Below are 56057 nucleotides of genomic sequence, written 5' to 3'. Positions count from 1 at the left end.
ATTCTCGAAACGTTCCGTATGCAGCGAATTGACGAACAGCGCCTTCCTGCCGGTCTCGGGGTGCGTCCTGATGACCGGATGCACCGCGGACAGCGTCGTATGGCTGCCGTAGCCCTGGCCCTGCGCGAGCACGTCTTCGGCTTCGAGCGACGCGAGAATGTGGCCGTTCGCATGCACCGCGCGCAGTTCGGCCAACATGGCCTTCATGCCGTCGGAGAGGGTGTCGTATGCCATGTATTGATTGGCGAACAGCGTGTCGCCGCCGACCGGCGGCAGGATACGCGCGGCAAGCACCGAACCGAGCGGTGGAATCTCCAGGTGCGTGGTGTCAGAATGCCATTCCCAGCCGAAGACGAGCGCGTCTTCCGGCTTCTTGTCGATGATCAGCAGTTCGGGCAACGAGCCCGGATGCTGCCGGTGCGGCGGCAACACCGCAAGCTCACCGAAATAACGGGCAAAGTGAGCAAGATCGTTATCCGATGCATCTTGCTCGCGGAAAAAGATCACGAGGTACTCGTGGAACGCGCGCCGGATCTGTGCGACCGTTGAAGGATCCAGTTCGCCGGACAGATTGACGCCGAACACTTCGGCGCCCAGCGAACCGGCCAGCGGCCTGACGATGATGCTCGATGCCATGCGAGTCTCCTCCGCGATACACGTGACGGGCGCCTGTCAACACGGCCGAGGCGCACTCTCGCACGCTCGACCGCCGCCCGTTCCGAAAATTCCTTGCGTTCATGTACGTGAACGTCTATGCTTATCCATGAACTCAGAATAGGCGATGTGCAAACGCAGCGCAAGCGCGTTTGCCGTCCGTCCATGCGTGAATTCGGGTTTTCCTTAGGCTTTCACGGGGGCGCAATGACCGTCGCGAACGATTCGGATGTCAAAAGCGCACGGCGCGTAGTCGAGATTTTTCAATTGTTTGCGGAGCTCAAGCAGGCGGTGCCGCTCGCGTTGATCAGCAAACGTCTCGAGTTCCCCAAGTCGAGCTGCCTCGCGCTGCTCAGGACGCTCGAATCGAACGGCTACCTGTATCGCGTGCACGATTCGGCGGACTACTATCCCACGCGCCGTATCTTCGACGAGGCGCGCGTCATCATCGACAACGATCCGCTCTTGTCGCATGTGCGGCCGGTGTTGCAGGAGCTCTGCAACGAAACCGGCGAGACGGTGTTTCTCGCCACGCGCACCGGCCATCAGTCGCACTACCTCGAAGTCGTGCAGTCGGGGCAAACGCTGCGCTATGCGGCCACGGTCGGCGAAAAGAGGCCGCTGCATATCGGCGCGGCGGGGCAGGCGCTGCTCGGCGCGATGACCGACGACGCGCGCAACGCGTTGATCGAGGAACTCGAGTTCGAGCAATACGCGCCGAATACCGTGACCAGCAAGACGCGCTACAAGCGCCTGATCGAGCAGGGCAAGGAGCGCGGCTGGTTCGTGTCGATCGGCGGATATCAGTCGGAGATCGCCTCGATCGGCCACTACGTGTGGATCAACGGCGAGGCGTACGCGATCGTCGTCGGCGCGCCGACGCAGCGGGTGAAGGGCAACGAGATCTCCATCGGCCGGGCGGTCGCCAAGTACTGCAAGAAGATTTCGAGTCGGGCGTAGCGGGCCACGCGGTCTGCCGCGAACGTAGTCGGCGCACTAGCGGCGCCGGGTTCAGCCTCCGCGAAGCACGGCCCACAGGTCGTTGCTTTGCAGTTCGTCGAGCGCGAGCACCGCATCGCGAACCTGTTCGGCGCGTGCGTGGCTGACGGCCCAGCACGCGTTCTCGAAGTACTTCGCGACGATTGCTTCATTGGACAGCGCGCGTTCACCGGCGCCTTTGTTGATGCGGTAATAGCGGCGATGCTGCCGGCCGTCGTCCGTATCGACGATCATGCCGCCCGAGTAGTAGGCGGGAAACGCGCTGTCGGGGTCGGCCACGCATTCCACTCGCGCGGACAGCGCCAGAACGCGCTCATCGGCGAGCGCGTCGGGTTCCAGTTCGGCCAGTCCGAAGCGGCCGCGCACGAGGGAGGTCGCCGCCACATACTGTGCACTGAACTTCGCTTCATAGTTCGTGCTCGGCCGTCTTTTCGCCTCGAGCGGCTCGGTGACGATCGGCATGACCGGTTCGGGCAGCAGTGCGCGAATGCGGCTGATCCGGCTCAGATCGATCTGGCCGTCGTGCGCCAGATCGGCACCGGCCTCCGCGATCGAATGCAGAAAGTGGCATACAGGGTACGGTTTGATTGCCATCTGTTCCGTTTCCCAGATTTCGCCGAGACCCGCGCTCGCCATGGCGAAATCGACTTCGCCCGCATGTTGCTGCAGGTGCGAATCGAATAGCCCGTAACGTCCTTCATAAGGGCGCGACGGCGCAACAAAACCGGCCTGCGCGAGCCGCGCCGCCGTGATGCCGCCAACGCAGCCCCAGCCCGGATGCAGGCGCTTGGACCACGTGCCTTCTTCGAGAAACACCTGCACGCCGGACGCGGTGCTCGCGGCGATGCCTTGCGCCGCGGCCAGTTGCGCGGCGTCCAGTCCATGGAGACGGCCCGCGATCAACGCGGCGGCAAAGTGTGACAACACACCGGTCGGGTGATAGCCGGCATGATGAAAGCCGCCTTTCGCCGCCGCGCCGAGACGCGTGGCGACTTCCATACCCACCAGATACGCGGCGAGCGCAGCGCGCCCGCTGGCGCCGGTTTCGTTGGCCACACACAGCGCTGCCGGCGCGCAAAAGGCGGTTGCGTGCACGATGCCTTTCATATGCGTGTCGTCGTAATCGAGCCCGTGCATCAGCGCCGCGTTGAGCAGCACCGCATTGCGCACGGTATGCGTATCGCTGCTGCCGATCACCGGACTGACGCCGCTTTCACCGAGCGCCCTGATGCCGCGCAGCATCACGTCGGCGAATTCGTTGCGATGGGACGCGAACGCAATGCCGACCGCGTCGAGGATCAGGTGCTTGGCGCGCGTGCATACGTGGCGCGGCACTTCGTCGAGGTTGAGCGAGTGAGCAAACGCAGCGAGCGTTTGCGAGAGCGTGCGGTTGCTGGCGGGGGTGCTTGCCATCGTGAACTCCATCGCGTGTCGAAATTCGAGGCCCAAAATCGCGGGCCAACAGGATTCACGTTATAGATCGACCTGCGTGACAAGCAAGCTGTTTCGCGCAAAACACGGGGCACATCCGCGATAACCCGGATCTTCGTCCACGCTTAAATCGACGTTCAGCATATCGAAATTCCGTATGCGGCGATTATCGGCGATGCTCGATAAAGCCCACGACGCACCGCGTCCATGAGCGGGGCGAGAAATAACATAAGACCATTGGAGACAGACATGCTACGAGCCCCGATGCGAACCTGGATCGGCGTATTGGCGGCGCTGCTGGCACTCTTGCCGATGGTCTCGCGCACGGCCTTCGCGAGCGATCCCGCGCTGATCGAGCAGGCGAAGAAAGAGGGCAGCCTCGTGGTCTACGGATGCGATCCGCCGCAAACGCCGGTGTATCTCGACGCATTCAAGAAGCACTATCCGGAGATCAAGGTCAGTTCTTACGTAGCGGGCTGCTGGCAGATCTACAACCGCCATATCGCCGAGCGCAATGCAGGCAAGCAGGCCGCGGACGCGTTCTTCTCGCTGGAAGACGTCTTCACGCGGATGCAGAACGAGCAACTACTCGACCCGTATCACTCGCCGGAGCTGAAGAACTTTCCCGCCGATGCCGCGCCCGCCGGCAAGAACTTCGAACGTGTGAAGACGCTGATTCTCGGCGTCGGCGCAAACAAGCAGTATCTGAACGGCATGCAGCCGCCGCAAGACTGGATGGATTTCGCCAATCCGAAGAAGGAGTGGCAGAACCAGATCACGTTTTACGATCCGCGTACATCGTCGGCGGCTTTCTCGCTGCTTGCAACGCTGTACCAGAACTTCGGCGAACAGCGCACCGTGGCGATTTACCAGGGGCTCATCAAATCCGGCGCGGAATTGACGCCGACCACGCCGGCCGGTCTGTCGAAAATGCTGTCTGGAGAAAAGCCACTGATGTTCTATGTGGTCAACAACCACTATAGCGGCGCGGTCGCGAAGGGTGCGCCGCTCGAATTCATCGTGCCCAAATCCGGCACCGTGTCGACGCCATTTTCGGTCGCGGCGCTGAAGGGCGCGCCGCATCCGGCGGCGGCGAAGCTGTTCGTCGATTTCATGATGAGCGACGCGCAGGCGATCATCCAGAAAGCGAACGAATACGCGCTGCGTAATGGCTCTGCGCCGCCGCAAGGCATGCCGAAACTCGAGACAGTGAAAGTGCTGCCGCTCGACATCGACGCCGCGCTCAGGCAGCAGACGCAGCTCATCGAGTTGTGGCAGAAAGCAACGGGAATCAGGTGAGGTCACACATGTCGATCATCATTCGCCGCCTGCAAAAATCCTATGGCGCGCAACCGGTGCTGAAATCGGTCAGCGAGAGTTTCGCCGAGGCGCAGATATCGGTACTGCTCGGCGCGAGCGGCTGCGGCAAGACGACGACGCTGCGCTGTATCGCGGGATTGGAGCGGCCTTCGGATGGCGAGATCGTGATCGCGGGACGAACCGTGTATCAGGCTGCGCCCGCGCTGTGGGTGCCGCCCGAACGCCGTCATGTGTCGATGGTGTTTCAGTCGTATGCAATCTGGCCGCATATGAGCGTGTTCGAAAATGTCGCCTTGCCGCTGCGGGCGGCCGGCTTCGGCGGCGCAAAGGCACGCGACGCGGTGATGGCGACGCTGCGGCTTGTCGGGCTCGACACGTTCGCCGAGCGCAGCGCGACGCAGTTATCAGGCGGCCAGCAGCAGCGCGTGGCGCTCGCTCGCGCCATCGTGTCCGAGGCGCCCGTCATTCTGATGGACGAGCCGCTCAGCAATCTCGACGCGAAACTGCGCGTGGAGATGCGCATCGAAATCCGTGAATTGCAGCGGCGTCTTGGCCGCACCATTCTGTTCGTCACGCATGATCAGGAAGAAGCGATGTCGATTGCCGACACCGTCTACCTGTATCACGCCGGCACGGTAATCCAGAAGGGCGCGCCGAAGGATCTCTACGATCGTCCCGCCACGCGTCATGCAGCGGAGTTTCTGGGGCGGGCGAACATCATCGCGGACTACGAATGGCAAATGGGCACGAACGGCGCGGTGTTCGCGATGCCCGGTGGTCTGACATTGCCCGCCGCGCTCGCGCAACCGCCGCGGCCCGGCGAACTGTTGTGCATTCGCCCGGAGAAGTGGCGTGTGCGTCAATCCGGCGCACCTGGCTCGATTGCCGGGCGCGTCGCCGAGGCGAGTTTCGTCGGCAATCGCACCGAGTATCGGATCGATACCGCGTTCGGCCAGATGAGCGTCGTGCAACTCGACGCGGGCCCGCGTCTGCCGGGCGACGCGGTCAGTATCGAAGTGACGGCGGACGACATACGCGTGATAGGAGCGTGACCTTGGCCGATCTGCCTCTTTCGGAGCGTCACACCGTGCAGCGCCACCGGTTCATGCAGCAGTTGCCGGCGATCATGGCGGTCGTGCTGATCTGCGGCGCCGTCGCCGTCCTCGTGATCGCGCCGTTGTGCGCCGTGCTGTATCGCGCCGTCTTCGACGTGGACGCAGGCGCGCCGTCGTTGACGAGCCGTTACTTCGCCGAAGTGCTGGGCAAACGGATCTACTGGGACGCGTTGGCGAACACGCTGCTCGTGTCGGGCGGCGCGGCCACGATCGCCACGCTGCTCGGCGTGTCGTTCGCGTGGATCTTCGAGCGTACCGATACGTGGATGCGCGGCGTGCTGCAATGGATCAGCCAGTTGCCGATCTTTATTCCACCGTTCGTCGGCGCGGTCGCGTGGGCGCTCCTTGCCGCCCCCCGCAGCGGCATCATGAACCGGCTGCTCACGACGCTCGGTTTGCCGGGCGTGCTGGACGTCTACAGCCGCTGGGGCATGCTGATCGTGATCGGCCTGTATCTCGCGCCGTACGTGATGATGATCGTCGCGGCGGCGCTGCGCAGCATGGACCCGAGCCTCGAGGAAGCGGCGCAGGTGTGCGGCCTCACGCCTTTACAGACCATGCGCCGCATCACGATACCGCTGCTCACGCCGGCCGTGCTGTCTGGCGCCGTGCTGGCGTTTACGATCGCCATCGGCCTTTTCGGCACGCCGGTCGTACTCGGCTGGTCGCGGCAGATTCTCATGCTGACCTCGCGTATCTGGATCGGCTCGCAGGAAGTGCCGCCCAACTATGGCGTGATGGCTGTGCTGTCGATCTATCTGCTCGCGTTGTCGAGCTTCACGACATGGCTGCAACGCGTGCTGGTCGGCAAGCGCGTCTACACGACCATCAGCGGTAAAGGTTTTCGGCCACGGCTCGTCGAACTCGGCGGCTGGCGCTGGGCCACCGGCGCGCTTGCGGCGCTTTATGTCGTGTCCACGATCCTCGCGCCGATCGCGATCCTGATCGCCGCGGCGCTGTCGCGCTACACCTGGTCCGGCGAATATTCGTTCGCCACGGCAATCGCCTATCTGCAGTCGGACGACGTGTGGTTCACGCTGCAAAACAGCGTGCTCATCTCGGTGATATCCGCGACCACGGCGACGCTCGCGGGCATCGTGATTGCGTGGATCGTCGTGCGGACCCGGCTGCGTGGCAAGGGCCTGCTCGAATACGTGATCCTACTGCCCATTTCGATGCCGGGCATTGCGTTCGGCGTCGGCATGCTGCTGTTCTGGATCAACGTGCCGCTCTCCGTCTACGGCACCACGCTGATCATCGTCTTCGCGTTCGTCGGCCGATTTACCGCCTATGCGGTGCGTTCGGTGTCGGCCAGCCTGATCCAGGTGCATCCCGAGCTCGAGGAAAGCGCGCGCGTGTGCGGCTATGGACCGTTGCGCACGTTCACGCACATCACATTGCCGCTCATTCGCGCCAGTGTGATCGCGGCCTGGCTGCTGCTCTTCAGCTTCTTCATGACCGAGCTCTCGATGGTCGTGATTCTCTACACCGCGGCGGACCGCACGTTCTCCGTACTCGCATTCGAAGCGTGGAATGTCGGCGATTTCTCGCGCCTCGCGAGTTACTCGCTATTGCAGATGGCGGTCGGCATCGTCTTCATGGCGATTCTCAAGACCTGCTTTCGCAGTTGGAGCGCGCCGCGTTCCATGCAACCGGTCACACCGAACTGAAGCAGACAGCCGTCTGCGCAATCTGCCCGCTCGCGGGCGTCTGAAGGAGCAGGGTATGAAACCGAAGAACATGCTGATGGACACGATGAAATCGGGCCGCACCGCACTCGGCGTGTGGGCGAACGATCCCGAAACCGCGGAACTGTGCGCGCATCTCGGCTTCGACTGGATCATGATCGACATGATGTTTACCGGCATGGACTTCCATGACGTGCAGAACATGATCCGCACCTGCGAGGCGGCCGGCATCACGCCGGTCGTGCGCATGCAGACCAATCCGTGGCATGGCTACGATGCGCGCATCGGTGTCGATCTGTCGCGACTGCAAGGTCTGGGCGCGGAATACGTGCTGATCTCGCATTCGGGCCTGCAGGAAATCAACGAGGCGCTGGAAATTGCGCGCGACTGGCACCGGCGCGCGCTATGGATTCATCCGTTCAACAGCCGCGAATGGGAGCAACGCACCGACGAGATGGCGCAGGCCACGTACATCATTCCGCACGTGGAGAGCCAGGGCGGCATCGACGATTTCGACAAGGTACTCGACCATCCCGATCTGAAGATGTTCTTCTTCGCCATGACCGATCTGTCGAAAGTACTGGGCGGCAATGCGAAGAAACCGGACTTCAATAGCCCGGACCTGTGGAAGCTGGTGGACCGTGGTGTGAAGAAAGCGCAGGAGCGCGGCATCATGGTCGGCGCTAATACGAGTTACGCCTATACGATGGAGGAAATGCGTCAGCGGGTGAAACGGCTGCACGACGCCGGCATGAACTTCATCATGATCCAGGGCGCGCAGTTCCTGTTTCAGGTCGCGATGATGGAGTTCTTGCCGAATGTGCGCAAAGACCTGGGTCTGGTCTGAATGCGTGCTTGCGAACATCGCCATGATGATGCGGCACGCCGGAGGGGGTAACATAAGTCACGCGCGAGGTCGCGTGCAAAGCGTGACACCCGCGCCCCGGTTTGCCGCTGAGGAGACAATCCACGTTATGGCGATGCATTTCGATCTGACCGACATGCAGTTGATGGTGAACATCGGCGATTCATTGAGTCTCACGCGGGCGGCGGAGAAATCGCACCTGTCGGCGCCCGCGGCCAGCATGCGGATCAAGAACCTCGAAGACTATTTCCGCACGCCTTTGCTGTACCGCACCAATCAGGGCGTGACGCTCACGCGTTCCGGCGAGGAGCTGATGCGGCATGCGCGCATTCTCATCGCGCAGGTCGAGCAGTTGCACGGCGATATGCAGGAATTCGCGCGAGGCGTCAAAGGGCGCCTGCGCGTGCTCGGCAATACCACGGCGATGATGGAGGTGATGCCGAACATCCTGAGCCGTTTTCTCGCCTCGCATCCGGATGTCGACCTTGAACTGCGCGAGAGCGGCAGTCAGGCGATTGCAAGGGCGGTTGCCGACGGCGCTGCCGATCTCGGCATTGTCGCGGGCTGTCCGCCTGCGGAAAACCTGCACTACTTGCCATGTCGCGACGATCGCCTCGTGCTGATCGTGCCGAGCGGTCACGTGCTGGAAGGCCGTGAAGCGGTGGCATTCGCCGAAACACTTGGGTTCGATTACGTCGGCTTGTCGGAATGGAGCGCGATTCACGCGTTCCTCGTGCGGGCTGCTGCCGAGGCCGGGCGGCCGTTCCGCTTTCGCGCTGAGATGGGCAATTTCGACGCGGTGTGCCGGATGATCGAGGCGACCGTCGGCATCGGCGTGATTCCCGACTCCGTGGCGCGCAGGCTCGTGCCAACCATGCGCATTACCGCGATCGCGTTGACCGATAGTTGGGCGTTGCGCAGGCTCCATGTCTGCGTGCGCGATCTCGACACGCTGCCGCTGTTCGCGCGTGAACTGGTCGATATGTTCGCGGCTGAAGCGCATGCCGGAAGAGATCCCATGCCGATGCTCGGAACGGCGACGCCTTAGCGAACCTCGAAGATAGCCTCCACCTCGACGGATGCCGCGGCGGGCAGGGTGGCGACGCCGACCGCCGTCCGCGCATGCCGGCCGCGCTCGCCGAACACCTCGAAGAAGAGATCGGATGCCCCGTTGATCACTTTCGGCACGTCCGGATAACCGGGCGTCGCATACACGAAGCCGCCGACGCGGTGGCAACAGACCACTCGGTCCAGGTCGCCGTCCAGCGCGAGCTGCAACGCCGCCAGCAGGTTCAGCGCGCAGATCTGCGCGGCTTGCTGTCCGGCCTGAAGATCGTGAACTTCGCCGACCGGACCGCTGAATCGCACTTCGCCTTCCCATTCGCAGATTTGTCCGGAGAGGAAGATCAACGAGCCGGAGCGTGAAAACGGTTTGAACGCGCCGCGTGGCGCGGGCACATTCGGCAAGGCGAGGCCAAGGGCGTTCAGACGGGCCAAGGCGATGCCGGGGGAAGCATTCGATGTGGGCGTGGTCATGTCGGTGTTGAAAGTTTCCATTGAGGTGAAAGCCGGCGGGCGTTCAGAGCGGGCAAGGCGTTGGTCGATGCGAAACGCTCGGTAGGCAAATCATGACACGACCTGGCGCTGGTGAGAAACGTGTGAATCATGCTCGACGCTTCCATGGGAGCTAACGGTAACGATATACACCCGCGCGGGCGTATGATTTCGCAACCTCTGCCAAACAGGAGCCGCCCCATGCAACCGCGTGTTCACCTTCTCTTCATTACCGTATTGGCCGGTGCATTGAGTGCCTGCGCACAGACCGGCCCGGTCGAGTTCTCCGCGTCGGGCGCCGACGCGCCGATGCTCAACCAGGCAAGCGATATGGACTTCGGTCCGATGGACAGGACGATCGCGCAATGCAAAGCCGTGTCACGGAACGCGGGCCCGGGTCAATGCACGAAAGTTCGCGCCTACGAATCGTGCATGAAGAGCAAAGGCTACATCACCGTGCTCGGGCCGGAAAACCCGCAGGGCTGCGGCGACCCGGAATGGGAGAAGGATGTGCGGAAGTGGCTTCGGTGAGGCGGTCATTGCGCAAGTCCTGTGAGCGCGCATGAAAACCCCGCTGCTAACATGACGCTCCTCTGCTTGCGGGCGTGCGCGGATCAGTAACGAGCCAGCCCGCCCTGAAGCAGATACCGAACCACACACGTTGTCAGAGCTATCTCGCGCAAAGCGCCACGATCTCCGCCGCCGACGCATCTTCACGCGCAAGAGTCCGCCGATCCATCCACTCGAAGCGGCCCGACGCGAGTGCTTTGCCGCTGACCACGACGCGTTGCCGGCACGCGATCAACTCGGCATCGGCGAGCTTCTTTCCGGCTTGCGCGAGGCGATCGTCGACCAGCACGCTCAATCCTCTTGTTTGCAGATCGCACAGCAGCGCCTGGGCAGCCTCCTGGCGTTCCTGACGTTCCCAGTCAATGACCGTGAGCACGACGTCGAAGGTGTTGAATGACTCGCTGCCCCAAAAGCCGCGTTCGTCGCGCTGTCGGCTGAGCAGGAGCATGGCGAGGCGTGAGACGCCCACGCCGAAGCAGCCCATTCTGACGAATTCGCCTCTGGCGTTCACCAACCCCATAGCCTTGGAGTAACGGTCGCCCAGGTCGAAAATGTGCGCGCACTCGAGCGATTTCTGGCCGTCGGTCTCGTCTTCGCCGAGCTCGCTGAGGACATGAAACTCCTCCGAGCTTTGCCCGCCGATTTCCCCGTTGTCGCTGGACTTCACGATGGCGTCCAGCCCCAGTCGCCGGAACATGCGCACATAGGCTTCGCGAACGGCCTCGTACGCCGCGCGCGCGCCGTCTTCCGTGGCATTGAAGGAATAGCCGTCCTTCATGATGAACTCCTTGGCGCGCGCGAGGCCGCCGCGTGTCCTCAGTTCGTCGCGGTATTTGTTGCCGAACTGATAGAGGCCCAGGCTCATGTCCGTCCTGTTGTAGTGCGTCTTGACCATGTTGGTGGCCAATTCCTCGCACGTGGCGCCGAGGCAAAACAGCCGGCCAGAGCGGCTCGTGAGCCGCATCAGCTCATCGCCATACACGTCCAGCCGCCCGGTTTGCCGCCACAGATCGGCGTCCTGCAGCAGGCTCATCTGGATTTCGCAAAAGCCGGCGCGTTCCATCTCCTCGCGCACGATGCGCTCGACGCGCCGCTGCGCTCTCAGGCCGAGCGACATCCAGGAGTAGAGTCCCGCAGCGTCCTGATGGACGAGGCATGCCTTGCGGGCGAGATCGGTCAGTTCCAGCCGGGTGTTGTCCTGCTCGAAGAAACTGTTGGCGAAAAATTGCTGTGAGAATTTCATGATGTGCTCCGGATTCGGAATTCAGCGTAAAAACAGGCCTGAAATGAAAAAACGCCCGCAAGGGGCGTCCGGATCATCGATTCTCACGCGAGGCGCAGGCGCTTAGCCCCTCTGTCGCGCATATTGAGTTCTCGAGCAGACTCCGGCCGCCATGGCGGGCACCGGAGGTCGTTGCGGGAGAATGCTCAAAAAGTCCATGATGTCTTGCTGCTCGTTCGGTACTCGGTTCTATTCAATAGCGGACGATACCGCGCCGAAATGATCGAGGCGGAGCGCCAGTTGGCTTCGCTTCCTCGTCTTTCATTAGTTGCTACTCTGCACGAAACGCGGCGCGGCCGCAACCCCGTCTCGCCGTGGTCCGCTACTCAGGTTCGCCAAGTGTGCGCCTCAACGCCGTGAAGAACAGTTCCGACTGCGCCCGCTCGCTTTGCACCTGATTTGCCACGCGCGCCGCGAGGGCAGGGTTCACCGGCTTCAGTGCCCGCCCCGTGGAAAGCGCCAACACCTGGCTTTGGCAAGCCCGTTCCAGATAGTAAAGATCATCGTACGCGTAGTCGATGCGCTCGCCGCACACCACCACGCCGTGGTTGCCGAGGAACACGATGTCGCTGCCATTCATCGCATGCGCGATCCGTTCGCCTTCTCCGGCGTCCAGTGCCAGGCCGTTGTACTCGCGGTCCAAGGCGATCCGGCCGTGGAAGCGCATTGCGTTTTGCGACAGCGTGGTATCGAGGCCGCAGTCCTCAGTCAGCGTCAAGGCCGTTGCATAGGGCATATGCGTATGCAGCACGCACTGCTTGCCCGCGATGTCATGGACCGCCGCGTGGATGAACATGGCGGTAGGCTCGACCTCATGCCGGCCGGCGATGCGATTGCCGAGACCATCCACGATGACGATGTCGTCCGCCTTGATTTCGCTCCACATCAGGCCGCGCGGATTCAGCAGGAAAAGCCCGCGCTCGCCGGGCAGTGCGATGCTGAAGTGATTGCATACCCCTTCGCCGAGGCCGTGATGCGCGGCGGCACGCAGTGCCAGCGCAAGGTTCTGCCGCAGGGCGACGACTTCCGGGGCGTGAAAGATGGCGTCTTCAACAACCGGGGTAGCTTTCATGATGATGTTTGCGTTCGTAATGATGAGGAGGAGGCGGCCTTTATCGCCGGACTCTCGCCAAACATTGACGAGCTTATCAGCGGTCTCAGGCGAGAGGGAGTGCGAGCCTCGCTATTTCCGCGAAGTATCGCGCACCCGTTAGCAAAATATCGTCATTGAAGTCATACGTTGCATTATGCAACGGCACGCCGCCCGTCTTGCCCGTATCCCCGTTGCCGATGAAGGCAAAGTTGCCCGGCACGACCTGCAGGAAGGCGCCGAAGTCCTCGGAGATCATCATGGGCTGCACGTTGGCTTCGACGTTTTCGGCGCCGACGATATTGCGGGCCGCCGAGACGGCAAGCTCCACATAATCCCCCGAGTTCACGGTCGGTGCAAATTCGTGCGTGTATTCGAACGAGCACTCCGCCCCGTGCGCGTGGCAGATCCCTTCGCTGATTTCGCGCATGCGGGTGGCAAGCATGTGCTGCACCTCCGGCGCGTAGCTGCGCGTGTCGCCTTTGATCGTCACATTCGACGGGATGACGTTGCGAATGCCGTCCGTGATGAACTCGGTGCAGGAAATCACCGCCTGTAAGCCCGGATCCAGGTTGCGCGAAACGATGGTCTGAAGCGCCAGCACGATTTGCGACGCGATCACGATGGGATCCACGCCCATGTGCGGCCGCGCCGCGTGCGTACCGCGCGCCTTGATATGGATGACGAAGTTATCCTCGCTCGCCATGATTCCGCCGGCTCGGGTCGCGAATGTTCCGATCCGCTGGCCAGGCATATTGTGCGCACCGAAGATCGCGTCGACAGGGAAGCGCTCGAAGAGTCCGTCGCTCATCATCGCTTTTGCGCCGCGGCCGTGTTCCTCCGCGGGCTGGAAGATAAACCGCACCGTACCGTTGAAGTCGCGCCGCTCGCCAAGCAGGCGCGCCGCGCCGAGGATCATGGACATGTGGCCGTCGTGACCACACGCGTGCATCTTGCCGTGCGTACACGACGCATGCGAACGCTCAGGCGCGTTTTCGAGGATATTGAGCGCATCCATGTCGGCACGCAGTCCAATCACGCCTTTTCCCGACCCAACGGTGAGATTGGCCACGAGTCCGGTACCGCCAATTCCACGGTGAACCTCGAGGCCGAGTGTTTGCAGAATGTTCGCCACGTAATCGGCGGTCGCGACTTCCTCGAAGCCGGTTTCCGGATGCCGATGCAGATGCTGTCGCCAGCTTTTCAACTGCGATTGCAGGGACGTTTCCATGGTTTCAGATCCTGTTCGAATTCAATGCATGTCGACGCGTCATGCCATATCTGCCGATGAGTGGGCGAGGTGGCCGAGCCAATCGGCCTGGCGTTCCAGGACCGATGCAGCCGTTTCGCCCACGCATTGCGCGTAAACGGAGGGCGCGGTCGCGCCTTCCGTACTGATGACGAGCACTCGCGAATCCGCATTCAAGCCGACCGCTCGCGCCAGATTCGCGTCGCACATTAGCGCGGTCAGACCCGCGAAACCCGCAGCGCCCGACTCGCCAACCACCAGCGGCACATCGCGCCCGGAGCCGCCGGCCAATGTACGCATGGCATCGATCGCATCGTCGTCCTGGATGGTCATGAAGTGATCGATGCAAGGCTGCAGGATTTTCCACGCGAGCGGCGATGTCTCGCCGCAAGCCAGCCCGGCCATCAGCGAATCGATCGCTCCGCGAGTTCTTGCCGCGCGGCCTTCGAGCGCGCTTTGATACAGGCAATCGGCCTGCTGCGGCTCGACCACGACGAAGTGTGGCCGATCAGCGCCATAGGTCTCCCACAGAAAGCTCGCGATACCCGCGGCAAGGCCGCCCACGCCGCCTTGCAGAAAGACGTGGGTAAATGCCGGGACGGCCTGATCGTTGGCGCTTTGCTCGATGACTTCGGCTGCCACGGTTCCGTATCCCTGCATCACGTCGCGAGGAATGTCCTCGTAGCCTTCGTACGAGGTGTCCGAAACGACATGCCAGCCGTTTGCAGCAGCAAGCCGGGCTGCCTCTTCGACCGACTCGTCGTAGTTGCCCGCGATGCGGACGATCTTCGCACCGTACGCAGCGATCGCCTGCTCGCGTTCGACGCTCACATTGGCATGCAGCACGATCACGCATTCACAGCCGACGGTTTGCGCGGCCGCCGCCAGCGCCTTGCCGTGGTTACCGTCCGTCGCGCTGATCACCGTCAGATGCGTGAGCATGTCCTTGCAGCGTCCTTCGATCACGGCGATTGCGTCGAGGTCGTGCATCGGCCAAAGGCGCAGGATCAGCCGGACCAGTGCGATGGGCGCGCCCAGCGCCTTGAAGCTGCCGAGCGGGGAGCGCACGGACTCGTCTTTCACGCATAGCTTCGCGACGCCCAGTCGCGCCGCGGCATCGGGTAAATCCCAGAGCGGCGTTGCCTTTGGATTGAGGTGATCCCAATGCGACAGCCATGCACGGCTTTGCCGGGCCGCCGCCACGTTCAGGATCCGCGTCAGGTCACTGGGGTAGCACGTACGTGACGCATGCTTGTTGGCGATGAGCATTGCAATTGAACTCCGGAAAGACGGTTGGACAACGTGATTTCAGTCGGGAAGCGGACGTGAAGCGCACCCTCGACTCGTCACCTTTCACCAAAATAATATTGCTTGACCCGCATCGATATGACGCAAAATGCAGGTTGTTTATGAAAAAAAATCTCATTTGACTGGGCTGACGCACGACTATGGCCGCGACTCTCGATACCTTCGACAGAAAGCTGCTGCGCGAAATACAGCAGGACGCGCAGATTCCGCAAACCGAGCTTGGGTCACGCGTCAGTCTGTCCACTGCCGCCGTGAACCGGCGCCTGCGCCGTCTTGCCGACGAAGGCGTGATCGAACGGTATGCGGCAATCGTTGCGCCGGAGAAGGTCGGATCGCCGCTCACGATCATCACGTCCATCGAGGTCGAGAGTGAACAGATCGACCTGCTGGACGCGATGAAGCGGACGTTCTCACAGTGTCCGCAAGTTCAGCAGTGCTATTACGTCGCCGGCGAGTGGGACTTCGTACTCGTCATGACGGTGCGGCATATGGAGCAGTACAACGAGTTGACCCGGCAGCTCTTCTTCGCGAACAACAACGTCAAGCGCTTCAAGACGCTGGTCAGCATGAGCCGCGTCAAGGTCGGCTTGACGGTGCCCGTCGATCTCGAGGAATAGACCCGCTCGCTATCTGACGACGCTGCGATCGTGCCAGTCGCCTTGTCCGAACTGGCGAACGGTGATCGCGCCGTTGCGAATGTCGCCATTCGCATCGAACTGGATGGGGCCGGTCACGCCATCTATTTTCAAAGTCTGGAGCTTGGCGAGGTAGACCTTCGGGTCGGTGGAATCGGCTGCCTGCATCGCGCCCGCCATGGCCATCACGGCATCGTATGCATAAGGCGCGTAGAGTTGCACAGGCGTGCCGAAGCGCTGCTGGAAGCGTTTGAAGAACGCATCGCCCTGCGGCATCTTCGAAGGCGGCACGCCTGCCAGCGTGCAGTACGTGTTGTCCGTCATGGCCGATCCGGCCAGCTTGATGAACTGCGGCGTGCACGCTTCATCGCCTGCAATCAGTTTCGCCTTCAGGCCGAGTTTCTGCGCCTGTTGCGCGAACGAGGCTGCCTGCGTATCGCCACCCGTGAACACGATTCCGGTTGGAACATGACTCTTGATCGTGGTCAGCACGGCCATCCAGTTGGTCGTTTTGTCCGTTCCGTATTCTCGAGCCACGACGGTGCCACCCGCCGCCTTGACGGCCTTCTCGACCTCGTCGGCGAGGCCCTGGCCGTATGCCGTGCGGTCATCGACGATGGCAACCCTGGACGCCTTCAGGTCCTTGACGAGGTAGGTGCCGATCACCGTTCCCTGTCTGACATCGTTGGCAACCATGCGAAACACCGACTTGTAGCCTTGCGCCGTCAGCTTCGGGTTGGTCGCGGACTCCGTGATCATCGGAATGCCCGCGTCGGAATAGATCTTGGACGCGGGAATGGACGTGCCGGAATTCGCATGTCCCACGACGCCCGCCACCTTGTCATCGATGAGTTTTTGCGCCACGGTCACTGCCGTCTTGGGATCGGCGGCGTCGTCCTGCGAGTCGAGCGCGAACGTCACGGACTGTCCACCGATACGCAGTTTCCTGCTATTCAGATCCTCGATCGCGAGCCTGACGCCGTTCTCGTCATCCTTGCCGATATGCGAGAGTTCGCCGGTTAGCGGCGACACCTGGCCAATTTTCACGGTGACGTCCGCGCGAGCCGAGAACGGCGACGTCGCTAATGCCAGAGCAAACATGGCGGTGGTGCACTTCAGTGTTTTCACGATCGGGTACTCGCAGAAATGGAGACGGGGCTGACGCATCGGGGCACGACTCAGGGCCTTTTGCTTGTCGCGAAGGCTGATGGAAATCGTACGGTGCCCGCGTGGTAGCCAAAATCGCGTGGGGTGTCGCTCGTGAAATTGCTGATCGAAAACAGCCTGTGGATCGATAATTTTTCCCGGTGGCGCTGGCGTACTGACGACGCGACGACGGCCGTTCGCTATGTCCGACGCAAGGCGCGCTTCCGCTTACGCCGCTTCAATAGGTGTAGGAGGCGATCACGCTTTTAATCTTTTCCAACGACTCCCGGAGTGTGGTCAATTCAACGGACCCGAGCGCCACGCGAATCGCATGGGGTACGTGCTCAGAAGTCGAGAAAGGCTCGGCTGTCGAGACTGAAATTCCCTCGCGCACGAGCGCCATCGCAACCACGTCGGCGCGGACCTCTTCCGCGAGAGGAAGCCAGAGGAAGTAGGACACCGGATGACAAACGCGTCGCAGTCCGGCGAGGACCTCGGCGGCCATCGATTGCCGGACCCTTGCATCCCGGCGCTTCTCTATCTCCAGACGTGTGACCGTGCCATCGTCCAGCCAGCCGCAGGCAATGGCGGTCATTACGGCGGCCGTGTTCCAGGTGGTGGCCCGGATCGCACGCTCGATCGGTGCGACCCAGCGATCGGGCGCGGCAACGAAACCGACTCGCAGGCCGGTGGCGATGCTTTTCGATAGCCCCGAGACGTACACCGTCGTCTCAGGCGCGAGCGCTGCCAATGGGGGCGGCGGGTCTTCCGCGAGGAAGGCATACGCGGCGTCCTCGATGATGAGCAGTTCGTGCTTTCGGGCAATCGACACCAACTCGTGCCGGAGATGCGCCTTCATGACCCAGCCTAGCGGGTTATGGAGTGTCGGCATCGTGTAGATGGCACGCACTTTTCTGGTTCGACACAAGCGTTCGAGCGCGTTCAGATCGGGGCCCTGGTCGGAAACCGGAATCGGCGCCAGTTCGAGCCGGATCGTTTCGGCTAGCACCTTGAAGCCCGGATAGGTCAATGCGTCGACCGCGACCACATCGCCGGGCTTCAGGAGCGCCAGAACGGTAGCTGTCAGACCATGCTGCGCGCCGTTCACGATCACGACCTGATCGCCTTTGACCGCCAGCCCTCGACACGCCAGATGACGTGCGACGATCTCCCGTTCATGCGTGCGGCCGCCGTGCGGCTGATAGCGCAATAACGCATCCAGATCGCCGGAGGACGCGAGCTGGCGCAGGGCGCTTCTGAGAAGTTCGGCCTGGCCGGGGAGGGACGGATTGTTGAAATTGAGGTCCGCCAAACCCGCGGCGCCGGCATGCTGGTCGATGCCCAGGCGCGGAGGCAAGGATATTTCTCGCACGAAGGTGCCGCGGCCGGTTTCGCCGCTGACCAATCCCATCGCCCCGAGCTCGGCATAGACCCGCGACGCGGTGACGAGCGCGAGTCCCTCCTTGGCGGCGAGCTGCCGGTGAGTCGGCAAGCGCGTGCCGGGCGCGAGGCGTCCAGTGCGAATATCGGCCGACATTCTGTCGACTAGCAACTTGTACCGGGAGGTGGGCATGCGCAAATGTATCCATGACAATTATTTGATTGTATTGATTCTCGGCCATACGATGCCGTATCGCAACTCTGTTTGCGCAACTGCGGGACTGGCCGACTTTCATTGGCGTGGCCTCATGTAGCGGCGGCAAACAGCAAGCACCCCTGGACTCGCGGAGCACATCATGCACATCGCCATTCTTACTTTCGAAGGCTTCAACGAACTCGACTCGCTTATCGCACTCGGCGTCCTCAATCGCGTCAAGAAGCCGGGCTGGCGGGTGTCGATCGCCAGTCCCACCGCGCGGGTCAAGTCGATGAATGGCGTGGTCATCGAAGCCCAGGCTTCACTGCAAGAGGCTTGTGATGCGGACGCGGTGATCGTGGGCAGCGGCAGACAGACACGTGAAGTTGTCGCCGATAGCGCATTGATGGCGCAATTGCAGCTCGACCCGTCAAAACAGCTGCTGGCCGCGCAATGCTCGGGCACGCTCGTACTCGCCAAGTTGGGCCTGCTCGAAGGCGTGCCGGCCTGTACCGATCTGACGACCAAGCCGTGGGTCCAGGAAGCGGGTATCGACGTGTTGAATCAGCCTATTTTCGTCAGCGGAAACGTGGCGACCGCCGGGGGCTGTCTGGCTTCGACCTACCTCGCCGCCTGGATCATCGCCCGTCTGGAAGGGATCGACGCGGCGGAGAGCGCATTGCATTACGTCGCTCCCGTCGGAGAAAAAGAGGCCTACGTGTCCCGCGCGATGGGCAATATCATGCCGTTCCTCGAAACGAAGCTGACAATGGCGTAAGCCAACAGAGCAAAACAACAGCGCGGCCTATCGATTATTCCTCTTATGAAATCGGTCATTTGAGGAGGTCGCTCTGCACATTGCGGCGGTCCGCTCCGCCGCAATACGCCCGGTCTCGATCGTTCGAAACCGCAGTCGCCGCCGCGGCAAAAACTGAAGGCATCCCCGACGCCCTCGACGCACGCTAAACGTCATTCCCAGTCAAGCGCTTTCTGCGTTCACTCCTTTTCCCCGCCGCATCAACTGCGCAAAAACCAACACTTACCCGGCGACAACGTTTGCGCCGATTCAAACCGCCGGGATCAGTATGTTTGGCTATTTACAAAACGGGAAGCTACCCAAATACTCCCGCCACAACTTGAAAGTTGAGTGTCAACGAGAAGTCATGCCAGTCCGTTTAACACGGACGTCACCCGTCACCGGCTGACGCAACTTCAAATTCGCTTCCCCCCATGAACACAGCGTTTGCCCCAAGGTCGCAGCAGTCCGGGGCAAATATTACAAACCATTACGAACCGGGTCGTCGTCCATAGGAAGGGCGCCGGGGAGCCAGTCAGCGCATGAAAGCATTAAGTGTTCTTCATAGTGAGTCGTCGCGGGGATGGGGAGGCCAGGAGGTTCGCACGCTCAAGGAAATGATCGCGTTGCGGGCGCTGGGTCACAACGTCGAGCTGGTTTGTCCGGAAGACGCGCGCCTTGGTATTCGCGCGCACGCTGAAGGCTTCCAGGTGCATCACGCGCGCATGCGCGCTGGCGCGGACCTGCGCTCCATGCTCACGATCCGCTCGCTGCTCGAGCGTCGTCGCTTCAATGTGCTGAATACGCACAGCGGCCATGACAGCCTCGTCGCCGGCATGGCGGGGCGGCTCGCGGGAACGCCGTTCATCGTGCGCACGCGGCATCTGGCGTTGCCGATAACGTCGCTCGCCACGTACAACTGGATTCCTCATCGCGTTGTCGCGGTCAGCCATCATGTGCGGAAGTACCTGATCTCCGCCGGCGTGCAGGAACACCGCGTGGAGACGATTTACGACGGCATCCTGAAGCCGGAAGCAGGGACATGCTCCACGTTGCGTGATGAACTCGGACTGGACGCCGAGGCGGTCGTCGCCGGCATGGTGGCGATCGTCCGCGAGAAGAAAGGCCACGAGGATCTGATCGCGGCCGTTAGGCCGATGCTGGCAGAGCGCCCCAATCTGCATGTCGTGATGGCGGGCGACGGCGTGTGGTTCGAGAAGATCAAGACGATTGTCGATGACATGGGCTTGTCCCATCGCATTCATCTGCTCGGCTTTCGCACGGACATCACCAACGTGCTGCGTGGCTGCGATCTGTTCGTTTTGCCCACCCATCAGGAAGCGCTCGGACAATCGTTTATCGAAGCGATGGCGGTGGGTCTGCCGGTGATCGGCACGCACGTCGATGGCGTGCCCGAGTTGATCGACGACGGCGTGAATGGCCTGCTGGTGCCGGCGCACGACATCGATTCATTGCGGAGCGCGCTCGCGCGTCTGATCGACGATGCGCCCCTGCGCGCGCGCCTGGGGCTTGCCGCGCGTCTGAAGACCGATAGCCGCTTCACGGTGGACGCCATGGCGAACGAGACGATCGACTGCTACATGCGCGGCATCTACGCCCGGCGCGCTTACTACGGCGAACGGCGGGCGGCGGCATGACGAAGTTCGCGCGCGCGGTGCCCGTGCTGATGTATCACCACATCAGCACCTCGCCAGGCATGATCACGGTGTCGCCGGAACACTTCGCCGCGCAAATGGCGTATCTGGCCGGCGCGGGTTACACGACCGTCGGCAGCGCGCAACTGTCGGCCTATCTGGCGGGAGAGCCCTTGCCGAGGAAGTCCGTCGTGCTGACTTTCGACGATGGCTATCTCGACAACTGGGTGCATGCGCATCCGATTCTGCAGGCACACGGATTGACCGCGCTGTGCTTTCTGGTGACGAGCTGGATCGGCGAAGGACCGGTGCGTGCGCACGCGCGTTCGGGCGGCGTGGTACCCGCGTTGCTCAATCACCGCGATGGCGAAGTAGCGATCGAAAACGGCGAACCCGATCGCGCCATTCTTCGATGGTCTGAGATCGACGCGATGCGTGAAGCCGGCACGTTCGAATTTCACAGTCACACGCATAGCCATGTGCGATGGGATCGGGTATCCGCTAATGCAGAGAAAAAATGCGCCGGGCTGACACGCGATCTCGCCAGCGCACGCGCCATGCTGGAGCAACGACTGGGCGCCGTATCGGATCATCTGTGCTGGCCACAGGGATACCACGACGGCGACTACCGCCGCATCGCGGCTCAGGCCGGCTTCCGGCACTTTTACACCTGCGAGACGGGTTCGAACTATGCGGGGCGTCATGACGGCGCGGCTCGCTCGATCACTCGCCTGGAAGTACGTGACCGGCCGGCTTCGTGGCTGGCCTCGCGGTTATGGGTGCATACGCGGCCCGCGATCAGCCGGGCGTATTTGAGGATCAAACGGTAACGCGCTGGAGTCTGACTTTTCGCCGCTGCAACATTGCCACATGCGCACGGTCGTCGTGACGTCCCATGCCAAGTCGCGCCGTCACAACTCCGACTCGATCGGCAACAAGCCGAGAAACCAGATGCCAACACGCTTCATGCTCGACACGCCGGGTTCGTCGAGTTCGCTGACCTTGCCATCCGGCGCGGTGTCGATCCAGACGATCCTGCTCGTGCCGTTTGCATCCGTGCGGGCTTCGAGCCGCCACGCGATCTGATCGAGCTTCGGCTCGAGTCCATCCACGACTTGCGCCGCAAGCGGGGCGCTTTCGCAGTACACGCCGATTTCCGTGTTGAGCGTGATCGAACGAGGGTCGAGGTTCATCGAGCCGATGAAGATGCTGGTTCTGTCGAACACATAGGTCTTCGCATGCAGCGAGGCTTTCGATGAACCCAGAATCGACTTCTTCCTCTCGCCGGTGTTCCCGTCGGCGTTCTTGTCAACATCGGGCTTCAATTCGTACAGATGCACGCCGGCGTCGAGCAGATCCTTGCGATAACGCTGATATCCCGCGTGAACCGCGGCGACGTCGGTGGCGGCGAGCGAGTTCGTCAGCACCGTGACGCGCACGCCGCGCTGTGCTTGCGCGCGCATCCATTCCACGCCTTTTTTGCCGGGGACGAAGTACGGCGAGATGATCAGCACTTCCTTCGCGGGCTCGATACTTCCATGGTTATGCCCTTCAATCGTGCGTGTCCGTAAGATAGCTGCAAGCGTGGGGCGCGTCGAGTGGAGCGTCGGTTGCACCGCCATCCGGAGCGCGTTCAGACGGGTCGCCGCGACAAATGAATGCCCCCCAGCACGCAACGCACCGAGCCCCCGGCCATTTCGACGGTGGGAACGCGCAGCGGCAGCAGTCGGGCAGAACGTTCGATCAGCGCTTTCTGCCGCGCCGTCAGGCACGACGCGGCCCGTTCCGAAAGCGCGAGCACGCGTCCATCGCTGCCGGATAGTTCGAGCGCGTTTGCGGCAAAGTTGCCGATCTGCGACGCGTCGAGATCGATCACGACGCGTCCGCTTTCCATCAGACGCGCCCGCACTTCGGCGCGCCGACGTTCATCGGCGATCAGGTCTAGCCCGATCAACGCGAACTCTGTCGCGACGCTCATCATGACGTTGGTGTGATACACCGCACGACCTGTTGAGTCGACGGCGTCGAAGCATACCGGCTCGAAGTTGAAGTTCGTGCAGAATCGTTCGAGCGCCACCGGATCCGCTCGGCGCGAGCGCGCCGTATACGCAATGCGCGCGATGTGATCCAGCACCATGGCTCCGGTGCCTTCGAGAAACACGTCGTCGTATTCGAGGCCCGAATAGTCGATGACGTCCTGCACCCGATACTGTGCCTTGAACATCTCGATCACATCCGTTCTGCGCTCGCGCCGGCGATTGACGCAGTGCATCGGATACAACGCGACGTGGCCGCCGGGATGCGTCGAGAACCAGTTGTTCGGGAACACGGAATCGGGCGTGCCCCGTGATCCGTCGTCCTCGAAGAGATGAACGCGCACGCCCGCGGTTTCCAACGCCGCCGCGGCGGCCGTCACTTCGTCATAGGCGGCGGCCGCGAGCGACTCCGCTTCCTGGCGACCTGTGAGACCGCCTGTGCGCTGAAACGCGTTGTCACTTGCCGTCTCGGGGTTGGGATAAAAACAATGCGGGCGGATCACGACGACAGCGGAAGGCGCCTGAATCGACAGAAGGCTCATGGATAGGGATCGCGGGAGTAAGAGGGCGTGCGCGTCGAGGGCGGGCTGCGCGTCAGGCCGACGCCAATGCGTGGTCGGTACGAGCCTGCGCCATGGCGGCCGGTGCGAGTTCGCCGAACAGATCCTTCGGATCCGCGGCAGGCGGAATCAGCGCGACTTCAATGCCGACATCGTGTGTCTGCGCCAGCGCATGCAAATAGCGCAGTGCCGAATAGTCTTCGAGCGCGAAGCCGACGGAGTCGAATACGGTGACCTGTCGTGCGTTTTCGCGTCCTTCGATCTCGCCACGCAACACGCGCCACAGTTCGATCACGGGCGAGTCGGCGGCCAGTTGCTGAATCTCGCCTTCAATGCGGGTCTGCGGTTCGTACTCGACGATCACGCGGCTCATGTTCAGCACATCGGCATGTAGTTCGGTCTTGCCCGGACAGTCGCCGCCCACGGCGTTCAGATGCATGCCCGGTTCGATCATGTCCGGCGTGATGATCGTTGCGTAGGCCTTGTCGGCGGTCACGGTCGTGACGATATCGGCGCCGCGCACCGCTTGCGCAACCGACGTCGCGCGGACAATGCGCAATTGCGGCCACGCCGCAAGATTGCGAACGAGTTTGTCCGTGGCATGGCGGTCGACGTCGAACACGCGAAGCTCGTCGATACCTAGAAGCGTATGGAACGCAATGGCCTGAAACTCGCTTTGCGCGCCATTGCCGATCAAGGCCATTCGTCGCGAGTCGGGACGCGCCAATGCCTTGGCCGCGAGCGCCGAGGTCGCCGCGGTACGCAGCGCCGTGGTCAAGGTGAGTTCGGAAAGGAACAGCGGATAGCCGGTATCCACCGAGGCCAGTGCGCCGAACGCCATGACGGTTTGCATGCCGCGCTCGGCATTGATGGGATGGCCGTTCACGTATTTGAAGGCAAACAGTTCCGCGTCGGCCACGGGCATCAACTCGATGACGCCGAGTCGCGAATGGCAGGCGACGCGCGGCGACTTGTCGAACTCGCTCCAGCGCAGATAGTCGGCCCGGATGGTCTGGGCAAGTTCGTCGAGAAAGCGCGGCACACCGATATCGGCGACGAGCCGGTACGTTGCAGGTACGTCGAGGAAGCGGGTCATGGGGATGTCTCCGTTGTTGCTGCAGGCTCCGAAGCGGAGCGATAGCGAAATTATTCCGTGCCCCCGCGCCAACAAAAAGACAACAAACATTGCAGTTTTGCGCGCTGAAGTGTCAAGATGCGCACTCGGAATGCGCGTTTTGTACAATTCGCGCTGCTATCTGACCCAGGTTTGCTCGAAGCAGCCTGAACGGAACCCGGCCTGAAACCGGCGTAGGCACAAGAAAATGATCGATCTCGATGACATCGACCGGCAGTTGATTGCCTTACTGCGCGACGACGCGCGCATGTCCGTGGTGACGCTGGCGAAGCACTTGCGCGTCGCTCGCGCCACGGTGCAAAACCGGCTGACGCGGCTGGAAAAGAGCGGCGTGATCGTGGGCTATACCGTGCGCCTGAAACCCGCGGCGGAGGCGCACCGGATCCGGGCGCTGATGTCGATTGCGGTCGAAGGCAACCGCGCGGCCGACGTGCTCAAGGTGCTTCGCGGCCATCCCAATGTCGCGACGATCCACAGCACCAATGGGCGTTGGGACCTCATCGCGGAGTTGCGGGCGGATTCACTGGAAAACTTCGATCGGGTGCTCGGCGCGATTCGCTTGATCGACGGCATCGCGAGTACTGAAACGAGTATTCTTCTGTCGACTCACAAGATATAACGGCGTGTTTTTGCGGCCACTCAAATCCGTGGGCCCGCACGTCCGCCACCGGAAAAGCCGCTCACTATCCGCACCATGACCGACCTCTTTGCCACCCAGCCTCGCGCGCCGCTCGCCGAACAGCTTCGGCCCGAATCGCTCGACGACGTCGTCGGGCAGTCTCATCTGCTGGGCCCGGGTAAGCCGCTGCGCCTCGCACTCGACTCCCAACGTCTGCATTCGTTCATCCTGTGGGGGCCGCCGGGCGTCGGCAAGACGACGATTGCGCGGCTTGCCGCGCGGGCTTTCGACTACGAGTTCATCGCCGAGTCGGCCGTCGCCGCCGGCGTCAAGGAACTGAGAGAAGCCGCCGCGCGTGCCCAGCAGATGCTCGACCACCGGGGCCGCTCGACCGTGCTGTTCCTCGATGAAATTCACCGGCTCAACAAAAGTCAGCAGGACGCCTTGCTGCCGCACGTGGAAACGGGCCGGCTGACGCTCATCGGCGCGACCACGGAGAACCCCAGTTTCGAGGTCAATAGCGCGCTGCTGTCGCGCGCGCAGGTGTATGTGCTCAAGCCGCTATCCGACGAGGAATTGCGGCAGCTCTTCGGGCGAGCGCAGGCGGTGTTGGGCGAACTCGAGTTCGAGCCATCCGCGCTTGACGCCGTCATCGGTTTTGCCGACGGCGATGGCCGCAAGTTTCTGAACCTCGTCGAGCAGCTCGCCAATGCCGCGACAGCGGCTGGGCTCACACGCATCGACACGAGCTTCGTCAGCACCGCGTCCGCCACGACGACACGGCGATTCGACAAAGGCGGCGAGGAGTTCTATGACCAGATTTCCGCGCTGATCAAATCGGCCCGCGGCTCCGATCCGGATGCGGCCTTGTACTGGATGGCGCGAATGATCGACGGCGGCGTCGACGTGCGTTATCTCGCGCGCCGCATCATCATCCTGGCGAGCGAGGAGGTGGGCAATGCGGATCCGCGAGCGTTGCAGGTCGCGGTGAACGCGGCCGAGGCCTACGAACGGCTCGGCTCGCCCGAAGGCGAACTGGCGCTCGCTCAGGCCCTCGTGTATATCGCCGTCGCGCCGAAGTCGAATGCGGTCAGCATGGCGTGGCATCAGGCGTTGTCATTTGTGCGCGGCGACCGTACGCGAGCGGTGCCGCTGCATCTTCGCAATGCGCCGACGCAACTCATGAAGGATCTCGGCTACAAAAAGGACTATCGCTACGCGCATGACGAACCGGATGCATACGCGGCGGGCGAGCATTACTTTCCGGAAGACGTCGCCGCACAACGCTGGTATCAGCCGGCGCCGCGCGGACTCGAATCAAAAATTGGCGACAAGCTCGAGCACCTGCGCGAACTCGACGCGCAGGCGCGGGGGAAACCGAAGCGGTAGATGCGTCTTTGTCCTCAGTTCAACGCGACCGCAGCGGCGGCGCTCACGGGCGAGCCTTCTATCGCCACCGACTGCGCGCCGTCCGGGCCAACGGGCACGTCGCCGACGAGCGTCGTGCGATACAGTTGCCGGTCGAAGTCGAGATCGAAAATATCCGTGGGCGCGAGGTGGGCCGTCGCCCGGTTGTCCCAGAACGCGACGCTGCCTGCCTCCCATTTGAAGCGCACGGTGAACTCCGGCCGCGTCACATGTTCCCAGAGCAGTTCGAGCAACACCTGGCTTTCACGCGGGCTTACGCCGACGATCGACTTCAGGAAGCTCGGGCTCACATAGAGCGCCCGCTCGCCCGTTTCCGGATGAACTCTGACAAGCGGATGTTCCGTGACGAGCGTGCGTTGCTCGACGGCTTTGACGAACGCCTCCGTTCCACTCGCGCCGGCCGGCGGCGTGAAACGGTGCAGCCCGCGCAGACCATCGACGAACGAGCGCAGCGGTGCGGAAAGCTTCTGATACGCGGCCACCAGGTTGGTCCACTGCGTGTCGCCGCCGTAAGGCGGAATCGTCACGCCGCGCAGGATCGACGCCCACGGCGGATTGAGCGCGGCCGTCACGTCCGTATGCCAGCCGGTCCACGGGCGTTGCAGCGTTTGCCCTTCGAAACGCGTCGCCTTGCGGTACTTCGAAATCGAGTAGATCTCCGGATGACCGTCCACGTGGCCGAACACCGGATGCCCCAAGGTCAGTTCGCCGAACTGCGCCGAGAACGCAACGTGCTGCTCATGCGTGAGGAACTGCTCGCGAAAGAATACGACGCGCAACTTCAGAAGCGCAGCACGAATCTCCGCGATCTGGCGCGCATCCAGCTCCTGCGTGAGATCGACACCATGAATTTCCGCGCCGATGTGCGCGGAAAGCGGCGTGACCTGAATCGACTGTATATCCTGCACTGCGGCTGCACTCATGAAAAGCTCCTGATGTCCTGATGAAGAGAACGTGTCCGACGGCGCGAATGCCGTCGCTTGATCAGCTTGCTATGGCGGCGACGTGCTGCGTCGCTGACGCATAGCGATTCACGGGGCGCGGCAGCCCGAGGTTGTCACGCAGCGTGCTTCCCTCGTATTCCGTGCGGAACAGTCCACGCCGTTGCAACTCCGGCACGACCCGTTCGGCGAATTCCGTCAACCCGCCCGGCAACCATGGCGACATGATGTTGAAACCATCGGCGCCTTCTTCTTCAAACCACTGCTGCAACTGGTCCGCAATGCTCGTCGGTGTGCCGACCACCTGTTGATGGCCACGCGCCCCCGCGATGCGCAGATACAGATCGCGGATCGTCAGGTTCTCGCGCCGCGCGAGATCGAACAGCAGCCGTTGACGGCTCTTGCCGCCATTCGTTTCCGGCAATTCAGGCAGCGGCCCGTCGACGGGATACTGCGAGAGGTCCACGCCGCCGGACATGTTCGACAGCAGCGAGAGACCCACGGTCGGATGAATCAGGTCCTGCAGCGCGGCGAATTTCTCCTCGGCTTCCTCCTGCGTGCGGCCGACAATCGGGAAAATGCCCGGCATGATCTTCAGATGATCCGGCGCGCGCCCATACTTCGCGAGACGCCCCTTGACGTCGCGATAGAACGACTGCGCTTCGTCGAGCGTCTGATGCGCGACGAAGATCACCTCCGCGGTCTGCGCGGCGAGCTCGCGCCCCGCCTCGGACGCGCCGGCCTGCACGACGACCGGCCAGCCCTGCGGCGAACGCGCGACGTTCAGCGGTCCGCGCACCTTGAAGTGCTTGCCCGCGTGGCCGAGCACGTGCAGCTTGTCCGGGTCGAAGTAGACGCCGCTCTCCTTGTCGCGGATAAACGCATCGTCTTCCCAGCTATCCCACAGGCCCGCCACGACGTCGTAGAACTCGCGAGCGCGCTCGTAGCGGACCGCGTGATCCGGATGGCGATCGAAACTGAAATTGAGCGCCTCGGATTCCGTGCTCGACGTGACGAGATTCCAGCCCGAGCGGCCGCCGCTCAGATGGTCGAGCGATGCGAATTTGCGCGCGAGGTTGTACGGCTCGTTGAATGTCGTGGAGACCGTCGCGATCAGGCCGACGTGTTTCGTCACGACCGAGAGTGCCGACAGCAGGGTCAGCGGTTCGAAATGATCGGCGCGCGCGGTGCGGGACAGCGAGGGCAGATTCGTGTCGCGCACGCTCACGCTGTCGGCGAAAAAAATCGCGTCGAATTTGGCGCGCTCGGCGATCTGCGCGAGTTCCGCGTAGTGCGCGAAGTCGAGGCCGCCAGTCGCATGTGCATCGGGGTGTCGCCATGCGGCGATGTGATGGCCTGTCTCCATCAGGAAGGCGCCCAGTCTGATCTGTCGCTTCGGCTGTTTTTCGCCGCTCATCGTCTGCTCCGTGAAGGTTTGTTGTGGGTGTGAGTGACCGCGTGCGTCACCATGCGAGCCGCCATTCGGCGATCGGCGGACTGGCCACTGGAATGCGCGTGCCGCCGTGCGGTCTGTCATCACCACGGTCATCGCGATCCTCGCGCGGTTCGCGTTGTGCGCCGTCGTGCTCGGCGAAGTCGGCCAGCACTTCGTCGCGCAAACGGATGAAGCGCGGATCGTTGCGCTCGCGTGGCCGCGGCAACGCCACATCGACGATCCGCTTGATGCGGCCCGGCCGCGGCGCCATCGTGACGACGCGGTCGCCGAGGTAAAGCGCCTCATCGACATCGTGCGTGACGAGGATCATCGTGATGCGTTCGTGTTCCCAGATGCGCTGCAACTCGTTCTGCAAACGGCCGCGTGTGAGCGCGTCGAGCGCGCCGAACGGCTCGTCGAGCAGCAGCACGCGCGGACGATTGACGAGGCCGCGCGCGATCGCCACGCGCTGCGCCATGCCGCCCGACAATTGGTGCGGGTAAGCATTTTCAAAGCCCCTGAGGCCGACCAGCGCGATATGTTCCGCCACGGCTTCGCGTTTCTCGCGCGCGGAAAGCGGCGCGTTACGCAGCGCGGCGAGAATGTTTTGCGATGCCGTGAGCCACGGAAACAGCCGGTGATCCTGAAAGACGATCCCGCGTTCGAGCGACGTATCGCGGACCTTGTCGCCCGCGACGACGATGTCGCCGCTATAGTCGGTGTCGAGTCCCGCAATCAGCCGCAGCAAGGTGGATTTGCCGCAGCCGCTCGAACCGAGCACGCTGACGAACTCGCCCGCGCGCACGCGCAGGCTGATGTCGTCGAGCACCGCGAGCGGCGCACCGCCTTGCTGCGCGTAGCGCTTGCTGACGTGAAGAATGTCGATGCTGTCGGAGAGCGTGGAAGCAGTCATGGGCGGTCCGGTGTGTGAGAGTTCATCTGCGAGTTCATCGCGTGGCCGACTGGAACCGGCGCGCAAAGATGGCCCGCTCCACGGCGCGCGCCAGCGCGTTCAACGCCCAGCCCGTCACGCCGACCACGATCACGCCGAACAGCACCAGATCCATGCGGAACTGCTCGCTGCCGTCGATCAAGGTGTTGCCGATGCCGCTGCCGGCCACCAGCAGATATTCGGCGCCGAGCGTGGCGAGCCACGAATAGATCAGCGCGAGGTAGATGCCGGTGAAAATCGACGGCAGCGCGGCCGGCAGAATCACGGCGCGGATGAGCTGCCATCGCGAGTAGCGGAAAGCGCGTGCGACTTCGATATAAGCGCGCGGCACCGCGTGGATGCCGTCGCAGGTATGCGCGGTGACGGGCAGGAGCGCGGCGAGCGAGAGGAACACGACTTTCGCCGCATCGCCGAGACCGAACCACACGGAGATCAACGGGATCCATGCAAACAGCGAGATCTGTTTGAAGGTGTCGAAGCTCGGTCCGATCATGCGTGTCGCAAGCCGCGAAAAACCGAGCGCGCTGCCGAGCAGCAAACCACCCAGCGTGCCGATCACGAAGCCGCTCGCTTCCCGCGCGAGCGACGCCGAGAGCGCCTTCAGCAGCGCGCCGCTCTCGATCTGCTGCCATGCCGTGGCGAGAACCTGCGCGGGACTGACGAGCAATCCGCTTTTGACCACGTGCGCTTCCGAGACGGCCCACCAGATCACAATTGCGATGACGGGCAAGACGGTTCCGCGCCAGTCGACGCGTGTCAGCAGCGGGCGGCGCGCTCGCGCGGCGCGCCGGAAAGAAGCGGGCGCGTCGCAATCGCAGGACGCGTCGGTGGACTGTTGCGACTGATTGGAACGCTTGAAGAGGGCGAGACTCATCGTAGTTACCTCACGTGTAACGCCACGGGTGCGTCTGATGCGATCACTCGCGAAATGCCGACGGCTGTCCGCGCCGCAAACGCGCTTCGAGCGCATCGAGCGATCGGTTCACCGCATAGCCTATCGCGCCGACCACGACCACCGACGCCATCACCAGATCGAGCTGAAAGAGTTGCCGTCCGTAGACGATCAGATAGCCGAGCCCTTCGGAGGACGCCACCAGTTCGACGACCACCAGCGCGAGCCACGCTTTGGTGAACGCGAGCCGCACGCCCGTGGCGAGCGTCGGCACAGCCGCGGGCAGCACGAGATAGACAATCCGTTGCCAGCCGCTGTACTCGAACACGCGCGCGACTTCATCGAGCGCGGCGGGTGTCTGGCGGAATCCCTGCAGCGTGCTCAACGTGACCGGCACGAGCGCCGCATGCGCGATCAGAATGTATTTGAGCGGCTCGCCCACGCCCACGAGCAACAGCAAGAACGGCAGCCACCCAAGCACCGGAATCTGCACCAGCGCATTGAAGCTGGGCAGCACATAGGCTTCGAGCGTGCGCGACAAACCCAGCGCCGCGCCGAGCGCGAAGCCGAGCAGCGTGCCCGCGCCGAAACCGAGCAGCACGCGTTGCAGGCTGATCAGCGTATTGCGCGCGAGGTCGCCGCTACTGGCCAACTCGACCAGCGTTTCGAACACGCGCTCGGGCGGCGGCAGAATCTGCGGCGCGATCCAACCGCGGTCGCAACCCACGGCCCACAGTGCGAACAGCAGCGCGGGCAACACCCACGGCGCAAGCCGCCACGCGAGCGCGCGCAGGCGCGGCTCGCGAAACAGCGGAACGTGAGGCGTGGTGGAAGTCGCGAGCCGTTCGCGTTCGACCTGGATTGCGGTGTCGCTCATCGTGATCGCTCCGGTGGGTTAGCTGAGCGGTCTGCCCGCAGCGTCGTAACGCGTCCAGTAGTGGTCGAGCTTTTGCGCGCGCAGCGCATTGTCGAGATATTTCGTTTCGAACCAGCTATCGACCTCGACCGGCTGGCGGATCAGTTTGAGGTTGAGCGCGTCGGTCGCGACGGCTTTGTAGCGCCCCACGATAAACGGATCGATCAACGGCGAGTTGCGGTCCTTCAACTTCTGATTGGCGAACTCGGCCTGCCACGACGAATAGGGCACGCCGCTTTTGGCCCATAGTTTGAAGAGCGCATCACGGTTCGCTTCGTCGGAGGACCATTGCGCGCCTCGCACGAACACGTTGACGACGCGCTGCACGATATCCGGATGCGCATGATCGAAGTCGTCGACGACCAGCAGATGCGACTGCCGCGTGAATTGCGGACCGTCGTTCTGCGATTCGTAGACCACCTTCGCGAGGCCTTGATCGCGCAGCTTGTACACGTGGTAATCATTGACCGACGCGTCGATGCCCTTGGACGCCAGCGCCGCGAGCGAGCTGGCGGTATCCAGATTGATCACCCGCAGGTCGCGTTCGCTTAGCTGGTTCGCGGCAAGCGCGTTGTCGGCGACGAGTTGCAGATTGGTGCCGCGAAAGATCGACACGCGCCGGCCTTTCAGGTCCTTGATCGAGCGCACATCCGAATCGGCAGGCACCGCGACCTTGATACCGACGCGCGCGCCAGAGACAAGCAGCAGGTGCGTTTTCAAACCATTGGCGCGAGCGAGCACCGAGGGAAGATCGCCCTGAAAGGCGAAGTCGAGCGACTTGTCGGCGATTGCTTCGTTGACCGCTGGGCCCGCGCCCTTGAAGAACAGCCACTCGACCTTGATGCCGTCGGCGGCGAATTCCTTTTCGAGCGACTGCTGCAGTTGCACGGTCGCCGCCGGCGAGCCACCGAAGCTGGGCGGATCGCCCGTGCCTTGTTGCGCGACGCCGATGCGGATCACCGCGGGCTTGTCGGCGTAAGCGTGAACCGCGGCAAGCGAGAGGGTCGCCACAGCGACGAAAGACTTCAGCAGACGGAAATAGCGCATGCGCAAATACCAATCGAGGAGTGGGAGCGGGTGCAAAAGCTCGGGTTGGCGGATAACCGGAACTACACGTTAGATTCGCGTGCGTCCGAATCCAACCAATCATTGCAGATAAGAAAATCTGCGGAAGTGCGAACCGTGCGGCGGGCAGCGCCGCTGCGTGGCGCGCCATGGAGCAAGTCAGTATGACTCCCGTTCGGCAAGGCTAGCCGCCGTGCGGATGTAAGCGCGGGTTAGCATGGCTGCCAGAGCCGCATTGAGTGGGGACGGATCCGCCGCTCAACGGTCTGTTTCCGGCACGGAGGCTAGCATGCAAGACGATAGCACGCTGTATGTGGGCTTGGATGTCCACAAGGATTCGATCATGGTCGCCTATGCGATCGGGATGAGCGAAGTGGAATTGTTCGGCAAGGTCGGCACTATGCAGATTGATGTCGACCGGTTGTGCAAGCGACTGCAGCCGAAAGCGCGGCACATCTGCTTTGTCTATGAAGCGGGCCCGTGTGGGTACGGCCTGTACCGACGGCTGGTCGATAAAGGCTTTGACTGCATGGTCTGCGCACCGTCACTCATTCCACGCAAGCCAGGTGATCGCGTCAAGACGGACCGCCGTGACGCGATCAAGCTGGTGCGCTCGCTGCGCGCCGGCGACCTGTCAGCCGTGCATGTGCCGACGGTTGAAGATGAAGCGTTCCGCGACTTGGCCCGCGCCTGGTCGGCCGCCAGGGAAGACCTGAAGGCAGCACGCTGCAGGCTCAAATCTTTCCTGCTGGCCCACGGCGTCCACTATCTCGGCCGCCCCAACTGGGGACCGACACACAGGCGCTGGTTAAGTACGTTCTCGTTCGACAGTGTCTGGCAACAACTGGCGTTCAACGAACATCGGCGCTCGATTGAGGACCGGCTTGCGCAATGCGAGCGCCTGGAACTGGCTTTGCATGAAGCCGTCATCAGTTGGCGGTTCTACCCAGTCGTACTTGCTTTGCAAGCGATGCGCGGAATCAACTTCACGTCGGCAATCGGCCTGGTGTCCGAACTGGGTGACCTCACGCGTTTCGAACATCCACGGCAACTGATGGCTTGGCTTGGCGTGACGCCTTCGGAGCACTCCTCGGGTGGGAAACGACGCCAAGGTAGCATTACCAAGACCGGCAACAGCTATGCACGTAAGCTGCTGGTTGAATCCGCCTGGAGCTATCGACATCCGGCACGCGTGAGCATCGATATCCAGCGCCGTCATGAAGGCCTACCCAAACAGATAATCGATCGTGCCTGGGACGCACAGCTGAGGCTGTGCAGGCGATATCGTAAGCTCGTCGCCAGAGGGAAGACCGCACACGTTGCCATCATCGCCGTCGCGCGCGAGCTGGCTGCCTTCATCTGGGACGTCGGTCGACTTGGGATGACTCTGGCTGTACCGCATGGCGAACATGCAGCATAAACGGAGGATGCAACTGAAGAAGCCGACCACCATCGAAAGTTTCCTGAAGGCGGCGCAGCCCGGTATTCGAGTAACCCGCGACCGCGTTTGGCAACGACATCAGTCGACTTGCGTAGCAAGGAAGCGGCAGGCTCATGAGACGGACCTCTGTAATGCGGTAACCAACCCGCGAATATCAGCTTGATCCACCGTCGAGATTTACTGCTACGCCGCCCTCAGGAAATTTGCTCTAACCATGGAGTAGATCTTGAAAACCGATCCCGATTGACACCGGGAATCATATCAGCGCGGAAATCCCGATTTGCATAGTTAAATTCGTCGTTTTGCCGGCGCGAATCGCATGGCTACCATGCAACGCTTCAGCCATTCATGCGAAGTCCGGATCATGTCCACTGTTGCTTTTCCGTCGACTACCGTCGACGCTCAAACGGCCGCCGACAGCGCGGCGCGACCCGCCGTCATCCGCAGCGCGCAAGACGTTTCGCGTATCGTCAACGCGGGTGCGGCGAAGGGTAGTAATGCGCGGATCGTGATTGCGATCGCGCTCGGCGGTGTCTTTCTGGATGCTTACGATCTCACCTCGCTCGCTTACGGGATCAAGGACATCGCGCGCCAGTTCTCGCTGTCGCCGGTCCAGGTGGGCTTCGTTTCATCCGCTATTACCTTCGGCGCGATTCTCGGCGCGCTGTTCGGCGGATATCTGACTGATCGCATCGGCCGCTATCGTGTGTTCATGGCCGACATGCTGTTCTTCGTGGTCGCGGCGATCGCGGCCGGTCTCGCGCCGAATGCGTGGGTGCTCGGCGGCGCGCGCTTTCTGATGGGTTTCGGCGTCGGTCTCGATCTGCCGGTGGCGATGGCGTTTCTCGCGGAGTTCTCGCGCGTGGCGGGCAAGGGCAACAAGGCGGCCAGCGTCGCTGCGTGGTGCCCGGCGTGGTACGCGGCCACGAGCACCTGCTATCTGTTGATTCTCGGCCTCTATGCGATTCTGCCCGAGCATCAACTCGGCTGGCTGTGGCGTCTGACGCTGGCCTTCGGTGCGGTGCCCGCCATCGCGATCATTCTCGTGCGCAGCCGCTATATCAGCGAATCGCCGGTATGGGCCGCGAATCAGGGCAATCTCGACGAGGCCGCGCGCATCCTGAAGCGCTCGTACGGTGTGGATGCTGTGGTGGAGCAAAGCGACGTGCCCGCTAAAGCGCCACGCGCCGCATCGTGGCGCAACTACGGCGTGCTCTTCAACGCCACCTATCGCCGTCGCACGATTCTCGCTGCAGTGATCGGCAGTGCTTCCTCGTTCGGCTACAACGCGATCATCTTCGGCTTGCCGGTGATCATCACCAGCTTCTTTCATCAAGGCCCGCTCACGACGATCATCGCCGCGCTGGCGCTGAATCTGGCGTTTGCGTTCGTTGGCGGCCTGATCGGCGTGCGCACCGCGCCGACGATCGGTGCCTGGAAAATGACGGTGCTCGGACACGCGCTGCAATTCGCCTCGCTGATCGGGCTCGCGCTAATCGGCAAACCCAGCAGCGGCGCGCTCGTCGTGGTGGCGATCCTGCTGCTCGGCGGCTATCTGTTCGGGCAAGGTTTCGGACCGGGTTCCCATTCGATGACGTATGCGTCGCTGAGTTATCCCACGTCCTTGCGCGGGATTGGCGTGGGTTTCAACCAGACCCTGGTGCGTTCCGCCTCGACGGTCTCGCTGTTTCTCTTTCCCGTGCTCGCCGCCGCGCTCGGCACGAAGGTGTTCTGGCTGATCGCGATCGCGCCGCTGAGTTCGCTGCTCACGTTGCTGGTGATTCGTTGGGAGCCGTCGGGCTATGACATCGATGGCGAGGACTACGCGGAATCGGCCGTGGCGGGAACGCGTTGATGTCCTCGCGCACCGCCCAGCCGGATTCGCCACCGCCGTCGCGTAGTCGCCGTCGAGTGCTTGGCCGTCTTGCGCTCGGCAGCCTCGTTGCTTCGCAGGCTGCGGCAGCAAGTGAATTGCTCAAGCCGCTCGAGGTCGCGCCGTCGAGTCGCGTGCCTGGCGCGCCCATACTCGAGCATCCGTACGGCGTGCCGTCGCCGCATGAGGCGGAGGTCGTGCGCCGAAGCGCACGCGCGTGGCCGCTACCCGGCGCGGCTTCGTCGATGACGCCGCTCGCCGATTTGCAAGGTACGCTGACGCCCAACGGTCTCGTCTACGAGCGTCATCACGGTGGTGTGCCCGACATCGACCCCGATCAGCACAGGCTCGCGATTCACGGACTCGTGCGGACGCCGAAACTCTTCACGATGGACGACCTGCTGCGCCTGCCATCTGAGTCTCGCATCCATTTTCTGGAATGCTCCGGCAATACCGGCAATGAATGGAACGGGCCGAGCGGCATGCCCGTGCAACTCACGCATGGTCTGCTGTCGTGTTGCGAATGGACTGGCGTGCGTCTTTCCACCTTGCTTGAAGAAGTGGGCGGCGTATCGGTATCCGGCAACGGAGCACAGGGCGGGTGGTTATTGGCGGAGGGCGCCGACGCCGCTGCCATGACGCGCAGTTTGCCGCTCGAACGGATACTCGATCGCGCGCTCGTGGTCTACGCGCAAAACGGCGAACGCTTGCGCCCGGAGAATGGTTATCCGTTGCGGCTGATCGTGCCGGGCTTCGAGGGCAATACCAACGTCAAGTGGCTGCGTCGGCTGAAGGTGGTCGACGCGCCGTTGCAAACGCGCGAGGAAACCTCCAAGTACACCAGCCTGCTCGCCAACGGCACCGCGCGTCAGTTCGCGTTCGAAATGGACGCGAAGTCGGTGATCACGCGACCGTCGCCGGGGCATCGGCTCACCACGCATGGTTATTACCCGATCACCGGTCTGGCCTGGTCCGGGCGCGGCACGGTCCGCAAGGTCGAGGTCTCGACCGATGGCGGGACGACGTGGCGCGCCGCGCGTCTCGTCGGCGCGATCCACGACCGCGCGCTGACGCGCTTCGAGGCGGACTGGCACTGGGACGGCGGCGCTGCCGCGATTCTCTCGCGCGCCACCGATTCGACCGGCTATGTGCAGCCGACGCGCAGCGAACTCGTCGCCGCGCGCGGGCAAAATTCGCAGTACCACTACAACGCGATCCAGCAATGGCGAGTGGAAGCAAGCGGCGAGGTGCGCAATGCGTGAGGGGCTTTCGCGACGCATGCCTGCTTGTGCGGCGTTGGCCGTGCTGGTGTCGCTTACCACGCTGGCATCGTGTTCATCCGTGACGCCAGGTGCTCGCAACGCCGAGGCGAGCCACGACGTCGGCACGCCGATCTCCGCCCAGGACCTTGCCGTCTGGAACATCGACGTCGCGCCGGACGGCCGCGGCCTGCCGCCGGGCAGCGGCGACGTCGCCGGCGGTGCGCACATCTTCGCCGCGAAATGCGCGGCGTGCCACGGCGCTCAGGGCCAAGGCGGTCTCGGCGATCAACTCATAGGCGGGCAGGGCACGTTGACCAGCGCGAAGCCGAAGCGCACGGTGGGCAGCTATTGGCCGTACGCGACTACGCTGTTCGACTATATCCGCCGCGCGATGCCCTACAACGCGCCCGAATCGCTTTCCGCCGACGAGGTGTACGCGGTGAGCGCATTCCTGCTCAACCAGAACGGCATCGTCCCGGCGAATACTCGGCTCGACGCGGCATCTTTGCCACGTGTGGTCATGCCCAATCGGGACGGTTTCGTGCCGGATCCGCGTCCAGGGCGGCTTTGACGGGGCCACGCGGGGACACATCAGGAGTCGGTCGGCTGCCCGCGACGCGTTAAAGCATCGGGTTTATCACTCCAGCAGATAACAGTATCGGATTTGCTTCGTTGTCGGCGCGCGCCCGCGCCGGTAAATTCGTCTGACTGCGCCCTCGCCGGCGTTTCCGAACAGATTCGACCAAGAGTTTCCTGTGACGACTGCCTTTGCACCCACCGCCGCCAGTGAGCCTGGCCGCACCCATCAAGCCCAGCCCATCGAGATTCGCGCCTTCGGCGCCGTCGGCGCGGAAGTTCTGGGCCTCGATCTCAGCCAGCCGCTGAGCGACGACGATTTCCGCCGCATTCACCGCGCGCATCTGGATCATCACGTGCTGGTGTTTCGCGATCAACGCATCACGCCGGATCAGCAGATCGCCTTTAGCCGCCGTTTCGGTCCGCTGCAGATTCATGTGCTGCATCAATTCCAGTTGATTGGCTATCCGGAGGTGCTGGTCGTCTCGAACATCGTCGAGAACGGCCAGCCGATCGGTCTCGGCGACGCCGGTCACTACTGGCATTCCGACCTGTCGTACAAGGAGAAGCCGAGCCTCGGTTCGCTGCTGCACGCGCAGGAACTGCCGTCGGAAGGCGGCGATACGCTGTTCGCCAACATGCATCTGGCGTACGACACGTTGCCAGCGCATTTGCGCGCCGCAGTGGAGGGGCGTTCGGCGGAGCACACGTATCTCGCGAAATACGCCGAACTGCAAAAACGCAGCCCGTGGCGCCCGAATCTCTCGGCCGAACAGATCGCCCAGGTGAAACCGGTGGTGCATCCGATCGTGCGCACGCATCCGGAGACCGGACGCAAGGCGCTCTTCGTCAGCGAGCATTTCACCACCCGCGTGATCGGCTTGCCCGAAGACGAGAGCAAGCAGTTGCTCGAGGAACTCTTCGCGCATAGCGTGCGCCCGGAGCATCTGTACCGGCATCAGTGGGCCGAACACGACATGGTGTTCTGGGACAACCGCTCATTGATGCATCTCGCCGCCGGCACGCCGGATCATCTGCGCCGCAAACTGTATCGCACGACGATTGAAGGCGACGTGCCGTTCTGACGGCAACGTAGCCCGCTTTGACTACCATCACACGCTGACCGGAGTTCCGATGCTCGCCATGTTTCGCCCGACCGCCGCGCGGTCGTCTTTTGCTCGCCGTTTGACCGCGACGTTGCTGACTCTGTCGACGGCTGCGGCCGCCCTCGGCGCAGCCATGCCCGCGCATGCCGAAGGGCGGATTCGCGTCGCCGAGCAGTTCGGTATCGTCTATCTGCTGCTGAACGTGGCGCGCGATCAGCAGTTCGTCGAGAAAGAAGGGCGTAAGCAGGGGCTCGATATCAAGGTCGACTGGGTGAAGCTCTCGGGCGGCGCCGCCGTCAACGACGCGTTGCTTTCCGGCGCGGTGGATATCGCCGGCGCGGGCGTGGGCCCGTTGCTCACGATCTGGGATCGCACGCATGGCAAGCAGAACGTGAAGGGCGTGGCGTCGCTCGGCAATCTGCCGTATTACCTCATCAGCAACAATCCCGACGTCAAGACGATTGCCGACTTCACCGAGAAGGACCGCATCGCGGTGCCGGCCGTCAACGTGTCGGTGCAATCGCGCGTGCTGCAATACGCGGCGGCGAAACGTTGGGGCGACAAGGATTACAACCGCCTCGACAAGTTCACGCAGGCTTTGCCGCATCCGGACGCGGCCGCGGCGATCATCGCGGGCGGCACGGAAATCACCGGCCACTTCGGCAATCCGCCGTTTCAGGAGCAGGAGCTGGCGGGCAATCCGAAGGCGCACATCGTGTTGAATTCATACGACGTGCTGGGCGGCCCGAGTTCGGCGACCGTCCTGTACGCAACGGAAAAATTCCGCGACAACAATCCGAAGACCTACCGCGCATTCGTCGACGCGCTGGCAGACGCGGCGCGCTTCATCACGGCGAATCCCGATGCCGCGGCCGATATCTACATCCGCACGAATCAGTCGAAGATCGACCGCAATCTGCTGCTGAAGGTCATCAAGGATCCGCAAGTGCAGTTCAAGGTCGCACCGCAGAATACGTTCGGACTCGCGCAGTTCATGCATCGCGTCGGCGTGATCAGGAACGAGCCAAAGTCCTGGAAGGATTATTTCTTCGACGACCCGGCGACCGCCACCGGAAGCTGAACATGAATGCATACGCGAGCATCGCCGGATATTTATCGGCCCGAGTGGTCGGCTTACAGGGAGCGATCTGATGGTGGCCAATCCTACTGTGTTGTTTCCGAACCGCTCTGAAACGACCACGCCGGCGACCAGCGAAAAACTGCTCGCGGTCGAAAACGTCAACCTCGAATACCGCACGCGTGAGCGGATCGTGCGCGCGACCCATGACGTGAGTTTCGACGTCTACGGTGGCGACCGTTTCGTCCTGCTGGGACCGTCCGGTTGCGGCAAGTCGACGCTGCTCAAGGCGGTGGCCGGCTTTATCGAACCGACGTCCGGCAGCATCTCGCTCGACGGTCAGACTATCCGGGGTCCCGGCGCCGATCGCATTGTCGTGTTTCAGGAGTTCGATCAGTTGCCGCCGTGGAAGACCGTGCTGCAGAACGTCGCCTTTCCGCTGCGTGTCGCGAAGAAGCTGTCGCGTGCGGAAGCCAACGAGCGGGCGCTGCACTATCTGGAGAAGGTCGGGCTGGCGTCGTTTGCCAACGCTTATCCGCATACGTTGTCGGGCGGCATGAAGCAGCGCGTCGCGATTGCGCGCGCGTTGGCGATGCAGCCGCGCGTGCTGCTGATGGACGAGCCCTTCGCCGCGCTCGACGCGCTGACTCGCCGCAAGATGCAGGAAGAGCTATTGCGTCTGTGGGAAGAAGTGAACTTCACCTTGCTGTTCGTCACGCATTCGATCGAAGAAGCGCTGGTGGTGGGCAACCGTATTCTGTTGTTGTCACCGCATCCCGGCCGCGTGCGCGCGGAGCTCAACAGCCATCAATATTCGCAGGACAGCTTCGGGCGCAGCGATTTTCAGCGCAGCGTCGCGCGTATTCATCACCTGTTGTTCGAAGAGACGGAGGCCGTGCAATGAGTTCTCCCGCCACCTTGTTGCCGCCGGTTCGCGAGGAGTATGAGCGTCCACTTGAACCGCTCGGTGAACTCGTCCTCGAAGCGCCGCTGCCGCTCGGCAAGCGCATCTTCGCGCAGAGCTGGTTGCGCAAGACGCTGATTGCACTTGTCTTGATCGGCATCTGGGAAATCGCCGCGCGCGCGATCGACAACGATCTGCTGCTGCCGACTTTCGGCGCGACGTTCAGCGCGTTCGTGCAAGGCGTGTGGTCCGGCGAACTGCTGCAGAAAACGGCCGTATCGATGTCCGTGCTGCTGCGCGGCTATCTGCTGGGCGCCGCGCTCGCCTTCGTGCTGACGTCGCTCGCGGTATCGACGCGTCTGGGCCGTGATGTCCTGTCGATGCTGACGGCGATGTTCAACCCGCTGCCATCCATCGCGCTGTTGCCGCTCGCGTTGCTGTGGTTCGGCCTCGGCACCGGCAGCCTGCTGTTCGTGCTGGTCCATTCGGTGCTTTGGCCGCTGGCGCTGAACACCTATTCCGGTTTTCAGTCGGTGCCGGCGACGCTGCGCATGACCGGCCGCAACTACGGGCTCACCGGCATGCGCCACGTGCTGCTGATTCTGGTCCCGGCGGCGTTGCCGGCGATTCTGGCGGGCTTGCGGGTCGGTTGGGCGTTTGCCTGGCGTACGCTGATCGCGGCCGAACTCGTGTTCGGCGCGAGTTCGGGCAGCGGCGGCCTCGGCTGGTACATCTTCCAGAATCGCAACGAACTGTATACGGACCGCGTTTTCGCGGGCCTCGCCGCGGTGATCGTGATCGGCTTGCTGATCGAGCACCTGGTGTTCGATACGCTCGAACGCGTAACCGTTCGGCGCTGGGGCGTGCAACACTGACAGCCGCAATCAGGGCGTCACCTGCGCGCGCCGCAGGGGCTGAACGGTTGCGCAACGATCCTGTCGAACTATTTGGTGTTGGCGACCAGGATAGTGTAGAAGGGCGCCTAAGTATGACGAAAGGCGCAGTGCACAAAACCTGGCGAAACTCTCGGTTGCTCTCGCTGCCGCCGTGAACTACAAATCTAAGGCTGCGCCACGGTCCGTCGCCATCGGGCCGTGCTTCTCATTGACACACGATGTTTCGTAACAAGGCGAGCGGCCCGTCCGTGACGGTGAATACGCGAACGCCCTGGCCCCGAATCAGATAGACAAGGAGACCCCGCCATGGGTATGCGCCCAGATCCCACGTTCCATGCGTCACCGAAACTCGCGATGGATGCGCCCGCGGAGGAGTACGCGTACACCGTGCTTCTCAGCCCCGATTTCTCGCAGCCCGACGCGCTCGCCGTCATCGACGTGAAGCCCGGCTCGCCCACCTACAGCCAGGTGGTTCACACCGTGCCCGTACCGTACAAGGGGGACGAATTTCATCATTTCGGCTGGAATGCCTGCTCATCGTCACTTTCGCCGCTGACGGGCCACGCATTCCTCGAGCGGCGCTATCTGATCATTCCGGGCATGCGTTCTTCACGCATTTACATCGTCGACACCCATCCGCATCCGACCCAGGCGAAGATTCACAAGATCATCGAGCCCGAGGAAATTTTCCGCAAAACGGGCTACTCGCGCCCGCACACGGTTCATTGCGGGCCGGAAGGGATTTACGTCAGCACGCTCGGCGGCGCGGGGGAAGATGGCACCGACGGGCCGCCGGGCATCTTCATCATGGATTGCGAAACGTTCGAGGTGCTCGGCCGCTGGGAGATCGATCGCGGGATGCAGGAGAAGCACTACGATTTCTGGTGGAACCTGCCACGCGACTATATGGTGTCGAGCGAATGGGCGTTGCCGCCGCAATTCGAGAACGGTATCGTCCCCGAGGACCTGCTGTCGAACAAATACGGGCACCGCATCCACTTCTGGGATTTGCGGGGGCGACGCAACGTGCAGACGCTTGACCTCGGCGCGAACCATCAGATGGCGCTCGAAGTGCGGCCCGCGCACGATCCGAGCCGGGAGTACGGGTTCATCGGCGTCGTGGTCGATACGACGAATCTGGAAGGGTCGATCTGGACGTGGTGGCGGGAAGGGGGCGAGTTTCACATTGAGAAGACCGCGACCATTCCGCCGGAACCCGCGGCCACCGAACAGTTGCCGCCGTTGCTGCAGGGTTTCGGCGCGGTGCCGCCGCTCGTCACGGACATCGATCTCTCCATCGACGACAAATTCCTGTACGTCGCCTGTTGGGGCACCGGCGAGATGCGCCAGTACGACGTGACGGAACCGCGCAAGCCGAAGCTCACGGGATCGGTTCACATCGGCGGGATAGCGCGGCGCACGCCTCATCCGAACGGCAAGATCTTCGCGGGCGGTCCGCAGATGGTGGAGATCAGCCGCGACGGCAAGCGGGTCTACTGGACCAACTCGCTCTATTCCACGTGGGACAACCAGTTCTACCCGGACGGCGTGCCTGCTGCGCAGGTCATGGCGCGGGCCGAACCTGGCGGCGGCCTCGCGTTGGCCGATGACTATTGGGTGGCGTTTCCGGACGGATACCGGGCTCACCAGATCCGGCTCGAAGGCGGAGACTGCTCGACCGATTCGTTCTGTTACCCGTCGGTGGGCGTTTGATGGGGGGAGGCTGGTCGCAGACCGGCCTGTGGCTGGCCATTCTGGCGAGCGGTGTCTATCACGGGATCAACCCGGCGATGGGATGGCCGCTCGCCGTGTCGAGCGGCTTGATGGAACGACGCGCGCGGGCGCTGTTCAGCGCGCTCGTCTATCTCGCGGTGGGGCACGTGCTGGCCGTGTTACTGGTGATGCTGCCGTTCGCCATGCTGACCATCCTGCTCGCCTGGCAGCGCGAGATCCAGATCGGCGCCAGTGTGCTCGTAATCGGCTTCGGTGTTTTCCTGCTGATCCGGCGACGCCATCCGCGTGTGCTCGTGCGGATTCCGCCGTCACGGCTCGCGCTGTGGTCGTTCGCCGTTGCCATCGCGCACGGCGCCGGACTGATGCTCGTTCCCATCTACCTCGGACTGTGCAGCGCTTACGACATGGATCGAGGACATCGGGCCGCACAAACCCTGATCGAAGCGAATCTAGGCATGGCGCTGCTGGTCTCGGGCGTGCATGCTTGCGCGATGATGGTTGCCGGTGGGCTTCTGGCCTGGCTGGTCTATCGCTACCTGGGGTTGAAGTTCGTGTCGCGGAGCTGGTTCAATCTGGATGCGGTCTGGGCGTTGAGTCTTGTTCTGGTTGGCGCGCTCTCGTTGGCGCTCAATGCCGCAGTGGTCGGCGGCGAGGTGTGATAGGGCGCGTGTGCGTTTCTCCAGGCCGACTCTTGCCAACCTCCGATACGACGAACCGGGGTGTACCGGCCCGTTGTATCGTTAGCTGCGCACGGCGACGTCGAGAGATACCGGAAGCGCTACGCCTTCGTTCACACTGGCTTGATGAGTCCCAGTTGCTGCAAGGCAGTGACGCCGTCGTCCAGGCCGATTTCTTCAACGATCATGCCGTCCTTGAGCCGTAACACGGTCGTGCCGGTGAAACGCATGGTCCGGCCGGTCGCCGCAGGCAACGACCCGACGAGGAAATCGCTGAATGCCGGACCGGTATGTGTGCCGCCACCCTCCCAGCGGCCCACGACGTAGTCTCCCTCGGCGATGAGATCGGCGGCGCCCCAGAAGTTGAGGTCCGGGAACGCTTCGCGGAAATCGGTCATGAAGGCCTTGATGTCTTCGCGGCCACGGCGCGGCTCGTGCAGCGAGTATTGAAGAAGCATGTCGGGAGCGGCGAGTTCATCGACGATGTCGAGGCTGCAGGTCTTGCCCCAGAAATCGGTAAACCAGCGTCCCACGACGGCCTTGTTGTCATCTTCCTTGGACATGGTGAATTCCTCATTGACTGTGGTTGAACGAGGGAAACGCCATCGCTGCCCTCTGCCTGAACCATACGGGCGCAAACAGTCGGTCGCCTGCCGTTTCTTGCTGCAATACTCGTGTTGCGGGTAGTTTCCGCTTGGCATTGGGCGGGCGATAACGGATGCGCCCATGCGTCAACACGCGTGCCGGCCGCAGTCGAAACCGGCGCCCTGAAGACTAGCGAGCGCCCGTCGCCAACTGGAAGCGCCATCGGTCGAGATTCTGCGGCAGGTCCACCGTCGCTTTCTGTATGTCGCCTCGAATCAGGTGGCAGATGGTGAGTTGTCCCCTGAACGTCTCCAGTATTTGCACGAGCCTCACGCGCTCCGCGTGGCCTGAAAATCCCAGATCGAAATAAATGACGCGACGCCGCGTGTCCCCGGTCACGAGACTGTCGCCGCCACCTCCGCCCGAACCACCGGCAATTCCCATCGACGGCACGTCGCGAATCGCCAGGTTCCACGAAAAGCCGTTCTCGGCAATCCACTTCCTCGCGTCTTCATCGCTTTTCGTCGCCTTGAGCGCGGCGGGCGGACGGTTGGTGTCGTCCGTCGCTATGAGATACCGGTACGAATGCCAGATCTTGAACGTGTTCGAAGTCGGCTTGAACGCGTACATGTCCTTGCCGACTTCGTCGACAAACACCCATTGCTGCGTCGAATCGTCGTAGCGGAACCATTCGATGCGCTCGTTCCATTGCAGCACCGGGCTGTCGATGTCCGTACCCGACAACTTGCCAAACATGCGTGGCTTCACGTTGATGCGAAAGCTCAGGTCGAAGTGATGACCGGCAGGCTCGCTCGAAAGACGGCCTCCGACCGTCGTGATTTTTTCGTAGGGAATCGACAAATTCTCAATGGTCATTTTTGCTTTCATCGCATCTCCGGCTGACGGTTTCTTCACGTGCGAAGAACAGCCGGGCAACGCCCGTTATTCCGCCGGCAGCCGCCCGGGGAGATTTCAACGCGGCGTGGAATAGATCGTAATGACGAGGTGTTGTATCAGCAGACCGGGTGAACTGGTCGCCCACACAACAACAGGTTCAAACATGCTCAACTCCTTCATTTCCCGGCGACGTCTGATGGCGGCGGGGTCCATGGCCTCATTCAGCGTGCTGTTCTCGAAGATTGCGTACGGCGCGACCGCTCCCGACGCCGAACCCGCCGCAAGCATGGCGACGAGCGTCGTTCCGGCATTTCTCGGCTCGTCGCCGCAAACGCTGCCGCCCCTGCCATGGGCCGACAATGCGCTCGAACCGGTCATTTCAGCGCGGACCATCGGCATTCATCATGGCAAGCACCACAAGGCGTATTTCGACAATCTGCACAAGCTCCTTGCCGGCACGCCGCTCGAACAGGCATCGCTCGAACAGGTCGTCATGCAGTCGCACGATCAGCCCGCGCTCGCCGACGTCTTCAACAACGCCGCGCAAGCATGGAACCACAACTTCTACTGGAACTCGCTGAGTCCGGCGCCGAGCGCGCCGAGCGCGAAGCTTCAGGCGGCGATCGCCCGCAAGTTCGGTTCCGTCGAGGCGCTCGGCAAGACGCTCGTCGCGACTTCGGCATCGCAGTTCGGCAGCGGCTGGGGATGGCTCGTGCTCGATCGCGGAGAACTCGCGGTGGTCAAGACGAGCAACGCGGAAACGCCGTTCACGCGTGGACTCGTGCCGCTGCTCACCGTCGATGTATGGGAGCACGCGTACTACCTGGACTATCAGAACCGCCGGCCGGACTATCTGGTCGCAACGATCTCGCGTCACCTGAACTGGGCGTTCGCCTCGGCCAATCTCGACCGTGTCTGACGAGGGGTGGTTGCAGTGTTTCATCGTATCGGGTCAACAAGGAGCATCGCCATGATTCGCTTGTCACGCAGAACGCGCTATTCGATCAGCGCCGTATGGTTGTTGGCGGTAGTCGGCACATCGGCCGGCGCCGCGCCGATCGACCCGCCCGATGCGCGAGCGCTCCTGAGCGCGACCGCATCCGGTGTCCAGCTTTACTCATGCGAATACGATGCGAATCACACGCTCGGCTGGGTATTCCGCAGTCCGCGTGCCACGTTGTTCGACTCCAACGGGACCGCGGTGATCGAGCATTCGGCGGGACCGTCCTGGGAAGCCCGCGACGGCAGCCGGATCGTGGGCCATGTCCTCGCGCAGATGCCAAGTGAAATGCCGAACGGCGTGCCGCAACTCCTGCTGGAAACACATTCGACGGGCGCGAAGGGCATGTTGAGCGACGTGCGCTACGTGCAACGCACGATGACCGCAGGCGGAGTTGCGCCGGCAGCGCCTTGCACAGTCGAACATGCGGTGGGCAACTCGCCGTACATCGCCACTTATACTTTTTTCAAGTAACGAGCGGCGGCAGACGTTACCTCTTGCGGTCGCGATCAATCAAATTAATTCGGATTACTACAGTTGAAAAGTCGATGGAATAGAGAGGCCTTTCGCGTGTTGTCTGAAGCAAGAGGCAAATGAACGAAACGCCTGGGTTCAACGCACAACGCAGACTATGAAAACTGAATTCATCGCTCATCAGGATTGGACGGAATGGTTGGACGCGCTGTCGGATGAAGCGCCGTGCGGACCGGATCTCGAATACGACCCGCGATTCCGCGAACTCGAGGAAGCCGTTAGTGGACGTCCTGAAGCGGAATACGGCGCCACGCTAGTCGCCGCCGTACCGCCCGACTGGGCAGCGGCGGATGCCTTGTGCGTCGAGTTGATGGCGCGCACGCGAGACCTGCGTGTGGTCGCGTGGCTTGCACGAGCGCGGCTGGCTCACGAGGGTATTGCAGGGCTCGCGGATGGCCTCGCGCTCGCCGCGACGCTTCTCGATCGCAACTGGGATCACGTGCATCCGCAACTCGACGCGAGCGACGGCAACGATCCGACCGTGCGGATCAACGCACTCGCCGCATTCGTGGATGCAGCCGGTCTGCTCGCCGAGCTGATGGATTGCCGGCTCCTGCCGCATGACGTGCCGGTCACCTTGCGCGAGTGGTCGTATGCGAACGGCGAGTCCGTCGCCCCCGACGGCCGCGTGGTCGTGAGCCTTTCGGAGATCGAAGCGGCCACGGCCTCGTCGCCGGAAGCAGCGATGCGCGCGAAGACCGCAGCCGACGCGGCGCTCGCCAATGCTGAACTGCTCGAGCGCGTGTTGACGGAGCGCGTGGGCGTGACGCAGGCGCTCGAACTGCACGCGCTCAAGACCCTGCTTCGGCGGGCGGGAGCGCTGCTGAGCGGGTGCCTGAAGAAGCAGGGCGTCGCGGCGGACGCAGCAGCACCGGCGGACGATCGCGCAAGCGAAGCGCGGCCCGCGCTGGCCGGTGACGTTATCTCGAGCCGCGCCGAGGTCGCCGCGACGCTGGAGCGCCTGTGCGCGTATTACGCCAGGCACGAACCCGCGAGCCCGGTGCCGCTCCTGCTCGCACGTGCGCGCGGCCTGATCGACAAGTCGTTCGTCGATCTGCTAAAGGAACTCGCGCCGGAAGGGCTCGCGCAATTGACTCAGGTGATCGGAACGGCGGCCGCCGATTTGCCGGCCAGCTGATTCCAAGCGCGTCGCATCACATTGTTTTCACTGAGGAGGATCACAGGATGGCCAAGGAAAGCAGTCAGAAGTTCATTGCGCGCAATCGCGCGCCGCGCGTGCAGATTGAATACGACGTCGAAGTCTATGGCTCGGAGAAGAAGGTCAATCTGCCTTTCGTGATGGGCGTGCTGTCGGATCTGTCGGGTCAGACGCAAGAGCCGCTGCCGCCGGTTACCGAGCGCAAGTTCGTCGAGATCGATATCGACAACTTCGACGAGCGGCTGCGCTCGATGAAGCCGCGCGTCGCGATGCACGTCGACAACACGCTGACGGGCGAAGGAAAGATCGGCGTCGACATGACCTTCGAGAGCATGGACGACTTCTCGCCGGCCGCGATCGCCCGCAAGGTCGAGCCGCTTGCGAAGCTGCTCGAGGCGCGCAGCCAGCTGCAGAACCTGCTCACCTACATGGATGGCAAAACCGATGCCGAGAAGCTCGTCGGCCAGTTGCTCGAAGACCCGGCGCTGTTGAGCGCGCTCGCCGCCGCGCCCAAGCCACAAACGAGTGAAACCGACGATTCGGAATAAAGGAGCCACGATGGCAGATACCAACCTGGAGCAATCCACGAGCACGCAGCAGCCGGCCGAGCAACAGGTCGACGACACCGGTTCATCGGGCGAGTTTCAGAAGCTGCTGCAAAAGGCGTTTCGCCCACGCACCGACAAGGCCCGCGAGGCCGTCGAGAACGCAGTGCGCACGCTGGCGGAGCAGGCATTGCTCGACACCCAGCGCGTGTCGGACGATGCGCTTGCGAGCATCGAATCGCTGATTGCGAAAATCGATGAAAAGCTCAGCGCGCAGATCAATGTGATCCTTCACACCGATCAGTTCCAGACGCTGGAGAGCGCATGGCGCGGCCTGCACTATCTGGTCACGAATACGGAAAGCGACGAAAGCCTGAAGCTGCGGGTGATGAATATCTCGAAGACCGATCTGCATCGCTCGTTGCGCAAATACAAAGGCGTGGCGTGGGATCAGAGCCCGCTCTTCAAGAAGCTCTACGAAGAGGAATACGGCCAGTTCGGCGGCGAGCCGTACGGCGCACTGGTCGCGGACTACTACTTCGACAACAGCAGCCCCGATGTCGATTTTCTGACCCAGATGGGCAAGATCTCCGCGGCGGCGCATGCGCCATTCATCGCGGGCGCGGATCCCGCGGTGATGCTGATGGATTCCTGGCAGGAACTCGCGAACCCGCGCGATCTGACGAAGATATTCCAGACGCCCGAGCACGCCGCGTGGCGCTCGCTGCGCGACTCCGAGGATTCGCGCTATATCGGGCTCGCCATGCCGCGCTTTCTTGCGCGCCTGCCGTACGGAGCCAAAACGAGCCCGGTCGAGGAATTCGACTTCGAGGAAGACACCGCCGGCACCGATGCGTCCAGGTACGCATGGTCGAACGCCGCGTACGCGATGGCTGTCAACATCAACCGCTCTTTCAAGACCTATGGCTGGTGCTCGCGCATTCGCGGCATCGAGTCGGGCGGCGCGGTGGAGAACTTGCCGGTGCACGCATTCCCCACCGATGACGGCGGCGTCGACATGAAATGCCCGACCGAAATAGCGATCAGCGACCGGCGCGAAGCGGAGTTGGCGAAGAACGGCTTCATGCCGCTGGTTCACAAGAAGAACTCGGATTTTGCGGCCTTCATCGGCGCGCAGTCGCTGAACAAGCCGATCGAATATGAAGATCCGGATGCGACCGCCAACGCGAATCTGGCCGCGCGCCTGCCTTACCTGTTCGCCTGCAGCCGTTTCGCGCATTACCTCAAGTGCATCGCGCGCGACAAGGTCGGCAGCTTCAAGGAGAAGGACGACATGCAGCGCTGGCTGCAGGACTGGATTCTGCAGTACGTCGATGGCGACCCCGCGAACTCGTCCGAAGAGACCAAGGCCCGTCGTCCGCTCGCGGCGGCGGAAGTCGTGGTCGAGGAAGTGGAGGGCAATCCGGGTTACTACACGTCGAAATTCTTTCTGCGTCCGCACTATCAGCTCGAAGGGCTGACCGTGTCGCTGCGGCTCGTCTCGAAGCTGCCGTCGGCAAAGGCCGCCTGACACACACGAGCACACGATTCTTTTCATCGCAGTCATCTACATAGACATAGGGATACACCATGGCAGTCGATATTTTTCTGGATCTGGGCACCGTCAAGGGCGAATCGCTCGATTCCACGCATAAGGACGAAATCGATGTGCTTTCGTGGAGCTGGGGTCTCTCCCAGTCGGGCACGATGCATCTCGGCACGGGCGGTGGAGGCGGCAAGGTGGCGGTCCACGATCTGTCCGTCACCAAGTACACCGACCGGGCCACGCCGTCGATCATCACGGCCTGTTCGACCGGCAAGCATTTCCCGACCGGCAAGCTCACCGTGCGCAAGGCCGGCGGCACGAAGCCGCTCGAGTACTACACGATCGAAATGGACAAGGTACTGGTGACGAACTATTCGACCGGCGGCTCGGATGGCGAGGACCGCTTCACGGAAACCGTGACACTCAACTTCGAGAAGTTCCACGTGACGTATCAGCAGCAGGACCCGACCTCGGGCTCGGCGCTCGGCGGTGTCGTCGAGAGCAAGTGGAACATTCCGGCGAACGCGACGGCGTAAACGACCATGCGCCTAAAAAACGCCGAGCGTGTGCAGCCTTCGCTGCTGGAGAGGCTGACCGACCACGAGCCCGATGCCACGCGCGAAGTGCGCGAGCATCGGTCGAGTTCGGCGCGCTCGCTGCGCCGCAGCGTCATGCGTGATCTCGGCTGGCTGCTCAATGCGCAGGGGATCGCGTCGTCGCAGGATGTCGCCCGCTATCCGGGCGTCGCGGAGTCGGTGCTGAATTTCGGCTTTTCAGACCTCGCGGGCAAGAGCGCATCGAATGTTGACGTCGCTCGGATCGAACGCCTGATGGCCGACTCGATCCGAGCGTTCGAGCCACGCATTCTGCCGGGCACGCTGCGCGTTCGCGCGATCCAGACGGGTGAAACGAGTGGCCAGCACAACGCGATTGCGTTCATCGTCGAAGGCGATCTTCACGCGCATCCCGTGCCGGAGCGCCTCTATCTGCGCACGGAACTCGACCTCGAAGCGGGCAAGGTCGACGTCTCGGAAGGCACGCGCGCGTGACGCCGGCGGCACGTCGTTGCATCGCAGCCATACCAGGAAATTCCACGCCATGAACCCGGACCTGATTCAGTACTACAGCGAGGAGCTTCAGCACGTCCGCGAGATGGGCGGCGAGTTCGCGAAGGCGTTTCCGAAGATCGCGAGCCGGCTCGGGCTGGAAGGCTTCGAGTGCGCCGATCCCTACGTGGAGCGGCTGCTGGAAGGCTTCGGGTTTCTCGCCGCGCGCGTGCAGATGAAGATCGCCGCCGAGTTCCCGCGTTTCACCGAGCATCTGGCCGAGCTCGTCTACCCGCATTACCTCGCGCCCACACCGGCGATGACGATCGTCGAAATGCAGCCCGACATGACGCATCCCGCGCTCGCTGACGGCGTGGTGATTCCGCGCGGCACGGCGCTGTTCGGCAGGCTCGACGGCGAGCGCTCCACGCGTTGCGAATTCCGCACCGCGCATGCGCTCACACTGTCTCCAATCGAACTCGTCGAGGCGCGTCTCTTTACGCACAGCGGCACGCTGCCCGGCGTCGCTGCAAAGCTTCCGCAGGGCGTGAAGGCCGGCCTGCGCCTCAAGCTGCGCGCGCTGAACAAGCTGAAAATCAGCGATGTCGCGCTCGATCATCTGCCGATCCATCTGCGTGGTGCCGACGGTCTGGCCGCGCGGCTGTATGAATTGCTGCTGGGCTCGGCGCTCGGCGTGGCGCTGCCCGATGCGGTATTGCCGCCCTCGGCGTTGCGCCCCCTCGGCTTCTCCGACGACGAAGCCTTGTTGCCCGTGAGCGGGCAGTCGTTTCCCGGCTATCGCTTGTTGCAGGAGTATTTTGCGTTCGCGCAGCGCTTCATGTTCATCGGTATCGACGGCCTGCGCCTGCATTTCCAGCGCTGCGAGCGCGATGAAATCGAGTTGATCGTGCTGCTGTCGAAGCTCGACCCCGCGCTCGAACAGCTCGTCGACGAGGCCAATTTCGCGCTGCATTGCACGCCCGCGATCAACCTGTTCGCGCGCCGCACCGATCGCATTCCGGTCACGGGTGAGCAATTCGAGCACCACGTCGTGGTGGATCGCACGCGCCCGCGGGACTTCGAGGTGTACGGGGTGGAAAGCGTCACCGGCTATCGGTCCGGAGGTGGCGGCCCGATCGAGTTTCAGCCGTTCTATCGCGCACGCGATCTGGGGAGCGACGAGCCTGGGCACGCCTTCTATCAGGTACGGCGCGAAAAGCGGCTGCTTCCCGCGCAGCGGGACGAGCGGGGCGCGCGCTCATCCTATACCGGCAGCGAAACCTGGCTCGCGCTGGTCGATACGCGCGAGGCGCCGTATCCGGCCGACCTTCAGCAACTGGGTTTGAGCGTTCTGTGCACGAATCGCGACCTGACGCTAACCATGCCGCGCGGGCAGGGCGAGACGGACTTCACGCTCGAACTCGAGGCGCCCGTGTCGAGCGTGCGATGCATCGGCGGTCCCAGCCGTCCGCTGCCGTCGTATGCGGAAGGTCCGGTTGCGTGGCGTCTGTTGAGCCATCTGTCGCTCAACTATGCGTCGCTCGTGGACGATGCCGACGGCAGCGGCGCGCGCGCCATGCGCGATCTCCTCGGGCTGTACGCGCCCACCGGCGACAGCGCGGCGGCACGGCAGATCGACGGCTTGCGCTCCATCCGTTCGGCGCCGGTCACGCGGCGCTTGCCCTCGCGAGGGCCGATCGTGTTCGGCCGCGGCCTCGCGATCGAGGTGCTGCTCGACGAAAGCGGCTTTGAAGGCGCGAGCGCATTTCTGTTCGGCGCGGTGCTCGCGCGGTTTTTCACGCAGTACGTGTCGATGAACTCATTCACCGAAACGATCGTGTCCAGTGTGACGCGCGGTGAGCTCATGCGCTGGGCGCCAGGGAGCGGGCAATGCCGGACGCTCTGACCTTGCTCGATCGTTTCTCGGCCGATGCGAACCGCTTCGACTTCTTTCAGGCGGTACGTCTCGTCGAATGTGCGTATCCGGGCTTGCCGCGCGTCGGTTCGTCGCTGCGTCCGCGCGAAGATGCCGTGCGTTTCGGACAGGAACCCGAGCTGATTTTCTTCCCGACCACGCTGCGCCATTTCGCGACCGCGGGCGAGGCTGCGCCGAAACTCGTCGTCAATTTCCTGGGCTTGCTTGGACCGAACGGCCCGATGCCCACGCACCTGACCGAATACGTGCGTGACCGTGCGCGCAACGCCGGCGATCCTACTTTCGCGCGCTTTCTCGACGTCTTTCATCACCGCATGGCGTCGCTGTTCTATCGCGCGTGGGCAGTGGCGCAGCCGGTTGTGAGCCTCGATCGCGACAACGGCGACCGCTTTTCCGCCTATGTCGGCACGACCTTCGGTCTCGGCGAGCCCGCGCTGCGCAACCGCGACAGCGTGCCCGATTTCGCCAAGCTGCACTTCGCCGGACTGCTTGCCGGCGGCACGCGTCATGCGGCGGGTTTGCGGCTCGTCCTGTCGCGTTTCTTCGGTCTGCCGGTCGACGTGCTCGAAAACGTCGGCCACTGGATGAATTTGCCCGCGCATTCGATGAGCCGTCTGGGTGCGCGCGACGAAACCACACGACTGGGCGTCGGCACGATGCTCGGCGCGCGCGTCTTCGACCGGCAACACAAATTCCGCGTGGTGCTCGGGCCGCTCTCCCTGCGCGACTATCAGCGCTTCCTTCCCGGTGGCGCGAGCCTCGTGCGCCTCACCGACTGGGTGCGTCTCTACGTGCGCGATCCGCTCGACTGGGACGTCAATCTCCAGTTGCGACAGTCCGAAGTGCCGCGCCTCGCGCTCGGCCGCCGTCAGCGTCTGGGCTACACCACGTGGCTGCATGCTCGCGCGGCGACCGCCGACGCAACGCAGCTGATGCTCAAACCACCCGCCTCACCCCCCACTTCACATCGCGCAAAGGACTAGTTCAATGGCAGACATCAGCCGCGCCGTCATGTTCGGCAAACTCGATACGCTCAGCTTCCGCGCGATGGAAAGCGCGACCACGTTCTGCCGGCTTCGCGGCAATCCGTATGTGGAGTTCGTGCACTGGCTGCATCAGGTGTTGCAGTTGCCGGATTCGGACCTGCATCGCGTGATCCGGCATTTCGGCGTCGAGACCGCCGCGCTCGCGCGCGACTTGACCGATGCGCTCGATCGTCTGCCGCGCGGCTCGACGTCGATCACGGATATCTCGTCGCAACTGGAGGAGGCCGTCGAGCGCGGGTGGGTCTATGGCTCGCTGCTGTTCGACGCGCTAAAGGTCCGCAGTGCGCATGTGCTGATCGGGGCGCTGCAGACGCCCGCATTGCGCAACGCGCTGCGCGGCATTTCGCGCGAATTCGATCGGGTGAAGCTCGACGAACTCGTCGACGCTTTCGCAAGCGTGCTCGACGGTTCGCCGGAAGCGGCACTGGAGCCTGCCGTGACGCGCCCGCTGAATCCGTCACCCGGCACGCAGGACGCCTTGCAGCGCTTCACGATCGACCTGACGGAGGAGGCGCGCGCGGGCAAGCTCGATCCGATCGTCGGCCGCGACGACGAGATTCGTCAGGTGATCGACATTCTCATGCGCCGCCGGCAGAACAATCCGCTGCTGGCGGGCGAGGCCGGCGTGGGCAAGACGGCGGTGGTGGAAGGTCTCGCGCAGCGCATCGTGGCGGGCGACGTGCCGCCCGCGCTGCGCGACGTGACGCTGCGCACGCTCGATGTCGCGCTGCTCCAGGCCGGCGCGGGCATGAAGGGCGAGTTCGAGGCGCGCTTGCGGCAAGTGCTGGAGGAAGTGCAGTCGGCCGAGCGAGCGGTGATCCTCTTCATCGACGAAGCCCACACGTTGATCGGCGCGGGTGGTGCGGCCGGCACCGGCGACGCCGCGAACCTGCTGAAGCCGGCGCTCGCGCGCGGCAGCGTGCGCACGATCGCGGCGACGACGTGGTCGGAGTATCGGCGGCACATCGAAAAGGACCCGGCGCTCACGCGGCGCTTTCAGGTCGTGCAGGTCCGCGAGCCCGACGAGGCGCGCGCGGTCACGATGATGCGCGGCATCGCCTTCGCGCTGGAGGCGCACCACGGCGTGCAGATTCTCGACGAAGCCGTCGAGGCCGCCGTGCGGCTGTCGCATCGGTATCTGCCGGCGCGGCAATTGCCCGATAAGTCCGTGAGCCTGCTCGATACCGCATGTGCCCGCGTCGCGGTCAGCCAGCACGCCACACCGCCGGAAGTGGACGACGCCCGCAAGCGCATCGAGGCGCTGAACACGGAACTCGAAGTGATCGCGCGCGAAAGTGCGATCG

The 56057-nt window shown here is 62.9% G+C and carries 52 protein-coding genes and 1 pseudogene (2 of these 53 running past the window's edge); 33 read left to right on the top strand and 20 right to left on the bottom strand.

The annotated features are described in order from the left end of the window. On the bottom strand, positions 1-636 hold the 5' portion of the coding sequence (locus PQR42_RS16685) for a TauD/TfdA dioxygenase family protein (RefSeq protein WP_408205424.1). Its footprint begins 204 nt before the window's first position; the window shows 636 of its 840 coding nt (coding positions 1-636); its start codon is at positions 634-636; its stop codon lies beyond the left edge, outside the window. A gap of 225 nt (positions 637-861) precedes the next feature. Here PQR42_RS16685 and PQR42_RS16680 point away from each other — a divergent pair, with 225 nt between their 5' ends. After that, positions 862-1614, top strand: coding sequence for an IclR family transcriptional regulator (locus PQR42_RS16680; RefSeq protein ID WP_408205425.1), 753 nt, complete (start codon positions 862-864; stop codon positions 1612-1614). Between the two features lie 51 nt (positions 1615-1665). Here PQR42_RS16680 and PQR42_RS16675 read toward each other — a convergent pair whose 3' ends face one another. Next, entirely contained in the window at positions 1666-3066 is a 1401-nt protein-coding gene (locus PQR42_RS16675) for an MmgE/PrpD family protein (protein ID WP_408386480.1), read from the bottom strand. 267 nt (positions 3067-3333) lie between these two features. Here PQR42_RS16675 and PQR42_RS16670 point away from each other — a divergent pair, with 267 nt between their 5' ends. The 5 genes from PQR42_RS16670 to PQR42_RS16650 all read left to right on the top strand — a co-directional run bounded on the left by PQR42_RS16670 (position 3334) and on the right by PQR42_RS16650 (position 9120). Next, complete coding sequence (locus PQR42_RS16670; RefSeq protein ID WP_408205427.1) at positions 3334-4383, top strand: ABC transporter substrate-binding protein; 1050 nt, start codon at positions 3334-3336, stop codon at positions 4381-4383. 8 nt (positions 4384-4391) lie between these two features. Beyond that, positions 4392-5456, top strand: a complete 1065-nt coding sequence (locus PQR42_RS16665) for an ABC transporter ATP-binding protein (RefSeq protein ID WP_408386482.1) — start codon at positions 4392-4394, stop codon at positions 5454-5456. A 2-nt stretch (positions 5457-5458) separates the two neighbouring features. Then, positions 5459-7189: an ABC transporter permease gene (locus PQR42_RS16660; protein WP_408386485.1), complete on the top strand. Its 1731-nt coding sequence runs from the start codon at positions 5459-5461 to the stop codon at positions 7187-7189. A gap of 55 nt (positions 7190-7244) precedes the next feature. Continuing rightward, positions 7245-8054, top strand: a complete 810-nt coding sequence (locus PQR42_RS16655; protein ID WP_408205430.1) for an aldolase/citrate lyase family protein — start codon at positions 7245-7247, stop codon at positions 8052-8054. 127 nt (positions 8055-8181) lie between these two features. After that, positions 8182-9120 (top strand): LysR family transcriptional regulator, encoded by a 939-nt coding sequence (locus PQR42_RS16650; RefSeq protein ID WP_408205431.1) that lies wholly within the window; start codon positions 8182-8184, stop codon positions 9118-9120. Here PQR42_RS16650 and PQR42_RS16645 read toward each other — a convergent pair. After that, positions 9117-9629 carry a RidA family protein gene (locus tag PQR42_RS16645; RefSeq protein ID WP_408386487.1) on the bottom strand — a complete coding sequence of 171 codons (513 nt, stop codon included), beginning with the start codon at positions 9627-9629 and terminating at the stop codon, positions 9117-9119. The two genes, PQR42_RS16650 and PQR42_RS16645, sit on opposite strands and share 4 nt — an antisense overlap. Before the next feature lie 198 nt (positions 9630-9827). Between PQR42_RS16645 and PQR42_RS16640 the strand changes: the two genes are divergently transcribed. Then, a complete protein-coding gene (locus PQR42_RS16640) occupies positions 9828-10157 on the top strand; it encodes a hypothetical protein (RefSeq protein WP_408205433.1) in 330 nt (109 codons plus the stop codon). A gap of 139 nt (positions 10158-10296) precedes the next feature. Here PQR42_RS16640 and PQR42_RS16635 read toward each other — a convergent pair whose 3' ends face one another. From PQR42_RS16635 to PQR42_RS16620, 4 genes are all read right to left on the bottom strand, one after another. Next, complete coding sequence (locus tag PQR42_RS16635) at positions 10297-11439, bottom strand: aminoacyl--tRNA ligase-related protein (protein WP_408386489.1); 1143 nt, start codon at positions 11437-11439, stop codon at positions 10297-10299. A gap of 361 nt (positions 11440-11800) precedes the next feature. Beyond that, positions 11801-12550 carry an aldolase gene (locus PQR42_RS16630; RefSeq protein WP_408205435.1) on the bottom strand — a complete coding sequence of 250 codons (750 nt, stop codon included), beginning with the start codon at positions 12548-12550 and terminating at the stop codon, positions 11801-11803. Positions 12551-12635: 85 nt separating this feature from the next. Continuing rightward, on the bottom strand, positions 12636-13799 hold the full coding sequence (locus PQR42_RS16625) for a M20 aminoacylase family protein (protein WP_408386491.1): 1164 nt from the start codon (positions 13797-13799) through the stop codon (positions 12636-12638). Positions 13800-13838: 39 nt separating this feature from the next. Beyond that, positions 13839-15086: a diaminopropionate ammonia-lyase gene (locus PQR42_RS16620; protein ID WP_408386493.1), complete on the bottom strand. Its 1248-nt coding sequence runs from the start codon at positions 15084-15086 to the stop codon at positions 13839-13841. Between the two features lie 179 nt (positions 15087-15265). On the opposite strand from PQR42_RS16620, the gene PQR42_RS16615 reads away from it, so the two are divergent. Then, complete coding sequence (locus tag PQR42_RS16615) at positions 15266-15742, top strand: Lrp/AsnC family transcriptional regulator (RefSeq protein WP_408205437.1); 477 nt, start codon at positions 15266-15268, stop codon at positions 15740-15742. 9 nt (positions 15743-15751) lie between these two features. Here PQR42_RS16615 and PQR42_RS16610 read toward each other — a convergent pair whose 3' ends face one another. Beyond that, complete coding sequence (locus tag PQR42_RS16610; protein WP_408386789.1) at positions 15752-16861, bottom strand: branched-chain amino acid ABC transporter substrate-binding protein; 1110 nt, start codon at positions 16859-16861, stop codon at positions 15752-15754. A gap of 283 nt (positions 16862-17144) precedes the next feature. Then, positions 17145-18479 (bottom strand): aminotransferase-like domain-containing protein, encoded by a 1335-nt coding sequence (locus tag PQR42_RS16605; RefSeq protein WP_408386791.1) that lies wholly within the window; start codon positions 18477-18479, stop codon positions 17145-17147. A 163-nt stretch (positions 18480-18642) separates the two neighbouring features. Between PQR42_RS16605 and PQR42_RS16600 the strand changes: the two genes are divergently transcribed. The 3 genes from PQR42_RS16600 to PQR42_RS16590 all read left to right on the top strand — a co-directional run bounded on the left by PQR42_RS16600 (position 18643) and on the right by PQR42_RS16590 (position 21763). Next, positions 18643-19260 (top strand): DJ-1/PfpI family protein, encoded by a 618-nt coding sequence (locus tag PQR42_RS16600; RefSeq protein WP_408205439.1) that lies wholly within the window; start codon positions 18643-18645, stop codon positions 19258-19260. 560 nt (positions 19261-19820) lie between these two features. Continuing rightward, entirely contained in the window at positions 19821-20936 is a 1116-nt protein-coding gene (locus tag PQR42_RS16595; protein ID WP_408205440.1) for a glycosyltransferase family 4 protein, read from the top strand. Then, on the top strand, positions 20933-21763 hold the full coding sequence (locus PQR42_RS16590) for a polysaccharide deacetylase family protein (protein ID WP_408493676.1): 831 nt from the start codon (positions 20933-20935) through the stop codon (positions 21761-21763). Before PQR42_RS16595 ends, PQR42_RS16590 begins: the two co-directional genes overlap by 4 nt. An 81-nt stretch (positions 21764-21844) precedes the next feature. Here the strand turns inward: PQR42_RS16590 and PQR42_RS16585 are convergent. The 3 genes and pseudogenes from PQR42_RS16585 to ocd all read right to left on the bottom strand — a co-directional run. Then, positions 21845-22468, bottom strand: a pseudogene (locus tag PQR42_RS16585) (phospholipase D-like domain-containing protein); the annotation flags it as partial. 98 nt (positions 22469-22566) lie between these two features. Next, positions 22567-23511: a citrulline utilization hydrolase CtlX gene (ctlX, locus tag PQR42_RS16580; RefSeq protein WP_408386497.1), complete on the bottom strand. Its 945-nt coding sequence runs from the start codon at positions 23509-23511 to the stop codon at positions 22567-22569. A 52-nt stretch (positions 23512-23563) separates the two neighbouring features. Next, positions 23564-24625: an ornithine cyclodeaminase gene (gene ocd / locus PQR42_RS16575; RefSeq protein ID WP_408205443.1), complete on the bottom strand. Its 1062-nt coding sequence runs from the start codon at positions 24623-24625 to the stop codon at positions 23564-23566. A gap of 226 nt (positions 24626-24851) precedes the next feature. On the opposite strand from ocd, the gene PQR42_RS16570 reads away from it, so the two are divergent. Together PQR42_RS16570 and PQR42_RS16565 are read left to right on the top strand one after the other, a co-directional pair. Next, complete coding sequence (locus PQR42_RS16570; RefSeq protein WP_132374439.1) at positions 24852-25283, top strand: Lrp/AsnC family transcriptional regulator; 432 nt, start codon at positions 24852-24854, stop codon at positions 25281-25283. A 75-nt stretch (positions 25284-25358) separates the two neighbouring features. After that, positions 25359-26672 carry a replication-associated recombination protein A gene (locus PQR42_RS16565; protein ID WP_408386499.1) on the top strand — a complete coding sequence of 438 codons (1314 nt, stop codon included), beginning with the start codon at positions 25359-25361 and terminating at the stop codon, positions 26670-26672. A gap of 14 nt (positions 26673-26686) precedes the next feature. Here PQR42_RS16565 and PQR42_RS16560 read toward each other — a convergent pair whose 3' ends face one another. The 6 genes from PQR42_RS16560 to PQR42_RS16535 all read right to left on the bottom strand — a co-directional run bounded on the left by PQR42_RS16560 (position 26687) and on the right by PQR42_RS16535 (position 32894). Beyond that, positions 26687-27634 (bottom strand): TauD/TfdA dioxygenase family protein, encoded by a 948-nt coding sequence (locus PQR42_RS16560; RefSeq protein WP_408493675.1) that lies wholly within the window; start codon positions 27632-27634, stop codon positions 26687-26689. 61 nt (positions 27635-27695) lie between these two features. Then, positions 27696-29069, bottom strand: coding sequence for an LLM class flavin-dependent oxidoreductase (locus PQR42_RS16555; protein WP_408386503.1), 1374 nt, complete (start codon positions 29067-29069; stop codon positions 27696-27698). A 46-nt stretch (positions 29070-29115) separates the two neighbouring features. Further along, entirely contained in the window at positions 29116-30000 is an 885-nt protein-coding gene (locus PQR42_RS16550) for an ABC transporter ATP-binding protein (RefSeq protein WP_408386505.1), read from the bottom strand. Between the two features lie 34 nt (positions 30001-30034). Then, complete coding sequence (locus tag PQR42_RS16545) at positions 30035-30913, bottom strand: ABC transporter permease (protein WP_408205448.1); 879 nt, start codon at positions 30911-30913, stop codon at positions 30035-30037. 43 nt (positions 30914-30956) lie between these two features. Beyond that, positions 30957-31808 (bottom strand): ABC transporter permease, encoded by an 852-nt coding sequence (locus PQR42_RS16540; protein ID WP_408386507.1) that lies wholly within the window; start codon positions 31806-31808, stop codon positions 30957-30959. Positions 31809-31826: 18 nt separating this feature from the next. After that, complete coding sequence (locus PQR42_RS16535) at positions 31827-32894, bottom strand: ABC transporter substrate-binding protein (protein WP_408386509.1); 1068 nt, start codon at positions 32892-32894, stop codon at positions 31827-31829. 307 nt (positions 32895-33201) lie between these two features. On the opposite strand from PQR42_RS16535, the gene PQR42_RS16530 reads away from it, so the two are divergent. The 10 genes from PQR42_RS16530 (at position 33202) to PQR42_RS16485 (ending at position 44441) form a co-directional block, all read left to right on the top strand. Further along, positions 33202-34332 carry an IS110 family RNA-guided transposase gene (locus PQR42_RS16530; protein ID WP_408493674.1) on the top strand — a complete coding sequence of 377 codons (1131 nt, stop codon included), beginning with the start codon at positions 33202-33204 and terminating at the stop codon, positions 34330-34332. A gap of 385 nt (positions 34333-34717) precedes the next feature. Next, positions 34718-36208, top strand: a complete 1491-nt coding sequence (locus tag PQR42_RS16525) for an MFS transporter (protein ID WP_408386511.1) — start codon at positions 34718-34720, stop codon at positions 36206-36208. Then, positions 36208-37488, top strand: a complete 1281-nt coding sequence (gene soxC, locus PQR42_RS16520) for a sulfite dehydrogenase (RefSeq protein ID WP_408386513.1) — start codon at positions 36208-36210, stop codon at positions 37486-37488. The genes PQR42_RS16525 and soxC overlap by 1 nt, the downstream gene beginning before the upstream one ends. Beyond that, on the top strand, positions 37481-38059 hold the full coding sequence (locus PQR42_RS16515) for a c-type cytochrome (RefSeq protein ID WP_408386515.1): 579 nt from the start codon (positions 37481-37483) through the stop codon (positions 38057-38059). Before soxC ends, PQR42_RS16515 begins: the two co-directional genes overlap by 8 nt. Positions 38060-38243: 184 nt before the next feature. Beyond that, entirely contained in the window at positions 38244-39149 is a 906-nt protein-coding gene (locus tag PQR42_RS16510) for a TauD/TfdA dioxygenase family protein (RefSeq protein WP_408205454.1), read from the top strand. A 49-nt stretch (positions 39150-39198) separates the two neighbouring features. Beyond that, positions 39199-40251 carry an ABC transporter substrate-binding protein gene (locus tag PQR42_RS16505; protein WP_408386517.1) on the top strand — a complete coding sequence of 351 codons (1053 nt, stop codon included), beginning with the start codon at positions 39199-39201 and terminating at the stop codon, positions 40249-40251. Positions 40252-40321: 70 nt separating this feature from the next. Then, positions 40322-41152 (top strand): ABC transporter ATP-binding protein, encoded by an 831-nt coding sequence (locus tag PQR42_RS16500; RefSeq protein WP_408386519.1) that lies wholly within the window; start codon positions 40322-40324, stop codon positions 41150-41152. Further along, positions 41149-42027, top strand: coding sequence for an ABC transporter permease (locus tag PQR42_RS16495; protein ID WP_168794034.1), 879 nt, complete (start codon positions 41149-41151; stop codon positions 42025-42027). The genes PQR42_RS16500 and PQR42_RS16495 overlap by 4 nt, the downstream gene beginning before the upstream one ends. Positions 42028-42354: 327 nt before the next feature. Beyond that, on the top strand, positions 42355-43761 hold the full coding sequence (locus tag PQR42_RS16490; RefSeq protein WP_408386521.1) for a selenium-binding protein SBP56-related protein: 1407 nt from the start codon (positions 42355-42357) through the stop codon (positions 43759-43761). Beyond that, positions 43761-44441: a hypothetical protein gene (locus tag PQR42_RS16485; RefSeq protein WP_408386523.1), complete on the top strand. Its 681-nt coding sequence runs from the start codon at positions 43761-43763 to the stop codon at positions 44439-44441. The genes PQR42_RS16490 and PQR42_RS16485 overlap by 1 nt, the downstream gene beginning before the upstream one ends. A gap of 131 nt (positions 44442-44572) precedes the next feature. On the opposite strand, the gene PQR42_RS16480 is transcribed toward PQR42_RS16485, so the two are convergent. After that, entirely contained in the window at positions 44573-45022 is a 450-nt protein-coding gene (locus PQR42_RS16480; protein WP_408386525.1) for an ester cyclase, read from the bottom strand. A 211-nt stretch (positions 45023-45233) separates the two neighbouring features. Beyond that, complete coding sequence (locus PQR42_RS16475; protein WP_408386527.1) at positions 45234-45920, bottom strand: hypothetical protein; 687 nt, start codon at positions 45918-45920, stop codon at positions 45234-45236. A 307-nt stretch (positions 45921-46227) separates the two neighbouring features. Between PQR42_RS16475 and PQR42_RS16470 the strand changes: the two genes are divergently transcribed. The 10 genes from PQR42_RS16470 to tssH all read left to right on the top strand — a co-directional run. After that, positions 46228-46860, top strand: coding sequence for a superoxide dismutase (locus tag PQR42_RS16470; protein ID WP_459252321.1), 633 nt, complete (start codon positions 46228-46230; stop codon positions 46858-46860). Positions 46861-46911: 51 nt separating this feature from the next. Further along, positions 46912-47415, top strand: a complete 504-nt coding sequence (locus PQR42_RS16465; protein ID WP_408386530.1) for a DUF3455 domain-containing protein — start codon at positions 46912-46914, stop codon at positions 47413-47415. A 157-nt stretch (positions 47416-47572) separates the two neighbouring features. After that, positions 47573-48613, top strand: coding sequence for a type VI secretion system protein TssA (gene tssA, locus PQR42_RS16460; protein WP_408386532.1), 1041 nt, complete (start codon positions 47573-47575; stop codon positions 48611-48613). A 47-nt stretch (positions 48614-48660) separates the two neighbouring features. Continuing rightward, entirely contained in the window at positions 48661-49182 is a 522-nt protein-coding gene (tssB, locus tag PQR42_RS16455; RefSeq protein ID WP_408205464.1) for a type VI secretion system contractile sheath small subunit, read from the top strand. Between the two features lie 10 nt (positions 49183-49192). Next, positions 49193-50710 carry a type VI secretion system contractile sheath large subunit gene (tssC, locus tag PQR42_RS16450; RefSeq protein WP_408386534.1) on the top strand — a complete coding sequence of 506 codons (1518 nt, stop codon included), beginning with the start codon at positions 49193-49195 and terminating at the stop codon, positions 50708-50710. 59 nt (positions 50711-50769) lie between these two features. Next, complete coding sequence (locus PQR42_RS16445) at positions 50770-51261, top strand: Hcp family type VI secretion system effector (protein ID WP_408205466.1); 492 nt, start codon at positions 50770-50772, stop codon at positions 51259-51261. A gap of 6 nt (positions 51262-51267) precedes the next feature. Then, a complete protein-coding gene (tssE, locus tag PQR42_RS16440; RefSeq protein ID WP_408205467.1) occupies positions 51268-51774 on the top strand; it encodes a type VI secretion system baseplate subunit TssE in 507 nt (168 codons plus the stop codon). 49 nt (positions 51775-51823) lie between these two features. Continuing rightward, entirely contained in the window at positions 51824-53677 is a 1854-nt protein-coding gene (gene tssF / locus PQR42_RS16435; protein WP_408386536.1) for a type VI secretion system baseplate subunit TssF, read from the top strand. Then, positions 53662-54690 carry a type VI secretion system baseplate subunit TssG gene (gene tssG / locus PQR42_RS16430; RefSeq protein ID WP_408386538.1) on the top strand — a complete coding sequence of 343 codons (1029 nt, stop codon included), beginning with the start codon at positions 53662-53664 and terminating at the stop codon, positions 54688-54690. The genes tssF and tssG overlap by 16 nt, the downstream gene beginning before the upstream one ends. Positions 54691-54694: 4 nt before the next feature. Continuing rightward, a protein-coding gene (gene tssH, locus PQR42_RS16425; RefSeq protein WP_408386540.1) for a type VI secretion system ATPase TssH crosses the window boundary here: on the top strand, positions 54695-56057 show its 5' portion. 1238 nt of this gene lie beyond the right edge of the window; only the first 1363 of its 2601 coding nucleotides appear in the window; its start codon is at positions 54695-54697; its stop codon lies off the right edge, out of view.

Source organism: Paraburkholderia sediminicola (assembly GCF_046027355.1).
GTDB classification, from domain to species: Bacteria; Pseudomonadota; Gammaproteobacteria; order Burkholderiales; family Burkholderiaceae; genus Paraburkholderia; species Paraburkholderia sediminicola_B.
Note: the sequence above shows the minus strand (reverse complement) of the source record. Positions and strands in the feature narration are given on the sequence as shown.

What these genes read in the sequence shown, in the direction of transcription:
- PQR42_RS16680 (WP_408205425.1), top strand. Translation starts at nt 862, where the DNA reads ATGACCGTCGCGAACGATTCGGATGTCAAAAGCGCACGGCGCGTAGTC.
- PQR42_RS16675 (WP_408386480.1), bottom strand. Translation starts at nt 3,066, where the DNA reads ATGGCAAGCACCCCCGCCAGCAACCGCACGCTCTCGCAAACGCTCGCT.
- PQR42_RS16670 (WP_408205427.1), top strand. Translation starts at nt 3,334, where the DNA reads ATGCTACGAGCCCCGATGCGAACCTGGATCGGCGTATTGGCGGCGCTG.
- PQR42_RS16665 (WP_408386482.1), top strand. Translation starts at nt 4,392, where the DNA reads ATGTCGATCATCATTCGCCGCCTGCAAAAATCCTATGGCGCGCAACCG.
- PQR42_RS16655 (WP_408205430.1), top strand. Translation starts at nt 7,245, where the DNA reads ATGAAACCGAAGAACATGCTGATGGACACGATGAAATCGGGCCGCACC.
- PQR42_RS16650 (WP_408205431.1), top strand. Translation starts at nt 8,182, where the DNA reads ATGGCGATGCATTTCGATCTGACCGACATGCAGTTGATGGTGAACATC.
- PQR42_RS16645 (WP_408386487.1), bottom strand. Translation starts at nt 9,629, where the DNA reads ATGGAAACTTTCAACACCGACATGACCACGCCCACATCGAATGCTTCC.
- PQR42_RS16640 (WP_408205433.1), top strand. Translation starts at nt 9,828, where the DNA reads ATGCAACCGCGTGTTCACCTTCTCTTCATTACCGTATTGGCCGGTGCA.
- PQR42_RS16635 (WP_408386489.1), bottom strand. Translation starts at nt 11,439, where the DNA reads ATGAAATTCTCACAGCAATTTTTCGCCAACAGTTTCTTCGAGCAGGAC.
- PQR42_RS16630 (WP_408205435.1), bottom strand. Translation starts at nt 12,550, where the DNA reads ATGAAAGCTACCCCGGTTGTTGAAGACGCCATCTTTCACGCCCCGGAA.
- PQR42_RS16625 (WP_408386491.1), bottom strand. Translation starts at nt 13,799, where the DNA reads ATGGAAACGTCCCTGCAATCGCAGTTGAAAAGCTGGCGACAGCATCTG.
- PQR42_RS16620 (WP_408386493.1), bottom strand. Translation starts at nt 15,086, where the DNA reads ATGCTCATCGCCAACAAGCATGCGTCACGTACGTGCTACCCCAGTGAC.
- PQR42_RS16615 (WP_408205437.1), top strand. Translation starts at nt 15,266, where the DNA reads ATGGCCGCGACTCTCGATACCTTCGACAGAAAGCTGCTGCGCGAAATA.
- PQR42_RS16610 (WP_408386789.1), bottom strand. Translation starts at nt 16,861, where the DNA reads ATGTTTGCTCTGGCATTAGCGACGTCGCCGTTCTCGGCTCGCGCGGAC.
- PQR42_RS16605 (WP_408386791.1), bottom strand. Translation starts at nt 18,479, where the DNA reads ATGCCCACCTCCCGGTACAAGTTGCTAGTCGACAGAATGTCGGCCGAT.
- PQR42_RS16600 (WP_408205439.1), top strand. Translation starts at nt 18,643, where the DNA reads ATGCACATCGCCATTCTTACTTTCGAAGGCTTCAACGAACTCGACTCG.
- PQR42_RS16595 (WP_408205440.1), top strand. Translation starts at nt 19,821, where the DNA reads ATGAAAGCATTAAGTGTTCTTCATAGTGAGTCGTCGCGGGGATGGGGA.
- PQR42_RS16590 (WP_408493676.1), top strand. Translation starts at nt 20,933, where the DNA reads ATGACGAAGTTCGCGCGCGCGGTGCCCGTGCTGATGTATCACCACATC.
- ctlX (WP_408386497.1), bottom strand. Translation starts at nt 23,511, where the DNA reads ATGAGCCTTCTGTCGATTCAGGCGCCTTCCGCTGTCGTCGTGATCCGC.
- ocd (WP_408205443.1), bottom strand. Translation starts at nt 24,625, where the DNA reads ATGACCCGCTTCCTCGACGTACCTGCAACGTACCGGCTCGTCGCCGAT.
- PQR42_RS16570 (WP_132374439.1), top strand. Translation starts at nt 24,852, where the DNA reads ATGATCGATCTCGATGACATCGACCGGCAGTTGATTGCCTTACTGCGC.
- PQR42_RS16565 (WP_408386499.1), top strand. Translation starts at nt 25,359, where the DNA reads ATGACCGACCTCTTTGCCACCCAGCCTCGCGCGCCGCTCGCCGAACAG.
- PQR42_RS16560 (WP_408493675.1), bottom strand. Translation starts at nt 27,634, where the DNA reads ATGAGTGCAGCCGCAGTGCAGGATATACAGTCGATTCAGGTCACGCCG.
- PQR42_RS16555 (WP_408386503.1), bottom strand. Translation starts at nt 29,069, where the DNA reads ATGAGCGGCGAAAAACAGCCGAAGCGACAGATCAGACTGGGCGCCTTC.
- PQR42_RS16550 (WP_408386505.1), bottom strand. Translation starts at nt 30,000, where the DNA reads ATGACTGCTTCCACGCTCTCCGACAGCATCGACATTCTTCACGTCAGC.
- PQR42_RS16545 (WP_408205448.1), bottom strand. Translation starts at nt 30,913, where the DNA reads ATGAGTCTCGCCCTCTTCAAGCGTTCCAATCAGTCGCAACAGTCCACC.
- PQR42_RS16540 (WP_408386507.1), bottom strand. Translation starts at nt 31,808, where the DNA reads ATGAGCGACACCGCAATCCAGGTCGAACGCGAACGGCTCGCGACTTCC.
- PQR42_RS16535 (WP_408386509.1), bottom strand. Translation starts at nt 32,894, where the DNA reads ATGCGCTATTTCCGTCTGCTGAAGTCTTTCGTCGCTGTGGCGACCCTC.
- PQR42_RS16530 (WP_408493674.1), top strand. Translation starts at nt 33,202, where the DNA reads ATGCAAGACGATAGCACGCTGTATGTGGGCTTGGATGTCCACAAGGAT.
- PQR42_RS16525 (WP_408386511.1), top strand. Translation starts at nt 34,718, where the DNA reads ATGTCCACTGTTGCTTTTCCGTCGACTACCGTCGACGCTCAAACGGCC.
- soxC (WP_408386513.1), top strand. Translation starts at nt 36,208, where the DNA reads ATGTCCTCGCGCACCGCCCAGCCGGATTCGCCACCGCCGTCGCGTAGT.
- PQR42_RS16515 (WP_408386515.1), top strand. Translation starts at nt 37,481, where the DNA reads ATGCGTGAGGGGCTTTCGCGACGCATGCCTGCTTGTGCGGCGTTGGCC.
- PQR42_RS16505 (WP_408386517.1), top strand. Translation starts at nt 39,199, where the DNA reads ATGCTCGCCATGTTTCGCCCGACCGCCGCGCGGTCGTCTTTTGCTCGC.
- PQR42_RS16500 (WP_408386519.1), top strand. Translation starts at nt 40,322, where the DNA reads ATGGTGGCCAATCCTACTGTGTTGTTTCCGAACCGCTCTGAAACGACC.
- PQR42_RS16495 (WP_168794034.1), top strand. Translation starts at nt 41,149, where the DNA reads ATGAGTTCTCCCGCCACCTTGTTGCCGCCGGTTCGCGAGGAGTATGAG.
- PQR42_RS16490 (WP_408386521.1), top strand. Translation starts at nt 42,355, where the DNA reads ATGGGTATGCGCCCAGATCCCACGTTCCATGCGTCACCGAAACTCGCG.
- PQR42_RS16485 (WP_408386523.1), top strand. Translation starts at nt 43,761, where the DNA reads ATGGGGGGAGGCTGGTCGCAGACCGGCCTGTGGCTGGCCATTCTGGCG.
- PQR42_RS16480 (WP_408386525.1), bottom strand. Translation starts at nt 45,022, where the DNA reads ATGTCCAAGGAAGATGACAACAAGGCCGTCGTGGGACGCTGGTTTACC.
- PQR42_RS16475 (WP_408386527.1), bottom strand. Translation starts at nt 45,920, where the DNA reads ATGACCATTGAGAATTTGTCGATTCCCTACGAAAAAATCACGACGGTC.
- PQR42_RS16470 (WP_459252321.1), top strand. Translation starts at nt 46,228, where the DNA reads ATGGCGACGAGCGTCGTTCCGGCATTTCTCGGCTCGTCGCCGCAAACG.
- PQR42_RS16465 (WP_408386530.1), top strand. Translation starts at nt 46,912, where the DNA reads ATGATTCGCTTGTCACGCAGAACGCGCTATTCGATCAGCGCCGTATGG.
- tssA (WP_408386532.1), top strand. Translation starts at nt 47,573, where the DNA reads ATGAAAACTGAATTCATCGCTCATCAGGATTGGACGGAATGGTTGGAC.
- tssB (WP_408205464.1), top strand. Translation starts at nt 48,661, where the DNA reads ATGGCCAAGGAAAGCAGTCAGAAGTTCATTGCGCGCAATCGCGCGCCG.
- tssC (WP_408386534.1), top strand. Translation starts at nt 49,193, where the DNA reads ATGGCAGATACCAACCTGGAGCAATCCACGAGCACGCAGCAGCCGGCC.
- PQR42_RS16445 (WP_408205466.1), top strand. Translation starts at nt 50,770, where the DNA reads ATGGCAGTCGATATTTTTCTGGATCTGGGCACCGTCAAGGGCGAATCG.
- tssE (WP_408205467.1), top strand. Translation starts at nt 51,268, where the DNA reads ATGCGCCTAAAAAACGCCGAGCGTGTGCAGCCTTCGCTGCTGGAGAGG.
- tssF (WP_408386536.1), top strand. Translation starts at nt 51,824, where the DNA reads ATGAACCCGGACCTGATTCAGTACTACAGCGAGGAGCTTCAGCACGTC.
- tssG (WP_408386538.1), top strand. Translation starts at nt 53,662, where the DNA reads ATGCCGGACGCTCTGACCTTGCTCGATCGTTTCTCGGCCGATGCGAAC.